Raw genomic sequence first — 57671 nt, 5'->3', positions numbered from 1 at the left:
CTCTTGCCCGCGGTGCTGCCGGCCTATGTGGTGTCGTTGCGTGTCGGCCTCGGGCTTGGCTGGATGTTCGTGGTGGCGGCCGAGTTGATCGGCGCCTCCGAAGGCCTCGGCTATCTCCTGCTCGACGGCCAGCAGCTCGGCAAGCCCGCGCAGATCCTTGCCGCGATCGTGATCTTCGCCATCCTCGGCAAGCTTACCGACTGGCTGATCGAGGTCGGGTCCGCGCCGTTCCTGCGCTGGCAGGACGGCTTCGGGCGCGCCAAGGGAGCTTAAGCCATGCTGGCGCTCGACCGGGTCAGCAAGACCTATCCCAATGGCGTGCAGGCGCTGGCGCGCTTCTCCGCCGAGATCAAACAAGGCGAGATCGTCGCCATCATCGGCGGCTCCGGCTGCGGCAAGTCCACGCTGCTGCGCGCCATCGCCGGCCTCGATCGCGCCAGCTCGGGCACGGTGACGCTCGACAACGAGGCGATCGCTTCACCGCACGCCAAGATCGGCATCATCTTCCAGGAGCCGCGGCTGCTGCCCTGGCTCAGCGTCGCCGACAATATCGGCTTCGGTCTCGCCGATCTGCCGGCGGCGCAGCGGCGCGAAAAGGTCGCGCGTGCGCTCGCCCGCGTCGGGCTTGCCGACAAGGCGGGGGCCTGGCCGCGCGAGCTCTCCGGCGGGCAGGCGCAGCGCGTCGCGATCGCGCGCGCGCTGGTGCCGCAGCCCGAGGTGCTGCTGCTCGACGAGCCCTTCTCCGCGCTCGATGCCTTCACCCGGGCCGACCTCCAGGACCATCTGCTCGACCTCTGGGCCGATACGCGGCCGACGCTCATTCTGGTCACCCATGACGTCGACGAGGCCGTGGTGCTGGCCGATCGCGTGCTGGTGATGCGGCCGCGGCCGGGCCGGCTGTTCGACCAGATCGGGATCAATCTGGCGCGGCCGCGCGACCGCAATTCGCCGCTGTTCGAGACTTTCAAGCGCAGTGTGCTGACGTCACTCGACCGTTCGCTGGACCGCAGCGTGCCCGACCGTGACGCAACCCAGGGTCCCGGTCAGGCCATGTGGTGGTGACAATTTCTCTCCGAGCCGGTACATCGCAAGCCGGTACTTCGTAGAGACGATTTTTCCGGGAGAGAACAAGATGGACGCCGCAGAACTGCGCCAGATGCAGGCCCCGATCAAGGAGCGCTACAAGACCGATCCCAAGACCGCGCTGATCACGTTGAAGGCGAAGGGCTCGACCGATAGCGAAGGCATCGCCTGCAAGGTCGAAACCGGCCGCGCCATCGCCATGGCCGGCCTGCATCCGGCCACCGGCGGCTCCGGCCTCGAGCTCTGCTCCGGCGACATGCTGCTCGAAGCCCTGGTCGCCTGCGCCGGCGTCACGCTGAAGTCGGTCGCGACCGCGATCGAGGTGCCGCTCAAGACCGGCAACGTCTACGCCGAGGGCGATCTCGATTTCCGCGGCACGCTCGGCGTCGACAAGGAGACACCGGTCGGCTTCGCCGAGATCCGCCTCCGCTTCGAGGTCGACACGCCAGCGCCGCAGGACAAGCTCGATCTGCTGCTCAAGCTCACCGAGCGCTATTGCGTGGTCTATCAGACCATCAAGAACGGCCCGAAGGTGTCGGTGTCGATGCAGCGGATGTAGCCGCGGCGTCGTCCTGGCGAAAGCCAGGACCCATTACCCCCAGTTCCGATTGTCTTGCGGTACTGGCAACTACGATCGTCCAACACAGCGAAGCCTGTGGTTATGGGTCCTGGATCGGCGCTCACTTCGTTCGCTTGTCCAGGACGACGAAGAAAAAATGTCCCCCGAGCTCCACTTCCTCGTCTTCCTTGTCCTGCGCATGGCGATCGCGGCGGCGTTCGTGGTGTCGGCGTCCATCATCACCGAGCGCTCGGGCCCGGTGATCGGCGCGCTGATCGCGACCTTGCCGGTCTCGGCCGGCCCGTCCTACGTCTTCCTCGCGCTCGACCATGACGCCGCCTTCATCGCGCAGGGCGCGCTGTCGAGTCTTCCGGTCAACGCGGCGACGATCTTCATGTGCCTCACCTATGTGGTGCTGGCGCAGAGGCACAGTGTCGTGACGAGCTGCGCAAGCGCGTTCGCGGTCTGGATCGCGATTGCCTCGATCATCCGCATGTTTGACTGGACCCTGACGGCCGGACTTGCGGCCAATTTGATCGCGTTCGGCATCTGCATTCCGCTTCTCGCCCAATATCGCCACGTCAAGATGCCGCTGGTGACGCGCCGCTGGTACGACGTGCCGATGCGGGCTGCTCTGGTCGCAACTCTTGTCGCCATCGTGGTCTCGACGTCGGGCTGGGTCGGCCCCCGCATCAGCGGCATCATCGCGCTCTATCCGGTGGTGTTCTCCAGCATGATGGTGATCCTGCATCCACGCATCGGCGGTCCGCCGACCGCCGCCGTGCTGGCCAACTCCGCCTGGGGCCTGCTCGGATTCGGAATGGCTATCGCGGTATTGCACGTCGCGGTCGTCTGGTTCGGCTCCGCCGTCGGTTTGTGTCTCGCGCTTGGAACCTGCGTGGCCTGGAATCTGACGCTGTGGGGGATCGGCCGCCGTGCGCTGCACAGGGCGCGGCAGGCGCCGTAAGACTACGGACACGCGCGACATGGCGTCGCCAAGTACAGCTTGGGGCGCCGGTTCATTCGAATAAGCGTGCGACGTGCGAGGGAAATGTCTCGCTCCTGCCAATTCCTGACATTGCTATTAGAACTTTCTTCGAATTTTCCCTGTACGAAATTTGACGGCGTACCCTTTTTTGCTTTTCGTTGCCGTTAGCTTCGACGGATCTGCAGTCCGATTGCTCGGACCCCGCGGGAATTGTTGATTGGAATACGGCAGGCTTGCCGCGCAGCCATATCCCCGGTCCGACGGGCGCGTCCCATCGGCGTTTATTTGGATGGAGATTCATTGATGTTCGGTCGCAAGTCCCGCGGTGACGCGGACGCCCAACTCACCGCCATCGGCCGCTCTCAAGCCCTGATCGAATTCGCCATGGACGGCACGATCCTGACCGCCAACCAGAATTTCCTGAACGCGCTCGGCTATTCCCTCGACGAGATCAAGGGGAAGAAGCATGCCATGTTCGTGCCGGCCGATCAGCGCGACGGCGCCGAGTACAAGGCGTTCTGGGCGCTGCTGAACCGCGGCGAGTTCCAGGCCGCCGAATTCAAGCGGATCGCAAAAGGCGGCCGCGAGGTCTGGATCAAGGCGTCCTACAATCCGGTGCTGGACGATGCCGGCAAGCCGGTCAAGGTCGTGAAGATCGCGACCGACATCACCGCCAAGAAGATCCAGAGCATGACGGAGGCCTCCAAGGTGTCCGCCATCAGCCGCGCCCAGGCGGTCATCGAGTTCAAGCTCGACGGCACCATCGTCACGGCCAACGAGAATTTCTGCAAGACGCTCGGCTATTCGCTCGCCGAGATCGAGGGCAAGCACCACAGCCTGTTCGTGGCCCAGGCCGAGCGTGACGGCGGCGCCTATCGCGAGTTCTGGGCCAAGCTCAACCGCGGCGAATACCAGGCCGGCGAGTTCAAGCGCATCGGCAAGGGCGGCGGCGAGGTCTGGATTCTCGCCTCCTACAATCCGTTGCTCGACGAGAGCGGCAAGCCGTTCGGCGTCGCCAAGTTCGCGACCGACATCACCGCGGAGAAGCTGAAGAACGCCGATCTCGCCGGCCAGATTGCGGCGATCGACAAGGCGCAGGCGGTGATCGAGTTCAACATGGACGGCACGATCATCACCGCCAATGCCAATTTCCTGGCCACGCTCGGCTATTCGCTGGCCGAGATCAAGGGCCATCATCACAGCATGTTCGTCGAGCCAGCCGAGCGCGACGGCGCGGCCTATCGCGAGTTCTGGGCCGCCCTCAACCGCGGCCAGTACCAGGCGGCAGAATACAAGCGCATCGGTAAGGGCGGCAAGGAGGTCTACATCCAGGCCTCCTACAACCCGATCCTCGATCTCAACGGCAAGCCGTTCAAGGTCGTGAAATATGCCACCGACACCACGCGGCAGGTGCTGGTCCGCATGGGCAACGAGCGCGTCCGCGGCATGATGGAATCGGTCGCGGCGGGCTCGGAAGAGCTCAACGCCTCGGTGCGCGAGATTTCCGAGGCCATGACCAAATCGCGTGAGACCGCGTTGAGCGCGGTGGATCAGGTCGCGGCCGCTGACGCCCAGGCCCAGCGCCTCACCGAGGCCGCGCAGGCGATGAGCGGCATCGTCGAGATGATCAACAGCATCACCGGCCAGATCAATCTGCTGGCGCTGAACGCCACGATCGAATCGGCGCGCGCGGGCGAAGCCGGCCGCGGCTTTGCCGTGGTCGCTTCCGAAGTGAAGAGCCTCGCCAACCAGGCCAAGCAGGCGACCGACAAGATCGGCCAGGAGATCGGCAGCCTCAACGGCATCTCCGGCGACGTCGTCAGCGCGCTCGGCTCCATCAAGCAGGCGATCAACAATGTCAGCGAATACGTGACCTCGACCGCCGCCGCCGTCGAGGAGCAGAGCACGGTGACCAACGAAATGTCGACCAGCATGCAGCGCGCGGCAGCGGAGGCAGCGGCGATTGCGGCAAGGGCGTAGCTCAGAATCGTAGGGTGGGCAAAGGCGCGCACTTTGCGCGCCGTGCCCACCATCTGTCCGCGAATTCGCCGTCGCATGGTGGGCACGCTGCGCTTTGCCCACCCTACCGCAGCGTCATTGCTTCGGCAGCTTGGCCTTCAACGCATAGAGCGCATCGAGCGCCTCGCGTGGCGACATCTCGTCGGGGTGCAGCGCCTTCACCGCGTCCATCAACTGTTCGGCCTCGCTCGGCGGCGCGGCTTCGGCGGCGGCGCGCGAGGGCACGGCGAACAGCGGCAGATCGTCGGCCAGCGCACGTGCGGTCTGGCCGCGGTCCTGCGCCTCTAATTTGGCCAGCACCGATTTGGCGCGCGTGATCACGGCCGGCGGCAGGCCGGCGAGCTTCGCCACCTGGATGCCGTAGGAGCGATCGGCCGAGCCCGGCAGCACTTCGTGCAGGAACACGACGTTGCCTTGCCACTCCTTGACCCGCACGGTGGCGTTGAACATCCGCGGCAGCTTGGCGGAGAGCGCGGTCAGCTCATGATAATGCGTCGCGAACAGCGTGCGGCAGCGGTTGCTCTCGTGCAGATGCTCGATCGCGGCCCAGGCGATCGAGAGGCCGTCAAACGTCGCGGTGCCGCGGCCGATCTCGTCGAGGATCACGAGCGCGCGCTCGCCCGCCTGATTGAGGATCGCCGCGGTCTCGACCATCTCCACCATGAAGGTGGAGCGGCCGCGGGCGAGATCGTCGGCGGCGCCGACGCGTGAGAACAGCCGGTCGACGATGCCGATCCGCGCCCGCGAGGCCGGCACGAAACTGCCGACCTGGGCAAGCAGCGCGATCAGCGCGTTCTGGCGCAGGAAGGTCGATTTACCGGCCATGTTGGGACCGGTCAGCAACCAAAGCTGGCCGGACTTTTGCGCAGGTCCCGGCGACAGATCGCAGGCATTGGCGATGAACGGCTCGCCATTGCCCTTCAAGGCCTGCTCGACCACGGGATGGCGGCCCGCCTCGATCGCAAAGCCGAGCGAGGAATCGACCTCGGGCCGCACATAGTTCTCGTCGACCGCGAGTTTTGCGAGCGACGTCGCGGCATCGAGCAGCGCGAAAGCATGGGCCGCGGCGCGCAGATCGTCGCTGATCGCCAGCGCCTTGGCGGAAAGCCGCTCGAAGATCTCGAGCTCGAGCCCGAGTGCGCGGTCGCCGGCATTGGCGATCTTCGCCTCGATTTCGCCAAGCTCGGAGGTGGTGAAGCGCACCTGGCCCGCCAGCGTCTGGCGATGGATGAAAGTCGCGTTCAGCGGCGGCGACATCAGCTTGTCGCCGTGTTGCGCGGTGACCTCGACGAAATAGCCGAGCACGTTGTTGTGGCGGATCTTGAGGCCCTTCACGGAGGTCGTGTCGGCGTAGCGGGCCTGCATCGAGGCCACCACCAGGCGCGAGGCGTCGCGCAGGTTTCGGGCCTCGTCGAGCGCGGGCTCGTAGCCCTCACGGACGAAGCCGCCGTCGCGCTTGATCAGCGGCAATTGCTCGGCGAGCGCGGTTGTGAACTCTGCCGCAAGCTCGCGTGACGGCCGCTGCAAGGCCGCCATCACCGCCGCGATCTCCTGCGGCGGCTGATCGAGCTCGCCAAGCCGCGCCAGCGCCTGATCGGCGGCCACAATGCCGTCGCGCAGACCGGCGAGGTCGCGCGGCCCGCCGCGTCCGACCGACAGCCGGGCCAGCGCCCGCGACATGTCCGGCGCGCCGCGCAGGATGCTGCGGATGTCTTCGCGCGCGGCCGAATCCGCAACAAAGGCGCCGACGGCATCGAGCCGGCGCGCAATCCCCGGTGCATCGGTCAAGGGGGCAGCCAGCCGCTGCGCCAGCAGGCGCGAGCCGGCCGAGGTCACCGTGCAGTCGATCGCGTCGAGCAGCGAGCCGCGGCGTTCGCCGGCAAGCGTGCGTGTCAATTCGAGATTGGCGCGGGTGGCCGGATCGATCGCCATGGTCGCGCCCGAGGCCTCGCGCGCGGGCGGCGACAGCGGCGGATGCTTGCCGACCTGGGTGCGGTCGACATAGGTGACGGCGGCGGCCGCAGCGGTGGCTTCCAGCCGCGTCAGCTGCGCCAGCCCATCCATGGTCGCGACAGCAAAGTAGTCGCACAGGCGCTTTTCGGCGGTGGCGCCGTCGAAGACATCACGGGTCAGCGGCGTCACGGCCGGCAGCTCGCGCAAGGTCGGCCCGAGCTCGCTGTCGTTGTAGAGCGCGTCGGTGACGATCGCCTCGTTCGGATTGATGCGCGCCAGCGTTGCGGCCAGTTCGCCGCCGCTGCATTCCGTCACCACGAACTCGGCGGTCGAGATGTCGATCCAGGCAAGCCCGAAGCGGTCGCCGCCGGCAGACGAGCGCGCCCGCGCGATCGCCAGCAGATAGTTGTTGGCGCGCGCATCGAGCAGCGTGTCCTCGGTCAGCGTGCCCGGCGTGACCAGCCGCACCACGCCGCGCCGCACCACGCTCTTGTTGCCGCGCGCTTTCGCCGCGGCGGGATCCTCGGTCTGCTCGCACACCGCAACCCGGTGCCCGGCGGTGATCAGGCGGTGCAGGTAATCCTCGGAGCGCTCGACCGGAACGCCGCACATCGGGATATCCGCGCCCTGATGCTTGCCGCGCTTGGTCAGGACGATGCCGAGCGTCCTGGAGGCGATCTCGGCGTCCTCGAAGAACAACTCGTAGAAGTCGCCCATCCGGTAGAACAGCAGCAGGCCCGGATGGGCCGCCTTGATCTCAAGGTACTGTTCCATCATCGGCGTGACGCGCGCGGCAGCTTCCGCCTGCGGCGCGGACGTGGGGTCAGGTTCTGGCGCGGGAATGGGCTGTTGCATCGTCATGGGCGGCGCAACCTACAAAATTTCGGCACCTGCTCCTATCGGTTTGGCCGGGGAGGGGAGGTTTTCCACGTTGTCCGTGTAGCGGAAACGGCTGCCACATTTTCCGTTGTCATTCCGGGATGCGCCGCAAGGCGCAGGCCCGGAATCCATAACCCCGGTTCTTGGTTATGGATTCCGGGCTCGCCCTCCGGGCGCCCCGGAATGACGGCTGGGGGAGGTCACGCGCGGGCCCCTCCAAATCACCCGCGAAACCGTCAATTGACCTGCCGCGGGCGCCCTCCTAAAACTCCGCCGACATTGAAGAATTTGGGCCGAACCGCGGCATTCAGGGAGAACAACGATGCGTGACGTCTTTATCTGCGATGCCGTGCGGACCCCGATCGGCCGCTTCGGCGGTTCTCTCGCCAAGGTGCGCGCCGACGACCTCGCGGCGGCCCCGATCAAGGCGCTGATGGCCAAGCACCCCAATCTCGATTGGGCGCAGGTCGACGAAGTGTTCTTCGGCTGCGCCAACCAGGCCGGCGAGGACAACCGCAACGTCGCACGCATGGCGCTGTTGCTGGCGGGCTTGCCGGATTCGGTTCCCGGCCAGACCCTGAACCGGCTCTGCGCTTCCGGCCTCGACGCGGTCGGTGCGGCGGGCCGCGCCATCCGCTCCGGCGAGATCGAACTTGCGATCGCCGGCGGCGTCGAATCCATGACGCGGGCGCCGTTCGTGATGGGCAAGGCGCAGGAAGCCTTCTCGCGCTCGGCCGAGATCTTTGACACCACCATCGGCTGGCGCTTCATCAATCCGCTGCTGAAGGCGCAGTATGGCGTCGACGCCATGCCGGAGACCGGCGAGAACGTCGCCGAGGAATTCCAGGTCTCGCGTGCCGACCAGGACGCCTTCGCGATCCGCTCGCAGCAGCGCGCCGGTGTCGCGATCGCCGCCGGCTATTTTGCCGAAGAGATCATTCCGATCACCATTCCCGGCGGCAAGGCCGGTCCCATCACGGTCGACAAGGACGAGCATCCGCGCCCCGAGACCACGCTGGAAGGTCTCGCCAAGCTGAAGCCGATCGTGCGCAATCCCGGCACGGTCACCGCCGGCAACGCGTCGGGCGTCAATGACGGCGCCGCCGCGATGATCCTCGCCTCGGAAGCCGCCGTGAAGAAGCATGGCCTGACGCCGCGCGCGCGCATCCTCGGCCTCGCCTCCGCCGGCGTGCCGCCGCGCATCATGGGCATTGGACCGGTGCCTGCGACCCGCAAGCTGATGGAGCGGCTCGGCAAGAAGATCAGCGATTTCGACCTGATCGAGCTCAACGAGGCCTTCGCCTCCCAGGGCATCGCCTGCATGCGCCAGCTCGGCGTTGCTGATGATGCCGATTTCGTCAATCCGCATGGCGGCGCCATCGCGCTCGGCCATCCCCTCGGCATGAGCGGCGCGCGCCTGGCGCTGACGGCGGTGCACGGCATGGAAAAGCGCGGCGGCAAGCTCGCGCTCGCCACCATGTGCGTCGGCGTCGGCCAGGGCGTCGCGGTCGCGATCGAGAAGTTGAATTGACGGTCCACGCAGTGGACCGTCATCCCGGGGCAGCCCGACAGGGCTGAACCCGGGATCTCGAGATTCCGGGTTCAGCCCTGCGGGCTGCCCCGGAATAACAGGGAGAAGGATGGCGCCATGATCATCGCGCGCGAGCAGGACGTCACGGCCGCGGCATTGGCCGTGATGGAGCGGACGTCCGATCCGCGGCTGCGCCAGATCATGGTCTCGCTGGTCAAGCATCTGCACGYCTTCGTCCGCGATGTCAGGCTGACCGAGGCCGAATTCCGCGACGCCACGGCGATCCTGGCTGAGCTCGGCAAGCTTTCGACCGACACGCATAATGAAGTCGTGCTGATGGCGGGCTCGCTCGGCGTCTCGCCGCTGGTGTGCCTGCTCAACAATGGCGATCAGGGCAATACGGAGACGGACCAGTCACTGCTCGGACCGTTCTGGCGGTTGAACTCGCCGCGGGTCGAGAATGGCGGATCGATTGTCCGCTCGCAGACGCCGGGTGCGCCGCTGTTCGTCAGCGGCCGCGTCGTCGACAAGGACGGTCGTCCCGTCGCTGGCGCCGAGGTCGATGTCTGGCACGCCTCGCCGGTTGGGCTCTATGAGAACCAGGACCCCGAGCAGGCCGACATGAACCTGCGCGGCAAGTTCACGACCGACCGGGATGGACGCTTCGCCTTCCGTTCGGTGATGATGATTGGCTATCCCATTCCGACCGACGGCGTGGTCGGCCGCCTCCTGAAGGCGCAGGGCCGGCACCCCTATCGTCCCGCGCATCTGCACGCCCTGATCTTCAAGCCCGGATTCAAGGTGCTGATCTCGCAGGTCTACGACCCCGCCGATCCGCATATCGACAGCGACGTGCAGTTCGGGGTGACGCAGGCGCTGATCGGCAAGTTCCTGCGCCACGATTCGCCGCATCCGACCGAGCACGATGTCGCGACGCCCTGGTACTCGCTCGACCACACCTACCGGCTCGAGGCCGGCGAGGCCGTGCTGCCGCGCCCGCCGATAAAATAGTATGCTCATGCCGGATGCCGGGCGCAGGAGGACCGCCAAACCCCGCTTCCCCCGATTAGTTATATCCTATAATGATTGGCGGAAGCGTTGACCGGCCAGACGACAAGGGCCGGGGAGGAGTTCGCCAATGACATTCATCTATCCCACAGACAGCAACAAGGCGCATCCGCTGCCGCTGTCGCCCGAGTACAAGAGCTCGATCAAGCGCGCGCCGAACAAGCCCTTGATTCCGATGCGCCACACCCTGTCGGAGCTGACCGGCCCGGTCTACGGCCACGAGACCGTGCGGGAAGGCGACAACGATCTCACCACCCAGCACACCGGCGAGCCGATCGGCGAGCGCATCATCGTGCACGGCCATGTCCGCGACGAGGACGGCCGCGGCGTGCCCAATTCGCTGGTCGAGATCTGGCAGGCCAATGCCTGCGGCCGCTATGTCCATGTCCGCGACCAGCATCCGGCGCCGCTCGACCCGAACTTTACGGGCGCCGGCCGCACGCAAAGCGATGCCGCGGGCTACTACCGCTTCGTCACCATCAAGCCGGGCGCTTACCCCTGGGGCAATCACCACAATGCGTGGCGTCCCGCCCACATCCATCTCTCGGTGTTCGGCCATTCCTTCGTCACGCGGCTGGTGACGCAGATGTATTTTCCGGCCGATCCGCTGTTCCCGTTCGACCCGATCTTCAACTCGGTGCCGGACGAGAAGGCGCGGGCGCGGATGGTCTCGTCGTTCGATCTCGAGAACACCCAGCCCGAATGGGCGCTGTGCTACCGCTTTGACATCGTGCTGCGCGGCAAGGACGCCACGCCAATGGAGACGAAGTAACGTGCAGGACAACGGTATCACCCCATCGCAGACCGTCGGTCCGTTCTTCAAATACGGCCTGACGCCAACCGGCGAATACGCCTGGAACGACGCGTTCACGAACTCGACGCTGACACCCGACGTCACCGGTGATCGCGTCCGCATCGAGGGCCGCGTGTTCGACGGCGACGGCGTCGTCGTGCCCGATGTCATGCTGGAGATCTGGCAGGCGGATGCGCAGGGGCGCTTTGCAGATCCCCAGGACAAGCGCGCGCTGTCCAACGCCAGCTTCCGCGGTTTCGCCCGCTGCGGCACCGACAAGGACGGCCATTATTCCTTCGAGACCATCAAGCCCGGCACGGTGCCGGATCCGGACGGCAAGCCGCAGGCGCCGCACATTGTGCTTGCGGTATTTGGCCGCGGCATGCTGCGGCACCTCTACACCCGCATCTATTTCAGCGACGAAGCCGGCAACGCCGCCGATCCCGTGCTGGCGCTGGTGCCGGCCGACCGCCGCGCGACGCTGATCGCTGTGCGCGAGGCCGGCAAGCCGGTGTTTCGCCTCGACTTGCGGCTGCAGGGCGGCGACGAGACGGTGTTCTTCGACGTGTGAGGCAACGCGTGCCGGCGATATCTACAGCCGGCACGCGTTTCTCATCCAGCGCAGCTGCGCCCGCTGCCGATCCTCTTCACGTTTGTGCGTCAGTCTCCCTGACTCAAAACCGATGGTTTGACGTCCCATTCCCGTAGTATTGCGGAGCTCGCGCGATACAATTCTGGCGCGAAGAAAGTCCGTATTTACCGTATTCGTCTAGGGTCGCCGCGGTTTCGACGCATGCCCCCGGATTGCTTTATGAAAATTCGCCTGTCGTTGTCCTCCGCGATCATCGCGTTCGGAATCGTTCTCGCCATCGGCTTCACCGCGGTGGTTTCGACCAGCCTCTACGCCCTGAAAGAACTGAAGGTCGGCGGACCGCTCTATTCCGACATCAAGCTGGGCAACGACCTCATCGCCGACATCCTGCCGCCGCCGGAATACGTCATCGAGGCCTATCTCGAGGCGACGCTGGCGATGCGCGAGCCGGACCAACTGGCGGCCCATGGCGAGCGCCTGGTTCAGCTCCGCAAGGATTACGACGAGCGCAAGGCGTTCTGGGTCGGCTCCAGCCTCTCGGCCGACCTGAAGACGGCGCTGGTGTCAAAATCCGACGCCGAGGTGCAGAAATTCTGGAAACTCCTGTCCGACCAGCTGCTGCCCTCCCTCAAGGCCAAGGACAGCGCCGCTTCCGAGCGCGCCTATGCGCAGCTCAAGGACGCCTACACGGCGCATCGCGCCGTCATCGACAGCATCGTCGAGAACGCCAACAAGCAGAATGCCGACATGGAGAAGCTGGCCGCGGACCGCGACAGCTCGATTCTCTACATCCTCCTCGGCGTGACCGCTGCCGTCCTGGCCTTCATTGCCGCGGGCCTGCTCGGCGTTGCGCTCGGCGTGGTGCGCCCGATCGTGCGCATGACAGATACGATGCAGAAGCTTGCAACCGGCGACATCGCCGCCGACATCCCCTTCGCGCACCGTCAGGACGAGGTCGGCTCGATGGCAGGGGCACTGCTGGTGTTCAAGCAGGCGGCGGTCGACAACGCCCGGCTGCGCGAAGAACAGCTGGAGAAGGAGCAGGAGGCGGCGCTTGCCAAGCGCGGCGCCCTGCACCAGATGGCCGAGACGGTGGAGCGGGAAACCGGCCGCTCGGTCGACACCGCGAGCGCCGCGACCCAAGGCGTCGAACGGGCTGCCTCCAGCCTGTCCGAGATCGCGCGGTCGTTGTCCACGGAGTCGCAGGCGGTGGCTTCGGCATCCACGCAGGCCCTGAGCAGTTCGCAAACCGTTTCCACCGCGGCCGATCAACTGAGCGCCTCGATCCGGGAGATCGCGACCCAGGTCGCACGCACCAGCACCGTCACCAAATCGGCGGTCACCGGCCGCGAGCAGGCGCGTTCCACCATTCAGGCGCTGGCCGGCTCGGTAAAGAAGATCGCCGAGGTTTCCGACCTGATCGGCGGCATCGCTGGCCAGACCAACCTCTTGGCACTCAACGCCACGATCGAGGCGGCGCGCGCCGGCGAAGCCGGCCGCGGCTTCGCGGTGGTCGCGGCCGAAGTGAAATCCCTGTCCGACCAGACCGCCAAATCGACCGAGGAGATCACGCGCCTGATCGCCGAGATCCAGGCCTCGACGCAGGCCGCGGTCGACGCCGTCGAGACCATGGGAGGCCATATCGTCGAGATCGACGGTGTGGCGACATCGGTCGCCGCAGCGATGGAACAGCAGGATGCGGCGACACGGGAGATCGCGCGGTCGATTTCCGAATCGGCCTCCGCCGCAAAGGAAGTCTCGGCCAAGATCGCCAATGTCAGCCGCGACGCCGGTTCGGTGAACGAGCGCGCCGCGGAGGTCAGGCAGGCGATCGCAGGCATGGCGGCCAATCTGGAATCTCTGCGGTCGGTCGTGGTCCGGACCGTGCGCGATTCGACCGCCGCGGCTTAAGCCCGGTATCAGGTCGGCCGCTGGTGCCCGGGGTTGTGATCGTGCAGTATGGCGCGGGACAGGGGCATCGTGGTTCATGGCACTTCCACAATTGCCGGCGGTCGTTGAGCCCGCCCAACTGACGGCCGCACTGCGCAGGGCCGGTGCGCTGGACCGCGGCGCGGTCCGCGAAGTGAAGGTGCTGCACCAGCGCGACACCGTCTTGTCACATATTGTCAGGCTCGGCCTTCGCTATGTCGGGGAATCCGCCGGCGCCCCGCAGTCGTTGATCCTGAAGACAGCGCATTCCGCTTTCGCAAAGACGCTTGCAGACGGCGGCCGGCATGAAGTGGCCTTCTACACGCAGCTCGCGCCGAAATTGGCGCCGGGGCTCGTGCCGCGCTGCTTCGACGGAAGCTTCGAAGAGGAGAGCCAGACCTGGCATCTCCTGCTCGAGGACCTCACCGACAGCCATGAGATCGCAACCCAATGGCCGCTGCCGCCCGCGCGCGAGCAGGCAACGGCGATCGTCACGACGCTGGCGGGCTGGCACGCGGCGTGGTGGGATCACGCCAGTCTCGGCGAGAGCGTCGGCTCCTGGGCGAGCGGCGACGACAGCACGAGACACATGGAGGCTTTCGCCGGGCACTACGACCGTTTTGCTGATCTGCTCGGCGACCGGCTCAGCGAGGAGCGCCGCATCCTCTACCGGCGGCTCATCGATCAGTCAGCTCGGCTATCCCAGCGCTATCATGCGCGGCGTCACGTCAGCATCACCCATGGCGATGCCCACACCTGGAATTTCCTGCTGCCGCGCGCCGGCGTCGCCGACACCGTACGGGTCTTCGATTTCGACCTGTGGAACATCAACGTGCCAACCGGCGACCTCGCCTACATGATGGCGATGCAATGGTATCCGGACCGCCGGCAGGCGCTCGAGCGAGCGCTGCTCAACCGTTACCATGACACGCTGCTGGCGCACGGCGTCAGTGGTTACACCCGCGGCGCGCTCGATCAGGACTATCGCTGGTCGGTGCTCTGGCACATCACCAAGCCGGTCTGGCAGTGGAGCATCAACCTTCCGCCGTTGATCTGGTGGAATAATCTGGAGCGGGTGATGCTCGCGGTCGACGATCTCGGCTGCGAGGAGTTTTTGGGGTAGCTCACCCGACAGATTCAGTGTCGTCCCGGCGAAGGCCGGGACGACGGCGGAGTTTGTGGCAGGACGACAGTGCCTACTCCATCACCGCATGCTCCGGCCCCGCGGCCTGCTTGCGCAGCGTGGCCTTGGTGGAGCCGATCAACAATGCGAGCGGGATGGTGCAGAGGATGAAGACCATCACCAGCATATAGTCGTGCGCGAAGGCGATGATCTGCGCCTGCACGTTGACCATCCTGTCGGCCATGGCGCGGCCCGCGTCGGTGGACAGGTTGATCATGCCGCTGACGCTGGGCATCTGGAGCGCGTGGTTGAACGGATTGATGTGTTCGGACAGGATCGCATAGGTCCGCCGCGTGCCCTGCGTCAGCTGGGCGATGACGACGGAAATGCCGACCGAGCTCGCGACGTTGCGCATCAGGGTCAGCATCGCGGTGCCGTCGGTGCGCAGCTGGTTCGGCAGGGACAGGAACGCCACCGTCGAGAGCGGCACGAAGACGAGGCCGAAGCCAAAACCCTGGATGATGCTGACGGTCACGATCTCCGGCACCTGGGTCAGGTCGGTCCAGCCGGTCATCTGGAACAGCGAGCCTGCGGTCAGCGTCAGGCCCGCGATGATCAGCGTGCGCGCCTCGACATAGCGCATCATGCGGCCGACCAGCATCATGGCGAAGAAGGTGCCGAAGCCGCGGCTCGCCAGCAGCAGGCCGGCGGTGATGATCGGATAGCCGATCACGTTCTGCATGTAGGGCGAGGCCAGCGCCATGGTCGAGAACAGCACGAGCCCCATCACGATCATGAACATGCAGCCGGTGACGAAATTGCGGTCCTTGAACAGCGCGAAGCGGATGAACGGCGTCGAGGTCGTGAAGGAGTGCGCGACGAAGAAATAGAAGGCGACGGCCGAGACGATGAACTCAGCGATGATCTCGTTGGATTCGAGCCAGCCCAACTGCTCGCCGCGGTCGAGCGCGAGCTGGAGCGAGCCGATCGCGACCGCCAGTGCGGCGAAGCCGAACCAGTCGAATTTGAGACTGAGGTCCTTTTTGGTCTCATCCATGAAGACGATCAGCCCGAGCACGGTGATCGCGCCGAACGGCAGGTTGACGAAGAACACCCAGTGCCAGGAATAGGTCTCGGTCAGCCAGGCCCCTAACGAGGGGCCCATGATCGGGCCCATCATCACGCCCATGCCCCAGATCGACATTGCCTTGGCGCGTTCCTGGAGCGTGTAATAGTCGAGCATGACCGACTGCGACAGCGGCACCAGCGCGGCGCCGAACACGCCTTGCAGCAGGCGGAACAGCACCATCTGGTTGATGTCCTGCGCCAGCCCGCACAGCACGGAGGCGAAGGTGAAGCCGGCCGCGCAGATGACGAAGATGCGCTTGCGGCCGAAGCGGTTGGAGATCCAGCCCACCGGCGCGGTCATGATCGCGGCGGCGACGATGTAGGAGGTCAGCACCCAGTTGATCTGGTCCTGCGAGGCCGACAGCGTGCCCTGCATGTAGGGCAGGGCGACGTTGGCGATGGTGGTGTCCAGCGCCTGCATGATGGTCGCGGTCATGGCGCAGATCGTCACCATGTTCCGGCGCAGGCCGGGGACCATCAGGCTGGCATTGGGACCGGACATCGGATCAGTCCTTGTCTCAATCTTTGTCTTGGTTCGCCGCCGCCGACAGCCCGAACAGGCCGGCGAGCGAGCGCTTATGGCCGGTGTCGATGGTGGCATAGACGCTCATGCCGGCCTTCAGCTTCCGCACATATTTGTCGGTCTCGTCGAAATAGATCCGGATCGGCACGCGCTGCACCACCTTGACGAAATTGCCGGTGGCGTTCTGCGGCGGCAGGATCGCGAACTGCGCGCCGGTGCCGGGCGAGAGCGAGCCGATCTTGCCCTTGAAGACATGGTTCGGGAACGCGTCGACCTCGAGCGTGACGGGCTGGCCTTCGGTGACGTAGGTGAGGTCGCTCTCCTTCGGATTGGCATCGACCCAGGGATGGGCGACGTCGATGATGGAGAATACCGGCGTGCCGGCGGTGACGTAGCGGCCGAGCTGAATCTGCTCGACCTGGGTCGCAACGCCGCCCATCGGGGCGCGTACCACGGCATGGTCGAGATTGCGCTCGGCGTTGTCGAGCTTGGACTTGGCCTGGGCGTAAGGCGGGAATTTTTCCAGCGGCAAGTCGGTGTCGCCGAGCAGTTGGGTCTTGGCCGCCGAGATCTGCTGCTTGACGTATTGCGCGATCGAGCCGGACGTCACCAGCGCGTTCGCCGCGTTGTCGAGGTCGAGCTGCGAGCCATAGCTGTTCTTCACCAGCGCCTGCTTGCGCTCGACGTCGCGCTGCTTGAGGTCGACGCCCTGCTGGGCGAGATTGAGCATGTCGCCGTAGATCTTGATGTTGGCGCGGAGGTTGTCATAGGTCGACTGCGCCTGCGCGAGCTGCGCCCTGGCCTCGTCCACCGCGAGGCGGAACGGCACCGGGTCGATCTCGAACAGCTCGTCGCCCTGCTTGACGAGCTGGCCTTCCCTGACGACGACCTTCTCGATCTTGCCGGAGATGTCGGGCGTCACCAGCACCTTCTGCGCGCCGACATAGGCGTCATCGGTGCCGACATAGCGGCCGCCATTGAGATAGAAGGTGAAGCCGGCGACGGCCACCACAACCGGCAGCACGACCATCAGCAGGAAGCGGCGATAGCGGCGCAGGCCGGCGATCAGGCGGCGGCGCGGGTTGGTGCCGGCCTTCTTGGTGGGCTTGCCGCTGTCGTTCTTCTGCTCCGGCTGGAATTTCAGGACCTGATCAGCCATAGCGTTGCTCCTTGCGCGCCTGTTCCGCTCCGCTGGTCTGGATCGCGTTACGCACGTTTTCCTTGATGGATTCGAGTTGGGTGAGGAGACGGTGGGCGTCCGCCGGATTGATGCCGTCGAGGGCGTTGGCGGTGATTTCGGACCGCAGCCCGCTCATCCGGCCGAGCAGCGTCCGGCCGGCCTTCTTCAGGTACAGGCGTTTGACGCGGCGGTCCGAGGCGTCATTGCGGCGCTCCAGCCAGTCATTGTCGCAGAGCTTGTCGATCAGGCGCGTCAGCGTGATCGGCTGCACCTCGAGCAGCTCGGCGAGTTCCGACTGCTTCATGCCTTCGCTGCGCTCGACCTTGGCCAGCACCGCCCATTGCGCGCGGGTGATGCCGAAGCGCGACGCCTCCTTGTCGGCGTAGACGCGCAGCAGGCGATAGAGCTCGGCAAGCGTAAACAGGAAGTTCTGGTCCACGGGCCCCCGGCTCATGAGCTTGGTCTCCAATAAGCTTGGAATACAATAAGCAAGCTTATGATTTTTTCATGGCAGGTTAATGCGACGCTGTCCCGCCGGAAAAGCATGGCTGACAGCCGCGCGTGGCCCGGCCTTTGGGTTCCCCAGCCAAAATGCTAGAACGCAAGGCAATGACCCTCGCAAAACCGGCATTTCCCGCGCCCGACCACGATCACGGCCGCTGCACTGCGGAAGCACTGTCGCATGCCGAAGCGGTCTGCGAGCAACGCGCGCAGAAATTCACGCCGATTCGCCGCCAGGTGCTCGGGGCTCTGCTCTCGAGCCACCGGCCGCTGGGGGCCTACGAGGTGATCGACGAGCTCGCCAAGGCGATGCCCCGGCCGGCGCCGATCACGGTCTACCGTGCTCTCGATTTCTTGATGGCGAACGGCCTGGTGCACCGCATCGAAAGCCGCAACGCCTATCTCGCCTGCGCCGCCCACGACCACGACGCCACCTCCGCGGTGGCGTTCCTGATCTGCGAGCGTTGCGGCCTGGTTGGCGAGATTCCGTCAGCGTCCTTTGCGCAAGACCTCAACGCCGCGGCGCGCGCGTCAGGCTTTGCGCCGAAACTGTCCGTGGTGGAGATCACGGGCATCTGCACCCATTGTCAGAAAACATCTTGAAGCAACAACGGCGCGAAGCCGGTTTTCGGGAAGAAATGTCCACACCTCAAGCAATACAATCGGTCGGGCGTCCTCTCAGCGCCGGCGCCATCGCCCTGATGCTCATGCTGTGCCTGACCTGGGGCTTCAACCAGATCGCGGTGAAGCTGGTGCTGCCGGACATCCCGCCGATGCTGCAGGCGATGATCCGCTCGATGGGCGCGTTGCCGGTACTGTTCATCATCGGCAGCCTGCGCGGGGTCAAATTCTTCGAGCGTGACGGCACCTGGAAGCCGGGCCTCATCGCCGGGCTGATGTTCGGCATCGAGTTCGTGCTGATCTTCCAGGGCCTGCGCCTCACCCCTGCGTCTCGCGCGGTGGTGTTTCTCTACACCGCTCCGTTTTTCGTCGCGCTCGGCTCCTACCAGGTGCTCGGCGAGCGGCTCGGCGGCGCGCAATGGCTGGGGCTCGCCGTCAGCTTTGCCGGCGTCGCGCTCGCGATCGGTGTGCCGCAGCCCAATGTCGATTCACACGTTCTGCTCGGCGATCTCATGATCGTCGGCGGCGCGGCGCTGTGGGCTGCAACCACACTGGTTGCCAAGAGCACCCGGCTGCGCTTCGCCGCGCCCGAGAAGGCGCTGGGCTATCAGGTCGCGACCTCGATCCCGATCCTGGGCTTCGCCGCCTGGCTGTTCGGCGAATCCATCACCCACACGCCGGCACCGCTGTCCCTGGCCTTGATGGCCTTCCAGGCGATCTGGGTGGTAGGAACCACGTTCACGCTTTGGTTCGCGCTGGTGAAGACCTATTCGGCCAGCAAATTGTCCGCTTTTACCTTCATCACCCCTTTGTTTGGCGTGGTGGGTAGCTATTTCATCATGCACGACACCTTGAGCCTGACTTTCGGGGCGGCGGCCGTCCTTGTAATTGCTGGGCTTTTTCTGGTTAACCGTCCGAGCCAAGTGGCTGCGGCGCCGCGCGATGCATTGCTGAACGTCACCAAAACCTGATATTTGGACCCCATGAACAAGCTCGAAAACCCTCTCGATTCCGACATCGCGGGCCCGGCGCCCCGGCACCGCACCACCCAGGTCAAGGTCGGCGACGTTGCCGTCGGCGGCGGTGCGCCGATCGTCGTGCAGTCGATGACCAACACCGACACCGCCGATATCGACGGCACCATCGCTCAGGTCGCAGCGCTCGCGCGCGCCGGCTCCGAAATGGTTCGCATCACCGTGGACCGCGAGGAGGCCGCCGCCGCCGTCCCGCACATCCGCGACGGCCTTGCCAAGCGCGGCATCACAACGCCCTTGATCGGCGACTTCCATTATATCGGCCACAAGCTGCTCGCGGCCTATCCGGCCTGCGCCGAGGCGCTCGCCAAGTACCGCATCAATCCCGGCAATGTCGGCTTCAAGGACAAGCGCGATACCCAGTTCGCCGACATCATCGAGATCGCGAACAAGAACAACAAGCCGGTGCGCATTGGCGCCAATTGGGGTTCGCTCGACCAGGAGCTGCTGACCAAGCTGATGGACGAGAACGCCGCCTCGGCCAATCCGCGCGACGTGCGTGCGGTGACGCGCGAGGCGATGGTGCAGTCGGCGCTGCTCTCGGCCGCGCGCGCCGAAGAGCTCGGCATGCCGAAGGACCGCATCATCCTCTCGGCCAAGGTCTCGGCCGTGCAGGATCTGATCGCGGTCTACCAGGATCTTGCGTCACGTTCCGATTACGCCATCCATCTCGGCCTCACCGAGGCCGGCATGGGCACCAAGGGCATCGTCGCCTCCTCGGCCGCGCTCGGCATTCTGCTGCAGCAGGGCATCGGCGACACCATCCGCATCTCGCTGACGCCGGAGCCCGGCGGCGACCGCACCCGCGAGGTGCAGGTCGGCCAGGAACTCTTGCAGACCATGGGCTTCCGCACCTTCGTGCCGCTGGTCGCGGCCTGCCCCGGCTGCGGCCGCACCACCTCGACCACGTTCCAGGAGCTGGCCCGCTCGATCCAGGATTTCATCCGCGACGAGATGCCGGCCTGGAAGACGAAATATCCGGGCGTGGAAGAGCTCAACGTCGCGGTGATGGGCTGCATCGTCAACGGCCCCGGCGAATCCAAGCATGCCAATATCGGCATCTCCTTGCCCGGCACCGGCGAAGCCCCGGCCGCGCCAGTCTTCGTCGACGGCAAGAAGTTCCGCACGCTGCGTGGCCCGACCATCTCCGCCGACTTCAAGGCGCTGGTGATCGACTACATCGACCAGCGCTACGGCCAGGGCGCCAAGGTGCCGGTGACCGCGGCGGAGTAGTTTTTTTACTCCGCTAGCGCCCCACACTCCGCTGTCGTCCCGGCGAAGGCCGGGACCCATAACCCCAGGCAGGGGTTATGGTGCGAGATGGTGGTTGCGAGTCTTCGTCAAACGCGATCCTGTGGTTATGGGTCCCTGCCTTCGCCGGGACGACACTGTGTTTGCGGTGCAGATTGCACATCCCTCACCGCGCGCTACGATGTCTCCAATCAAGAACGATCGGGAGACAACACCCATGAGCTCACTCGCCGGCAAGCAGGGTCCGCGCTACCGCCACACCGCCGATGACGGCGCGCCCTACGAGACCATCGCGGTCGAAAAGCTCACGCCCATCATCGGCGCGGAGATATCCGGCGTCGACATCGGCAAGCTCGTCTCGGACGATGCGCGCTCCAACCGGCAGATGGACGAGGTCCATCGCGCGCTCGCCGAAAACCTCGTGATCTTCTTCCGCGACCAAGAGATCACGCCACAGCAGCACCTTGCCTTCGGCCGCAAGTTCGGCGAGCTGCATTTTCATCCGGCCGCGCCCCACGAGGACGAAGACCCGGCGCTGATGAAGATCTATGCGGACAAGAATTCGCCGCGCGCCAACGGCGAGGGCTGGCATTCCGACGTGTCCTGCGACCTCGAGCCGCCGATGGGCTCGATCCTCTACATCAAGCAATGCCCGCCGCGCGGCGGCGACACGCTGTTCGCCAACATGTACGCCGCCTATGAGGCGCTGTCGGACCGCATGAAGGCCTATCTCGATGGCCTCACCGCGCTGCATGACGGCGAGCCGATCTATCGCGGGCTCTATGCCAATTACGGCGTCGCCGACCGTCCGTCCTATCCGAACGCCGAGCATCCGGTGCTGCGCACGCACCCGGTCACGGGCAAGAAGGCGCTCTACGTCAACCGCGGCTTCACCCGCCACATCAACGGCATCCCGCGCGACGAGAGCGATGCGATGCTCGCCTATCTCTACCAGCACGCCGAAAACCCGCTGTTCCAGTGCCGCTTCCGCTGGACCGAGAACGCCATCGCGTTCTGGGACAACCGCTGCACCCAGCACCGCGCGATGTGGGACTACTGGCCGCACACCCGGTCGGGCACGCGCGTGACGGTGAAGGGCGAGCGGCCCGTGTAGGCGCCGCTTCTTGCGTTGACGTCCTCCCGCTCCCGCGCCAATCTTCCCAAAAAAACAAATAGGGAGGATCCGCGATGCTCCGCGCCGAGGACAACAAATTCCTGACCGAGGCCGGCCCGGGAACGGGCATGGGCGAGCTGTTGCGCCGCTTCTGGATTCCCGTCCTTCTGTCCGAAGAACTGCCCGAGCCCGACAGCGAGCCCAAAAAGATCACCGTGCTCGGCGAAGAGCTGCTCGCCTTCCGCGACTCCCGCGGCGTGGTCGGAATCATCGATCAATACTGCCCGCATCGCGGCGCCAATCTCTGGCTCGGACGGAACGAGGAATGCGGCATCCGCTGCGTCTATCACGGCTGGAAGTTCGACACCGACGGCCGTTGCGTCGACATGCCGACCTCCTATCCGGATATCAACGCCAAGGACCTGATCCGCATCAAGTCCTATCCGGTGCGCGAATGGGGCGAGATGATCTGGGCCTATATGGGCCCGCTTGATGCCATGCCTGAGTTGCCCGATCTCGAAATGGCGCTGCTGCCGGCCTCGCATCGTTACGTCAGCAAGAAATGGCAGGACTGCAACTGGGTGCAGGCGCTGGAAGGCTCGATCGACACCGCGCATTTTACTTTTGCGCATCTCTCCTTCGACAAGGAGGAGAACGAGAGTCTGGACATCAAGAAGCATTTCGTGAATCCGATCGCGCGGATGTCGAGCGACCACATGCGCTGGATCGCCGAGGACCCGCGTCCAGTTATCAAGATCGCCCCGCACGACGCCGGCCTCACCATCGCCGGCGGCCGGCTCACCGGCAGCGACAACATCTACTGGCGTATCGCGCAGTTCCTGATGCCGTTCCACGCCTACGCGCCGAGCGCGATGCCGGGCGAGAACATCTTTGGCCAGACCTTCGTTCCCGTGACCGATACCAATTGCTGGATCTACACCTATGCCTGGAATCCGGAGCGGCCGCTGACGCAAGCCGAACGCGACGCCTATGACCGCGGCAACGGCGTGATCGCGGAGGTCGACGACAATTACGTGCCGCTGCGCCACAAGGGCAATGATTACCTGATCGACCGCAAGCTCCAGAAGACGAGGAGCTATACCGGCATCAAGGGCGTCTCCGAGCAGGACGCCGCCGTGCAGGACAGCCAGGGCCCGATCGCCGACCGCACCCGCGAGCATCTCGGCCCGACCGATCTCGGCATCATGCATTTCCGCAAAGTCGTGATGGATCTGGCTCGCGCGCTCCAGCGCGGCGAAGCGCCGCCGCAGGCCGCGCATCAGGATCGCTACGCGGTGCGCTCCGGCGCCTGCGTCACCAGCAGGGCCAAGGACCTGCCCGCGGTGATGCTGGAGCGTTTCGGCGACGTCGCAGGCTTTGTCGGCCGTCCCCGGATCGCAGCGGCGGAGTAGGGCTTGGGCCAATCGCGCAGCATCATTGCAGTTCTCGTCGCGTCGACCCTGCTGGCGTCGCTTGCCCCTGTCGGGCGCGGACATGCCGCTGCCGCGCGAACGATGGCGAAGCCCGAGCCCAAGTCCAAGCCCAAGTCCAAGCCGAAGCCGCCGGCGCCATCGGCCAGATGTGAGATGCCGAAATTCCGGATCGTCGTGGATGTCGGGCACACTCCGGACTCCTACGGCGCGCTGAGCGCGCGCAATGATACGGAATTCGGCTTCAACTTCCGGCTCGGAAAGCTGATCACGGCGAAACTCAGGGACCAGGGCTTTGCCGCAACCCGCCTGCTCGTCACGGACGGCAAGGCGCGGCCGAGCCTGTTCAAGCGCGTCAGTGCCGCGAATGACGGCCGGGCCGATCTCCTGCTGTCGATCCATCACGACTCAGTGCCGGACAAGCTGCTCGAGACCTGGGAATTCGACGGCGCGATGAGTTATTTCAGCGATCGGTTTTCAGGCCATTCGCTATTCGTATCCGAACGCAATTCGCACTTCGCCACCAGCCTGTTGCTGGCCCGGATGATCGGCCGGCAGTTGAAAGAGCAGGGCCTGCATTATGCCAGCCAATACACCTTGCCGGTGATGGGACGCTACCGCCGCCAGCTGCTCGACAAGGATGTCGGCGTCTACCGCTATGACGGGCTCGTCGTGCTGTCGCGAACGAACAGCGCCGCGGTGCTGCTCGAAGCCGGTTCCATCATCAACCGCGACGAGGAAATGGCGATGAACTCCCCGGAGCGGCAGGAACTGATTGCGGGAGCCGTCGCGGCGGCGATGGGGGAGTTTTGCGAGAGGCGGTAGTGCTGACATCGGGCGTCGCGATGCTCACCGTCGTCGTCCTGGCGAAAGCCAGGACCCATTACCCCAAGGAGAAGTCGCGGAGCCATGCTGGCAACCGCGAGTCTTCGTCAAACTGCTCCCTGTGGTAATGGGTCCTGGATCTTCGCTCGCTATTGGACAACGCTACGCGTTGCCAAGCGCTCGCTTGTCCAGGACGACGTGGTGAGTGATTATTTTCTCAGCTGTCGTCCCGGCGAAGGCCGGGACCCATAGCCTCAGGGAGCGGTTGTGGCGCGAAGCTGATAACCGCGGGCCTTCGTCAAACTACTCCCTGTGGTTATGGGGCCCGGCCTTCGCCGGGACGACGGGACACCTACAGCGGCACCCCGCGATACTCCCGGTTGGCCAAACTCGCCTCTTCGAGATCGAGGTCGCGCTCGATCCGCCGCCTCGTCTCGTCGGTGATCTGGCCGTCGCGCAAGAGGTCGTGGATGAAGCGGCGCTCGGCGACGATCAGCTCGCGGGTCAGCGCGGTGCCGGCGGCTGAGACGTCGTGGTGGGCGGGATCGAGCGAGTCCGGGAGCTGGTTGGCGCGGATCTCGTGACGCGCGCGCAAGAGCCGCATCACTTCCTCGGAAACCTCTTTCTTCCCCGTCAGCGCGTCGAGCGATTTCAGCGCGGCGTCGAGCGCCTGGCGCCGCGCGGCGATCTCGGCCTCGTGCTCGGCGACATGCTCGCTGCGGCCGGCCTCTGCGACGCCGAGCCAGCGCACCACCGGCGGCAGCGTCAGGCCGACCCCGATCAGCGTGGTGAAGATGACGCCGAAGGCGACGAACAGGATCAGGTCGCGATACGGAAAGGCCTCGCCGCCCGGCAGCGTGAACGGCAGCGCCAGCGCGGCGGCCAGCGACACCGCGCCGCGCACGCCGGTGAAGGCAAGCACGAACGGCCATTGCCATGGCGGCGACGGATCGCGCTGGCGCAGCGATTTGCTGAGGATCCGCGGCAGATAGGTCGCGGGATAGAGCCAGGCGAAGCGCGCGATCACGATGATCACCAGGACGACGGCGGTCGCGATGAGGATATCGTCGAGCGGGAACGCTTTCGATTTCTCGTAGAGCGCGCGCATCTGGAAGCCGGTGAGCAGGAACAGCAAGCCCTCGATCAGATAGATCACGAGGTCCCAGAAGAAGATGCCTTGCAGGCGCGTCGCGGACGAGATCAGGAGCGGGCCGTTCCAGCTGACATAGAGGCCGCAGGCCACCGTCGCGATCACGCCGGAGCCGCCGACATGCTCGGGCAGCCAGTAGGAGACGTAGGGCGTGATCAGCGACAGCGTCAGCTCGACCTGCTGATCTTTCGCCCATCTGCGGAAGCGCAGCGAAAGCCAGCCGACGCCGATGCCGAAGGCGATCTCCCCGGCGACAATCAGGAAGAATTCTCCTGCCGCCAGAGGCACCGAGAAATGCCCGACCGTGATGGCGGCGAGCGCAAAGCGGTAGAGGATCAGCGCGGTGGCGTCGTTGGCGAGCCCTTCGCCTTCGAGAATGACCAGGAGCCGGCGCGGCATGTTCAGCCGCCGCGCGATCGCGAGCGGCGCCACCACGTCGGGCGGCGCGACGATGGCGCCGAGCAGGAAGCCGATGGTCCAGGGCAGGCCGATCATATAATGCGTGGCGGCCGCCACAAGTGCCGCGGTGAAGATGACCGCGCCGACCGCGAGCAGCACGATCGGGCGCAGATTGTTCCTGAACTCGCGCCAGCTCATCGCGACGCTCGCCGAGTAGATCAGCGGCGGCAGCACCATCAGCAGCACCAGTTCCGGCGGCAGCTCCACAGGCGGCATGCCCGGCACGAAGGCGAGGCCGACGCCGGAAAGCATCAGCAAAATGGCAGGCGCGATGTTGAAGCGGCGGGCGACAAGCGCGGTGCCCGCCAGCACCGCGAGCAGGATGAGAAAGGTCTGAAATTTTGCTGCGATCATGGCCTGTCTTGGCCCGGAAGCGGCCAAAAGGTCAATGCGTCGCGGCTCACGCCAGCCGTTCGGCCACCATGCGTCCGACGCTTGCGAATACGGCGTCGATCTGCGCGGCGTTGGGCCTGCCGCCCTGGGTATAGGCCGCGATCAAGATCGGCGCATCGGGCCTGGGCCAGATGACCGCGATATCGCCCGATGCGTCCTTGCCGTTGTTGCCGGTCTTGTCGCCGATCTTCCAGGCCGCGGGCAGGCCGCCGCGCAGCCGGTTCGCACCGGTCTTGCAGCCCACCATCCATTCGGTGAGCTGGGCGCGCGACGCCGGCGACAACGCCTCGCCCGTCACCAGCCGCCGCAGATTGCCGGCCATCGCCGCCGGCGTGGTGGTGTCGTGGGGATCGCCGGGCGGGGAGCGATTGACCTCAGGCTCGTTGTGGTCGATCCGTGAGGTGGTGTCGCCAAGCGATCGCCAGAACGCGGTGAGGGCGGCTGGCCCGCCGATCCGCGCCAGCAGCAAATTGGCGCAGGTGTTGTCGCTGAGCTCGACGATTGCCTTGCACATCTCGGCAACCGACATCTTGCCGGCCGCGAGATTTTGCTTGGCAACGGGCGCATAGCTCAGCAGGTCGGCCTGGCCGTAAGGGATCACGGCCGCGAGCTGCTCCTCGCCGCGATCGACCCGCGCCAGCACGCAGGCCGCGAGCGAGGCCTTGAACGTCGAGCACATGATGAACCGCTCGTCGGCGCGCCAGGCGATCTTCGCGCCGGTCGCGAGGTTCTCGGCATAGACGCCGATCCGTCCGCCGCTTTCGCGCTCGTATGATTCGAGCTCGGGCACAGCGTCCGCGGCGAACGCGGGGCTGGCGGCCATCGAGCAGAGTGATGCGAGTAGGGAGCGACGATCGAGCAGCATGGGGCACTTTCAGGCGGATGAAGGTGGGGCGTCGTCATTGCGAGCGCAGCGAAGCAATCCAGTCTGTCTCCGCGGAGAGATTTCTGGATTGCTTCGCTGCGCTCGCAATGACGGAGAATGCGGGACGAGTGCCGCAGATTTCGGACAGCGGAAGGTCGAGTCCCTCACTCCCTCAGGTCATACCGGTACGATTTCGACACGATCTGCCAGCCGTCCGCGAGCTTCATCGCCACCAGATAGTCGGTGAAGAAACGTGGCGGCAATTGGCACCGCACCTTGATGAAGGCGGTCTTTTCGTCGGACCGGTCGATGGTGACGATGAAATCCTCACGCGGCTTGCCTTCGGCCTTGGCGGAGGCCCGCTTGCGCACGCGGTCGAGCCAATCCGGTACGGTCAGCACCTGCAATTCGCCCTTCTCGACCCAGCGCAGATCGGCCGAGGGATGGAAGATGGTGCCGAGCTTTTCGGCGTCGCCCTCGTAAAGTCCGTCAAAATAGCTTTGCACGACGGCTTCGACGCTCGAACGGTTCTGGCTCACGGGTCATCCCTTTGAATGATGGCTCGGGGGGAATTTAGTCGTAGGTATCAAAATGCGCTATGGGTGTGTCAACCATTTGCGCGCAGGCGTTGCCATGACCGGATCAGAAAACTCGAAGGCTCGTATCCTCACCGGCGAATGCTACTGCCGCGCCGTGCGCTACGAGGTGGCGGACCAATTCTCCTACGCGCTGAACTGTCACTGCTCGAACTGCCGCCGCACCACCGGCTCCGCCTTCAAGCCCTTCGCCGGGATCGAGCAGAGCAAGCTCCGCATCGTCCGGGGCGAGGACCAGCGCACCATTTTCGGCGACGACATCACCCATGACGCCCACTGCGCCCGCTGTGGCTCGCTGCTGTATTCCCGGGTGCGCGAGGGAAAGTGGGTCCATGTCGCCATGGGAACCCTGGTCGATGCCCCCTCGATCCGGCCGAGCGCCCATATTTTCGTAGGTTCGAAGGCGCCTTGGCATGAGATCACGGACAATCTGCCGCAGTATCGGGGGCATATCAGCGGTGCCTAGGGGGAACCCGGTCCATGGGCGCCCTTGCCGGCGAACCGCGGCCGCACTGGCGCGACAAATAAGGGGGACTTCCGGCCTGTCGCCGGCGCCGCCTTCGTGACCTCCATCACAAGCGCGCGCGGCGGATTTTGCTAGAGCGGTCCCAAAGGGCCTCGGACGGCCCAGAGCTTTCGGAAGGCGTGTCATGCGCAACCTGTTCAGACTTTGCCCGCTGCTCCTCGCTGTCGCGCTGCTGTTCGGCGCCGGACCCGCCTTCGCCGGAAAGCGCGTCGCGCTGGTGATTGCCAACTCGGCCTATCAGCACGCGCCCTCGCTTGCGAACCCCGTCAATGACGGCTCGGTGATGGCGAAGACGCTGAAGGATGCCGGCTTCGACGTCGTCGATTCCCGGCACGATCTGTCCGCGCTCGACACGCGGCGCGTGCTGCGCGACTTCGCCGATTCGACGCGCGATGCCGATATCGCCGTGGTCTACTATGCCGGCCACGGCATCGAGGTCGAAGGCTTGAACTATCTGATCCCGGTCGACGCCAAGCTCGAGCGCGACACCGACGTCTATGACGAGGCGCTGTCGCTCGACCGCGTCCTGGTTGCGGTCGAGCCCGCCAAGCAGCTTCGTCTGGTGATCCTCGACGCCTGCCGTGACAATCCGTTCGGCAAGACCATGAAGCGCACGGTCGCCTCGCGCGGCATCGGCCGCGGCCTCGCCCAGGTCGAGCCGACCAGCCCCAACACGCTGATCGCCTATTCGGCCAAGGCCGGCTTCACGGCGCAGGACGGCGACGGCGCCAACAGCCCGTTCACGGTTGCGCTGTCGAAGCATCTGACGACGCCGGGCCTCGACGTCCGCCGCGCTTTCGGTTTCGTGCGCGACGACGTGCTGAAGTCGACCGCGAACAAGCAGGAGCCGTTCGTCTATGGCTCGCTCGGCGGCGAGGACGTGCCGCTGGTGCCGGTCAAGGTGGTAGCCGCCGCTCCCGTGGCGCCTGTCGCGAACCCGCAGGCCGATATCCGTCGCGACTACGAGCTGGCGCTCCAGGTCGGCAACAGGCCGGCCTGGGAGGCCTTCCTGGCCCAGCACCCTGACGGCTTCTATGCGAATCTCGCCAAGCTTCAGGTCGAAAAAATCGGCGCCGAGCAGGCGCACGCGGCGGCGACCGAGAAGGCCAAGCAGGCCGAGGCCGAGCGCGATCGTCTCGCCGCGGTCGGTGCACAGAAGGATGCGCAGGCCAAGGCCGCGGCCGATGCGAAAGCCGCCGAGCAGGTGCAACTCGCCGCGCAGAAGGCCAAGGAGCAGGCACAGCAGCAGGCGGCTGCCGCCGAACAGCAGCGCGTCAACCTCGCCGCCGCCGCGCCGAGCGCCGTGCCGGCCAGCACGGCGAGCCCGACCGGCACCGCCGTGGCCTCGCTGACGCCCGCGACGGCTCCGGCCGACCTCAACCGCTCGGTGCAGACCGAGCTCGGCCGCGTCGGCTGCTTCTCGGGCACCCCCGATGGCAACTGGAGCACGTCGTCGCAGCGCTCGCTGTCGCAGTTCAACCGCTACGCCGGCACCAAGCTCGACGTGAAAATGGCCAGCACCGACGCGCTCGATACCGTCAAGGCCAAGCCGTCGCGCGTCTGCCCGCTGGTCTGCGAGCACGGCTTCAAGGCCGATGGCGACAAGTGCACCAGGATCGTCTGCGGCGACGGCTTTGCGCTGAACGACGACAATGAATGCGAGAAGAAGCGCGCTGCCAAGCCCGCTGCGTCGAAGCCCGCGACCTCGCGGCGCGACGACAGCGAAGACCGGCCGGCGCGGCAGCGTCGGCAGGTCGGCGCCGCCGGCGGTTATGGCGGCATGGGCGGAATCGGCGCCGCGGCTGGTGTTGCGGCTCGCGCCGGCCGTGCCGCGGGCGGCGGGCAGGTCTTCTGCAATAACGGCGGCTGCCGTCCGGTCAGCCGCGGTTGCCATCTCGAATATCGCGGCGGCGGCGGCCCCGGCAACGACGCCAATGCAGAGGTGTGTAATTGAAGGCGAAAAAGCCTCCCCAATGTCGTCCCGGCGAAGGCCGGGACCCATAACCCCAGGGAGCAATTTGGCGAAGACTAGCTGTTATCTATCGTAGCGCGGTACTATCACCGAGCCATCTAGGATAGATCACGCGGTATGGGTCCCGGCCTTCGCCGGGACGACATCTACGTCGCAATCGCACTCGCCGCGATGTTCACCGTCAGCGCCAGCAACGCCGTATTGTAGATGAACGAGATAATGCCGTGCGCGGTCGCGGTGCGGCGGATGGTCTTGTCGGTGATGCCGACGTCGGACACCTGCGCGGTCATGCCGATGACGAAGGAAAAATAGACGAAGTCCCAATAGTCGGCGTGGTCGTCCTTGTCGCCGCTCGGGAACTGCAAGCCGCCCGGCGGATGCCGGTAATAGTCATGGGCGTAATGCAGCGCGAAGGTGGTGTGCACGGCCGCCCAGGACAGCGCGATGGTGGTGATCGCGATCGTCAGCTCCACCGCGCCGCGATGAACGCCGAGCTCGGCGACGATTGCCGCGATGCTTGCAAACGCGCCGATTGCCGTCACCAGCAGGATCACGAAGCGGCCATCGTCCTGCATCGCGGCGCTGCGGCGGATGTGCTGGCGATCGTTGTTCAGCATCATGCTGTAGACCAGCACGAGATAAACCGCGATCAACGCATCCCAGCCGAGCACGAGCCGCGTCGCCAGCCGCAACGAGCTGGGCAGCAGCAGGCAGACCAGGATGCCGAAACCGAGCGAAATGAACGTCCGCGGCCGCGCGTAGAGCACGCGCATCGGCCGCGACATCTGCCGGAAGCGAACGAGGACGGGATCGTCTTTGTCCATGCAGATTGTCCGGTGAAGCCTGAGCGGCATCGTAGGTGCACTCCCTCCCCCGCTTGCGGGGGAGGGTCGGGGAGAGGGTATCTCCACAATCGAGAACCCCCAAGAGGAGAGAGCCCTCACCCGGCGCCATAGCCGATGCGAAGCATCGGCGTTCTTGAAGAACGGCGGCCGGGGGCCACCTATGCCGACCTCTCCCGCAAGCGGGAGAGGTGAAAGAGCCCGGAGTTACTAGTTCTTCCGCTCGGCCACGAAGCGCGCGGCAGCCTGCAGCACGGCGGCGCGATCGCCGAAGATCGAGACGGCGGCGTCCGCCCGCGCCAGCAGGTCGCGCACGCGCTGCTTGGCGCCTTCGATGCCGAGCTGGGTCACGAACGTGGTCTTGCCCATCGCGGCGTCCTGGCCCGAGGGCTTGCCGAGCGCGGCCGCATCGCCCTCGACGTCGAGCAGATCGTCGGCGATCTGGAAGGCTTCGCCGAGCGCGCGGCCGTAATCGTCGAGCGCTTGATACTCTTTCTGCGAAGCTTGGCCGAGGATCGCGCCGGCGATGCAGCCATAGCGCAGCAGCGCGCCGGTCTTCATTTGCTGGATACGGGCGACGTCGATCGGCTCGTTGCCGCCAAAGCGGCCTTCGCCGGCGAGATCGAGGATCTGGCCGCCGACCATGCCGCCGATGCCGGCGCAGCGCGCCAGCGCGCGCGTCAGCAGCAGCCGCACATTGGCGTCGCGATGGATCTCGTCGCGGGTGATGATGTCGAAGGCGAGCGTCAACAGGCCGTCGCCGGCGAGGATCGCGGTGGCGTCGTCGGTCTTCTTGTGCAGGGTGGGACGGCCGCGGCGCAGGTCCGAATTGTCCATCGCCGGCAGATCGTCATGGATCAGGGAATAGCAATGGATGCATTCGAGCGCGGCGCCGGCGAGCAGCGCCGCCTCCCGCGGCACGCCGAACACGGCCGCGCTCTCGACCACCAGGAACGGCCGCAGGCGCTTGCCGCCGTTGAGGCTGGAATAGCGCATTGCGTCCATCAGTCGCTTGGGCCGTGCGATCTCATCGGGCAGGATGTCGTCCGTCAAGAGACGGCTGAGCAGGGCTTCGGTATCATCAGCGGTCTTGTCCAGACGTTTGGCGAAATCGGACGGGGACGTGCTGGTCATCAAGAAAGGCTCCAGAACTAAAATTCGGCGGGACAATCCTTTAAGAGCCCGCCTCAGTCAATCGTTTGGCAGGCCTAAAAAGTGCTGGAAAAGGCCAGAATTATCACAGACTTAATGGACGGGCCCAGAGCCGCGTTTCATTTTGCGCCGGAAAGGTCGATTTGCGCATCGTCAAAATCCTGCTGCTGATGCTCGCGGTCGCAGCTCTCGCGCCCTATGTGATCGCGCCGTTCTACCGCACCGGCCACCCCGTTTCGACGCTGATGGCCTGGCGCAGCTTGCGGGGCGCGCCGATGCAGCGGGAATGGATCGATCTGGCGGCGATGTCGCCCTCACTGCCGCGCGCCGTGGTCGCGGCTGAGGACGCCCATTTCTGCAAGCATCGCGGCATCGACTGGGGCGCGCTGCGCGAGGCCATCGACGACGCGAAGGAGGACGGCACGCCGTTCCGGGGCGCCTCCACCATCACCCAGCAGGTGGCCAAGAACCTGTTCCTCTGGCAGGGACGGGACTTCGTCCGCAAGGCGCTGGAATTCCCCCTGGCGCTGTGGATCGACCTGGTCCTGCCCAAGCCGCGGATTTTGGAGATCTACCTCAACATCGCCGAGCTCGGCCCCCAGGGCCAGTTCGGGGTGGAAGCGGGCAGTGCCTATGCCTTCGGCAAATCGGCCGCCAGCCTTTCCCCCCGGGAGGCGGCGCTTTTGGCCTCGATCCTGCCGAATCCGGTCAAGCGCAGCGCCAGAACCCCCGGCCCGGGCGTCCGGCGGCTGGCCGGGACCTACGTGGCGAGGGCGCAGGCGAGCTCGCTTGCGACCTGTTGGCGGGAAAATCGCTGATTCTGAGCCCTTTTCGGCCGTATTTTCCGGTCCAAAACCCTAGCATTACGGCCAGCCTTCCTCTATAAGCCCGGCCTTGATCGGCATTTCGCTCGCCCCGTTTCGGGTGCTGAGCCGTCCCGCGGACGATGCCCGGACAACACCAATCCCTAGAGGATATTGAAATGGCCGTTCCGAGAAGAAAAACCTCGCCGTCGCGCCGTGGCATGCGCCGCTCGGCAGACGCCATCAAGAAGCCGACCTATGTCGAGGACAAGGACTCGGGCGAACTCCGCCGTCCGCACCATCTCGACCTCAAGACCGGCATGTACAAGGGCCGTCAGGTCCTGAAGAAGAAAGAGTCCTGAGACAGGATTCTTTCTCGGGCAGGAGCATTTCGCCTGCCTGATTTCGGCCAACCCATGAGATATGACGGTGACGGCGGCGGAGCGAATGCTTCGCCGTCGCGTTGTCTTGCCCGGACATCTTGATCGAGAAGGCATTTCGCCGATGGTCGGTTTCCCGCTGCTTCTGATTCCGCTTGCGGTCTACAACATCATCGCCTTCCTGATGCCCAGCGTCTCCTTCACGGATGTGCTGTTCAAGGTGCCGATGATCACCGGCGAGACCTGGCCGGTGACGCTCGCCGACGTGATGCTCGCGCTCGGCATCGTGCTGCTGCTGCTCGAGGTGGTCAAGGGCGCGCGGCCCGGCTCGAAATTCCTGATGGATCATTTGCTGTCGCTGATCGTGTTCGGCGCGGCGGCGGCCGAATTCGTGATGTGGCCCAAATTCGGCAACTCCACCTATTTCCTGCTGGTGCTGCTCGCGATGGCCGATTTCCTCGGCGGCATCGCCCAGCGGACGCGCCGTCGCGTCGCCTATGTCGCCGAGACGGCGCCGCGCAAGGCCAAGCGACAGGCCGAGGCGCCGGCCGACGAAGTCGTCTCCGGGCACAAGTTCGAGCCGGTGTCTGCGCCGCAGCCGGCACCGGTGCCGCCCGCAGCCTCGGCGCAATCGGTCGCCGAATCCGTGCTGATGGATCACCCCGCGCCGAAGCCTGTGCAGAGCATTCCGCCTTCGCCGGAAATCCCCTCGCCGCATTTGCAGCCGGGCAACGGCAACGGCACGCCGTCCTCGCCTGACGCGCCGCGCTGATCGACCTCAAGCCACCTGTCGGGTGCGCGCGCTGACGCTTCCCAGCGGATGCTTGTCGCCATAGGCAAGCCGCGCGGCGGCGGACGAAGCCGGGCGCAGCCGGCCGGCCTGAGACACGCGCTCGGCATTGTCGATGAGCTGGGTGACGAAGCTCGGATCGGGGCGCGGCAGCGGGACCATCCTGTGCACCCATTCCAGCGTCGGGGTCAGCACCACCACTGCGGTGCTCGTCTCCCGCTCCGCCTCTTCCGATCGATCGGTCCTACCCATCGCAACACCGTCAGCCCGGCCAACTGTCGCGTTTCGGGACGAAACGCCTGGGCCTGGTGATGGTCTCGCAAGGCTTATGCCGGGCGGGCCGAATTGGTTCCGGGTTGCTTCGGCACATGGTTTCCAAATTGTTTATGAACTTTGCCTAGGGTCGGAGCCGAATCTGGCTCTATCTTGTGCCGGCTCAGGACTTCCTGCTGTCCCGAATCGAGGCGATTTTGACCCCCGCATTGCCGCAAGCCTCCGACATTCTGGCCGCCCTCGGACAGGCCGTGTTCGCCTGGGATATCGCCAACGACGCCATCGTCTGGGGTGAGCAGGTCGCAAGTGTCTTCCCCGGCATCCCCGCCGAGCGGCTTGCGACCGGCGCCGAATTCGCCAAGCTGATCGAGCCCGTGCAATCGCTGCGGTCGGCCGCGCTGGCCCAGACCTCCGCCGTGCACGGCGCCGACGGCACGCCCTATCGGGTCGAGTACGGCGTGCGCATGAGCGCCTCCGATCCCATGATCTGGATCGAGGAGACCGGCCGCTGGTTCGCCGGTCCCGACGGCCGCCCGGTGCGGGCGATCGGCTCCGTCCGCATCAACAACGAGCGCCACGCCCGCGACGAGGAGCTGACAAGGCTCGCCCGGCTCGATCCCCTGACCGGCGAGCTCAACCGCTCCCATTTGATCGCGGCGCTGGCCGAGGCGATCGAGGAGACGGCCCGCTTCCGCTCGACCGCAGCCTTCATGCTGGTCGGCATCGACCATCTCGCGCGCGTCAACGACGCCTTCGGTTTCGATGTCGCCGACGCCGTGATCCTCGACGTGGCAAAACGCATCCGCGCGCGGCTGCGCGGCGGCGACGTGCTGGGCCGCTTCTCCGGCAACAAGTTCGGCCTGATCCTGAAGAACTGCACCGTCGACGACATGAACGTCGCCGCCGAGCGCTTTCTCGCCGGCATTCGCGACGAGGTGGTGCCGACCCGATCCGGCCCGGTGTCGGTCACCGCCTCGATCGGCGCGGTCAGCCTGCCGCGCTATGCCCGCAACACGGACGAGGCGGTCAACCGCGCCCATGAAACGCTGGACGCCGCCAAGCGCCGCCGCTCTGGCTCGTTTGCGGCCTGGCGTCCGGATGCCACGCGCGATGCGCAGCGCCGCGTCAACATCCGCGTCACCGACGAGATCGTCACCGCGCTGAACGAGCGCCGCATCAAGCTCGCCTATGAGCCGGTGGTGTCGGCGGCCTCGCGCGAGGGCGCGTTCCATGAATGCCTGGTGCGGATGGATCAGGGCGACGGCCAGGTGCTGCTTGCGCCCGACATCGTGCCGGTCGCCGAGCGGCTCGGCCTCATTCGCCTGGTCGATCATCGCGTGCTCGAGCTCGTGGTCGCCGAGCTCGCGGCTGCGCCGGAGATCCGGCTCAGCCTCAACATCTCGCCCGACACCACCATGGATCCGGACTGGTGGGCGGGAATCGAATCGCTCATGCGCGCCCATCCCGGCGTTGCCGAGCGGCTGATCGTGGAGATCACCGAGACGGTCGCGATCCAGGACATCGACGACGTCCGCGGCTTCGTCACGCGGCTGAAGAATTTCGGCAGCCGCATCGCCATCGACGATTTCGGCGCCGGCTACACCTCGTTCCGCAATTTGCGCAAGCTCGGCGTCGACATCGTCAAGATCGACGGCGCCTTCGTGCAGAACATCACCCGCTCCGCCGACGACCGCGCCTTCGTGCACACCCTGATCGACCTCGCCCGCCGCCTCGACATCGAGACGGTCGCCGAATGGGTGCAGGACGAAGAGGCGGCTCACATGCTGCGCGACTGGGGCTGCGACTACATCCAGGGCCGCCTGATCGGGCTGGCCTCGGCCGAGCGCCCATGGTGCGCACCGCCGGACAGCGCGCTGCCCGCGGCGGGCTGACAAATTGTAGGGTGGGTTAGCCGAAGGCGTAACCCACCACTGTTCATATCCGCGGAGGCAGAAGTGGTGGGTTACGCTTCGCTAACCCACCCTACGAAGCCTTCACGCCCCCTCATCCAGCGCCACCAGCTCGCGCTTCTTGCGCAGTGCGGGCAACAACGGCGCGATCAGGAGCACGATTGCGAGCGCAAGGCAGGCCGCCGAGATCGGCCGTTGCACGAAGGTCCAGAGATCGCCCTGCGACAGGATCAGCGACTTGCGCAGATTGTTCTCCATCATTGGCCCCAGCACGAAGGCCAGCACCAGCGGCGCCGGCTCGAAGCCGAGCTTGCGCATGAAATAGCCGATGATCCCGAACGCGATCATCACATAGACGTCGAACACGTTGTTGCTCGAACAATAAACGCCCAGGATCGTGAACAGGATGATCAGGGGGAACAGGATGTTGTAGGGCAGCTTCAGCAGCTGCACCCACATGCCGATCATCGGCAAATTGAGGATCAGCAGCATGACGTTGCCGATATACATGCTGGCGACGATGCCCCAGAACAGGCCGGGGTTTTGCGTGATCAGAAGCGGCCCCGGTTGCAGGCCGTGGATGACGAAGGCGCCGAGCAGCAGCGCCATCACCACGTTCGGCGGGATGCCGAGCGTCATCAGCGGAATGAATGCGCCGCCCGCCGCCGCATTGTTGGCGGATTCCGGTCCCGCGACGCCCTCGATCGCGCCGTGACCAAAACGCTCCGGTGTCTTCGACAGCCGCTTCTCCAGTGCATAGGACGCAAACGAGGCCACCACCGCGCCGCCGCCCGGCAGGATGCCAAGCAGGAAGCCGAGCAGCGTGCCGCGCGCGACCGGACCGGCGCTCGCCTGCCAGTCCGCCTTGTTGGGCAAGAGCTGCGTGATCTTCGCGTTGATGATGTCGCGCTTGATGGCCTGCTCGGTGTTGAGCAGCACCTCGGCGACGCCGAACAGGCCCATCACCACGGGCACGAGCCCGATGCCGTCGATCAGCTCCATGCGGCCGAATGTCAGCCGCGGCTGCGCCGTGATGCTGTCGAGCCCGATCAGGCCGAGCACCACGCCGATGCACGCCATCAGCAGCGCCTTTGGCATCGAGCCTTGCGTCAGGAAGGTGAGCACGACCAGCCCGAGCACCATCAGGCTGAAATATTCGGCCGGGCCGAACGCGATCGCGATGCTGGCGAGCTTTGGCGCCACCAGCATCAAGGCGACCAGCGCAAACGTGCCGGCGATGAAGGAGCCGAACGCGGAGATGCCGAGCGCGGGGCCGGCGCGGCCCTGTTTCGCCATCTGGTGACCGTCGATGCAGGTCACGACGGAGGCCGCTTCGCCGGGAATGTTGACCAGGATCGAGGTGGTCGAGCCGCCATACATCGAGCCGTAATAGATGCCGGCCATCATGATGATGCCGGATTCCGGTGTGCCCGACAGCGTCACCGGAAGCAGCAGCGACATCGCCGAGATCGGCCCGATGCCGGGCAGCACGCCCACCAGCGTACCGATGAAAACGCCGATGAAGCAGTAGAGCAGGTTGATCGGCAGCAGCGCGACGCCAAACCCATGCGCGACGTTGACGAGCGTATCCATGCGGTCAGCCGATCTCGAACAGGCCCGAAGGCAGTTGGATCAGCAGGAGGCGCTTGAGCACCCACCACATGCCTGATGGCACCAGCACGGCAATCGGGATCGCCAGCGTCCAGCGCACGGGGTCGATCACGCGCAAGAGCACAAGCATCAGCGGGATCGCCGACAGCAGGAAACCGAGCGGCTCCAGCGCGAAGGAGAATGCCGTGAGACAGGCGATCAGCAGGAGTGGCTTGGTCCAGCGCGTATTCTCCCAGCGCGAGGCCAGCGTCGGCCCGCCCTCGGTGATCGCCGAGACGATGATGGCGGCCGCGAACACGCACATCAGGATGCCGGTGTAGAACAGCACGTAGCCGGAGCCGGGATCGTTGATGGTGCCGAGCTTGAGCTTCAGCCCCTGCCAGGTCACGAAGCCGCCGAGCGCAAGGCCGATCAATCCGCCCCAGAGTTCGGAGTTGGAGAGGCCGAGCTTGACGTTGCTGTCGTTGTTCATATGAGGCGCCTTTTAGATCACCGTCACCCTGAGGTGGCCRCTTCTTCAGCGGCCCTCGAAGGGCGGCGGTGCCCCGATCCATCCTTCGAGGCGAGCCGCAAGCGCGGCTCGCACCTCAGGATGACGCGTTCACTTGTGGGGTCCACAGTCCTTACTTCTTCGCCAGCCCGAGCGTGTCGATCACCTTGCGTTCGGACTCCGTGACCTCGACCGCGAACTTCTTGTAGTCCTCGGTGTTCTTGTAGTTCGGCACCATGTCGTACTTGGCGAGCGTCGCGATCACCGCGGGGTCCTCGACCGCCTTCTTGAAGGCGTCGTGCAGCTTGGCGACGATCTTGGGATCCATGCCCTTGGGACCTGCGATACCGAACGGGGAGTCGTAGACCATGGGATAGCCGAGCTCCTTCAGCGTCGGCACGTCAGGATAGTTCGGCGAGCGCGCCCCGGTCCAGACCATCAGCAGCCGCAGCTTGCCGGCATCGACCAGCGGCCGCCATCCCGTGGAATCTGCCTGGAGCATGGTGTGCTGTCCCAGCACCGCGGCGTTGGTTTCCGCGCCGCCCTTGAACGGCACCTGCGTGAGCTTGATGCCGGACAGCGCGGCGATCTGCTCCATGCCGATGTGCAGCGAGGTGCCGGTGCCCGGCGTCGCGTAGGTCACCTTGCCCGGATTCGCCTTCGCGAACTCGACGACGTCCTTCCAGGACTTGAATTGCGACTCCGCGCTGGTGGTCACGCCGAACGTATAGCCGGTGAGGTGCACGATATAGGTGAAGTCCTTCGCCGGATCCCACGACACCTCCTGCATCAGGGGCAGGCGGAACACGGTGATCGGGATCTGCGAGATGGTGTAGCCGTCCGGCTTCGCCGCCGCTGCCATGGTCGCCGGCCCCACCGTGCCGCCGCCGCCGGCCTTGTTGTCGATCACGATCGGCTGGCCCAGCACCTTCGAGGCGCTGTCGGCGATCGCGCGCATCGAGATGTCGGTCGAACCGCCGGCCGGCCATGGCACGATCAGCGTGACCGGCTTGCTGGGATAGTCCTGCGCGCCGGCCGTGGTCGAGAACGACACGCCCAGGGCAGCATGCATGGCGGCAAACGCGATCGTCGTCAGCCCGCATCGCGACATCGAACACTCCTCCCTCGCAGCGGCCTCATGCGGGCCGCCGTTTCTCATTGTTATGACGGGATTGTCCCCGAAATCGCGAGAGAAGAAAAGCGCGTTGCGCGTACCGCGTGTGGCGGCAGCGGCGGCAATTCCGCCGGATGCGGCCTATGCGACAATTGGTCGTGTGGAGGCGTGCCGAGACGCGGAATTTGGCGGTGCGGGGGGTGAGGCTGTTACGCCACCCGCCGGACCGCGCTGAGCCGCTCGATCGCGTGGCCGACCTCGGCCGCCGGACACGGCCTGCCGAAATAATAGCCCTGCACCGCGGTGCAGCCGCATTCGCGGACGAAGTCGAGCTGCTCCACCGTCTCGACGCCTTCCGCCGTGGTCTCGACGCCCAGCACCGAGCCGAGGCTCGCGATGGTGCGGACGATGGCGATGCTCTCAGGGCTTTCGCCGAGCGTACCGACGAAGGAACGGTCGATCTTGATGCGGTCGAACGGAAACTTGCGCAAATAGCTGAGCGAGGAATAGCCGACGCCGAAATCGTCGAGGCTGACGCGCACCCCGAGCGAACGGAGCTGATGCAGGATCCCGATCGTCGCCTCGCTGTCGTCGAGCAGCGCCGTCTCGGTAACCTCGAGCTCGAGCCGCTGCGGCGGCAGGCGGGCCTCGGCGAGCGCGCTGGTGACCATCGCGACCAGCCCGCGCGAGCGAAACTGCACAGGTGACAGATTGACGGCGACGGTGAGGTCAGGCCAGGACGCAGCACTCGCGCAGGCCGTACGCAGCACCCATTCGCCGAGCGGAACGATCAGGCCCGTCTCCTCCGCGATCGGAATGAACTCGGCCGGCGAGACCATGCCGCGCGACGGGTGCTTCCAGCGCAACAGCGCCTCGAAGCCGGTGAGCTCGGAGGTGTCGAGCCGCATCTGCGGCTGGAACGCCAGATGGAATTCGTTGGCCTCCAGCGCGCCGCGTAGATCGTGCTCCAGCGCGTGCCGGCTGCGTGCCTCTTCTTCCATCTCGGGTTCGAACAGCTGATAGGCGCCGCGGCCCTTGGCCTTGGCCTGGTACAGCGCGAGGTCGGCGCATTTCATCAGCTCGTCGGCATCGAGCCCGTGGTCGGGCGCGATCGCGATGCCGACGGAGACGCCGATATGGATCGACTGGCTTTCCAGCGGCGGCGGACGGCCGATGATCTCGACCAGGCGGCGCGCCAGCCGCTCGGCCGATTGCGGCTGCGGGCCGCGCTGGAGAACGGCGAACTCGTCGCCGCCGAGGCGTGCGACCGTGTCGTGCTCGCCGACATTCTCCTTCAGCCGCGCCGCGACCCAGCGCAGCAGCCGGTCGCCGGCGGCGTGTCCGAGCCTGTCGTTGACGGTCTTGAAATTGTCGAGGTCGAAGCACAGCACGGCCATCGCGCCGCCGGCGATCGCGACCTGGTTGAGCCCCTCGCTCATCTTCTCGCGGAACAGGGTACGGTTGGGCAGCTCGGTGAGCGAATCGTGCCGCGCCATGTGCGCGACGCGGGCCTGGGCCTTGTGGCGCTCGGTGACGTCCTCATAGGTGACGACCCAGCCGCCGTGCGCCATCCGCTTGTGATTGAGCTTGATGATGCGGCCGTCGCCCAGATGGCGGTGCAGGGTGTGCTCGCCCTCGCGCAGCCGCTCGACATAGTCGGCATAGAGCTTGGCCGCCGTGGTGTTCGGGTGAATGCCGAGGGAGCAGCTATGCTCCATGATCTCCCGCATCGAGATGCCGGGCTTCACGATGTCGGGCGACAGGCCGTACATCTCGATGTAGCGGCGGTTGCAGACGATCACGCGCAGGCTCGAATCGAGCATGCACAGGCCCTGGCTCATGTTGTTCAGCGCCGCGTCGAAGCGGCGATATTGCTCGCTCAGCTCCTCGACCGCGCGCTCGCGCTCGCTGATGTCCTCGTAGGTGGCGACGAAACCGCCTTCGGGCAGCGCGCAGTAGCGTACCGAGATCACGGTGCCGTTCGACATGCTCCGGCGTATCGGTGACGAATCGCGGTTCGCGATCCTTGCACTTGCGGCGTCCAGGAGTTGTTGCGGACTGTATTCCGAAACGAACGCGCCGTTCGCCATCGACCGCTCGATCAGCTCGCCGAGATGCGTGCCGGGCCTGGTCTCCTCCGGCGACAGCAGGTAGATCTTCCGGTAGGTGGTGTTGCAGACGCGAAGGCGCATGTCGCTGTCGTAGAACGCGAGCCCGTGCGCCATGTTCTCCAGCGCCGCATCGAGAATGAAGTTCTGCTGCCTCAGGGTCTCCTCGTATTGCAGCCGCTCGGTGACGTCCTCGTGCACCGTCACCCAGCCGCCGTCGGGCAGGAAGCGGGACACGGCCTGCACCATCCGCCCGTCGTAGCGCATCACCAGCAGCGTTTTCGCCTTCCTGCCGCGCACGTCCTCCAGCCTGGTGTCGTGGAACTCGTCACCCGACATGCCCGGCAGGTTGCCGCGCGACATCCAGTGGTCGATTACCGTACAGTGCGTGACGCCCGGCTTCACGATCTCGGCGTCGAGATCGTAGAGGCGCAGGAACCGCTCGTTGCAGACGACGACGCGGCTGTCGGCGTCGTACATGATGAGGCCGTGCGACATGTTGGAGAGCGCATGCTGGCTGCGCTCGGTCTGGAGGCGCAATTCCGCCTCGAGTCGCGCCAGGCGGCTGACGTCGTCGCAGATCGTCATCCAGCCGCCGCCGGGGAGCGGCTTCAGCTCTAGCGCCATGACGAGACCGGTTGCAAGCCGTTGTTCGGTACGGAACGGCACGCCGGCCGCGATCTGCTTCACCCGCGTGGTGTAGAGCGCGTCGAGCTCGCTCACCGGGAAGTTGCCGAGCGATGCGCTGTGGGTGAGCACGTCGCGATAGCTGGTGCCGACCCGCACGATCTCGGCCGACATGTTGAACAGCGCGAGATAGCGCTGATTGACCAGCAAGATCCGGTTGTCGGCATCGTAGACGCAGACGCCCTGCTCCATATGGTCGAGCGCAAGCTGGCTCAGCGCGACCAGGGCCTCCGGGCCCTGCTCGCGGCGTGCACCAAGCTCGTGGTCGGAGGACGGCGTCATCGGATCGGCGGGGTCTCGCGGGCAATAGACTTAATGCAACGTCATGCAGTCGCCGAGGGTAGCGAACAGGCGGGAAAAATCCCTTAAGCGCCGTAGTTTACGGAGGATGACCGGCGGTGCAGAAGGATGCATTCCGGGCGCGCGAATGTGCGGGTCGCTGCAAGCGAGAGTTGGTGACGAGCGTGCAACAAATCCCGCTGTCGTCCCGGCCTCCGCCGGGACGACAGCGAGTTTGCGGCGCGCGCGTCCCGCCTCCTACGGCCCGTACAGCACGAGCTCGGTATCCGTGAGATCAGCCAGTCGCGGGCGGTGCGGGCCCTTGAAATATTTGCGGCCGCGGCGCTCGGTGTAGACGCCGACGAGGCCCGGGATCGGGCCGTTGGAATCGACGATCACTGCGACCTTGCCGAGCCGCAGCAGCAGCCGGCCGATGCGGCCGGCGCAGGCGGTGTATTCGGCGGCGCTGCGGCAGTAGATCAGTTTCATCGCGGGCGGCGCGATGAAACCGCGGCGGATGCGCACCGGTTGCAGGATGAAGGGGAAGGCGCCCTGCGGGGTGCGGCACACCAGACTCAAACAATTGTAGCGCGCGTGCCGCGTCAACAGTTCGGTCTCGGCTTCGGAGAGGCCCTCGATCTGCTTGGTATGCTGCGAGATGACCTCGATCTTGCTCCAGCGCGGCGCGCGCGACAGGGCCGGCACCGAGAAGAACATGCCGCGGCAATAGGCACGAAAACCCTGCGTCTCGATGATCGGCCAGGTCCAAGGCGCCGGGCTGATGTTGAGATAGGTCACGTCCTTGTGCCGTTGCGCGATCTTGGTCAGCAGCGGCGCGTAGTTGCGGTAGGCCGGATCGACATACCAGCTCGACAAATTGCACTGGATCGCGGTCTCCTCGCCATCCTTCCGCGTCGTGTAGATCAGCAGCAGCACGCCGACCGGGGCGCCGTCATTGTCGAGCATGTAGCCGAAGCGCGGATAGCCCTCCGGCACCGGCCGGAAGGCCTGCCGGCGCAGGCCCTGGATCCAGTAGTTGCGCGAGCGGCCGACGAAGCCACGCGTCAGCAGGTCCGCGATGGCTTCGACATCGGACTCGGTAATCTCGCGGCATCGGACCTTGGTGTGGATCACGCTCGTCTTACCCGTGGAAATGATCGGCCTCGTGGAGTTTATCTTTTGAGCATGATCTTGGCGGAAACCCGCTTCACACTTTTCCGGATCACGCTCTAGCGCCAGCCTTCGCCATGGGCATCGGCCGCGAGCTGCGGCTGCATGCCCAGAATGTCCCGCACCTTGGCGGGCCAGGCGGAGAGATCGGTGCCGTGGGTGTGGAACATGGCCACCGCGAGCCGGTCCATGCCGAAGGCGACGCAGCCGGTGTGGGCCGGCTCGCCATCGGCGTCCTGGATGCCCCAGGTCGTGCCGAAATGTTCGCGGTGATAGTTGAAGCTCATGCAGGCGGTCGGCTGTTCTTCCGAGCGCAGCGGGATCAGCAGCTCGAACTTGAGCTGCTGCTGCTTCTGGCTCACGGCCTTCATCTGGCCGACGCGGCCGAAGAAGGGGTCGCTGGCATAGTCGACGCGGAAGGTCAGGCCGAGATCGGTCGCGATGGCCTGCGCGCGCACCATCCAGCGCTCGCGGAAATCGGCGACGTCGTCGGGATTGCCGATGCAGACATATTCACGCATCCGGAACGATTGCAGCCGGTCGAGGTGCTTCGACGGCTCGCGGCGGAAGCAGTCGGCGGCGACGTCGAAGCGCAGGCCGCCCTTCGGCAAAGGTCCGCGGCTCGCCGCGATCGGATAGACGGGATAGCAGGCCGCCGGCGACAGCACGAGATCGGCCGGTGACAGCGAGGTGGTCCAGTCGCCGCCGGCATCGAAGCGGCTCACCGCGGCGTTGATCTCGCGCTCGGTGCCGTGCAGGCCGCAGACGCAACCGAGCAGGTTCGGAAAGCTCTTCAGGTAGCCGGATTTCTCGAGCTGGGTGCGGCTCATCACCGGCGGAAAGCGCATCACTTCGGTGCCGGCCTCGCGATGCCGGGTGATCAGCGCGGCCAGCCGCTCGACGATGCCTTCATAGAGCGCGGTGCGGGCGTAGACGCCATCCGCACCCATGCGGTGGAACAGCGAGTCGGCGAGATGATCGAGCGGATCGATGGCTTGCGGCGCGGTCTCGGGCGAATCGGGGAGAACAGCAATGTTCATGTTCGAGGTCCTGCTATCTGAAATTATTCTTGTTGGTCGAGAAGGCTCGTCAGTCGCTGAGGCACGTCAGTAGCGAAGGCTCTTCAGTCGCGAAGGCTTTTAGTCCCGAAGGCTTGCCGGCACGCCGCTCATCAGCGTCGAGGTCGCGGCATTGGCCAGAATGCGGTCGTTGTTGATCATGATCGGCGACGACAGCACGTCGCGCAGGTGGCGGCCCATGGTGAACTCGCCGTCATTGCGGTAGCCGGAGAGGCCGTTCGTGCGCATCGCATGCATCACGGTCTCGACCGCGAGCTCGGAGGCCTGCACCTTCAGCAGCGTGATCGATGACTGGAAGTCGAGCGAGCCGAGTGCGCGCTCGTCATGCTCGGCGCGGGCGAAAGCGTCGATATTGGCTGATATCAGCGCGCGCAGTTTCGCCAATGACATCTTCGCGGCGGTGAAATGCGCGGCCGCCGGCGGCATCTGGCCGCCCGAGGAGCGGGCCGCCTTGCGGATGAAGGCTTGCGCCCGGGTCACGGCCGCGGCCGCGATGCCGGCCCAGACGGATGACCAGCACAGATGCGCGAACGGCGTCATGGTCTGGGCATGGATCTTGTCGTAGGATTCCGGGAAGACGCGGTCGGCGGGGCAGTCGACCTTGAGCTCGAATCCGGTCGAGCAGGTGCCGCGCATGCCGAGCGTTTCCCAGCCCAGCGTCCGCTTCAGCGAATAGTCGTCCTTGGCGAGCGCCAGCAGCACCTGGTCGGAGGCGGCGGCCTCGTTGGCGCGGCGCGCGATGGTGACGAGGCCGTCGGCCTCGGCGCCGTAGGAGATCACGGTGGCGTCACGCAGCAGCGAGACGGTATCGCCGGCGTGGTCGACGGCGGCGGCGCTGGCGCGGATGTTGCCGCCATTCTGGCCTTCGGTGGTGGAGGAGGCGAGCAGCCACTGGTCGCGGGCGACCCGGCGCATCATGGTTTCCATCCAGGGAATGCCGTGACCGTGCCTGACGACGCAGGCGACCTTAGTCTGGTGCATCGCGTAGATCATCGCCGTGGAGGCGCAGGCGCGTCCGAGCGTGTAGCAGATGTCGGTGACGTCATGGATCGAGGCACCGAAGCCGCCGAACTCGACCGGGATCATGACGCCGAGCAGCTTCTGCTCGCGCGCGACCTCGTAAGCCTTGTGCGGGAAGCGGGCGTCGCGATCGACCACGTCTGCGTCGGCCGCCGCAGCAGAGGCGGTGCGGGCTGCGCGCTCGATCAAAGAGGGGCCCTCGAGAAAGCTCGTTTGCGTTTCGTCGACAGTCAGGACTGCTTCACGCACGTTCATGCTCGTCCGCCTCCAGTTTGCCGTTCAGGATCGCCGGCACCATTCGCGATGCCGCTTATGCGATCCTCCGACCATCTTTGGTTGTAAGATGAGGCTACGGATTTAATTCAAATTCGTCGATGAAATAGAGGGTAAACGAATCGCAATTCCGAACGGACAGTTAAAGTCGGGTTGTTGGCATCGCCGAAACGTCCGGTATCGCATTAGCGATTTGGTAGATGCATGAATTCTAGACAATCTGAGTCATCGTTTACTAAGAAACGCGAAGTAATGGTGCCGCCCATTGCGGGATCGGCCGTCCCTGCCCATCGTAGCGGGCAATCCGGTCCGACCTTGATAGACAGATGGGAATTTGCCGATGCAGGCCTTCGATACCGATTTGCGCAATCGCATCATCAAGCTGGTGAAGGGCATCCTCGAACAGAACTCGCTGTCGGCTGATGTCACGCCACAGGCGAAGCTCGTCGACGTCGGCCTGACCTCGATGGACATGGTCAATCTGATGCTGGGCGTGGAGGCCGAGTTCGATTTCACCATCCCGCAGTCCGAGATCACGCCGGAGAACTTCCAGTCGGTCGAGACGCTGGAGCGGATGGTGACGACGCAATTGCAGCCGGCGACCGCGGCTTAGCTAAGCGCCCCGGCGTCGTCCCGGCGAAGGCCGGGACCCATAACCCCAGGGAGCAGTTTGGCGAAGACCGGTCGTTCGGGACTACGACCATCCACCATCGATAGATCGCGCGKTATGGGTCCCGGCCTTCGCCGGGACGACACTGAGTGTGTGGTGACGCTCTGCGCTCCTCACAGCACCGCTATCCACCCCACCACCCCCGTTTCAAAACCGCCGCAAAACTGGCATAGCTTAACCATGTCGCATAGCGCGAACGGGTGGAGCAGGCATGACGCAGGCGGTATTGGGCATCATCGGCGGCTCCGGCATCTACGATTTGCCGGGCCTCGAGGGTGCGCACGAAGAGGTGATCAAGAGTCCCTGGGGCGAGCCGTCGGCGCCGCTGCGGCTTGGCACCATCGCGGGGTTGCCGATCGTGTTCCTGCCGCGGCATGACAAGGGCCACCGGCTGTCGCCCTCCGATATCAACTACCGCGCCAATATCGACGTCTTGAAGCGCGCCGGCGTCACCGACCTGATCTCGCTCTCGGCCTGCGGTTCCTTCAAGGAGGAGATGCCGCCCGGCACCTTCGTCCTGGTCGACCAGTTCGTCGACCGCACCTACAAGCGCGAGAGCTCGTTCTTCGGCAGGGGCTGCGTCGCGCATGTCTCGATGGCGCATCCGGTCTCGCCGCGGCTGCGCATCCATCTCGCGGCCGCGGCCGAAGCCGAGGGTATCGCGATCGCGCGCGGCGGCACCTATGTCTGCATGGAGGGGCCTCAATTCTCGACCCTCGCAGAGAGCATGACCTACAAGACTCTTGGCTATTCCGTGATCGGCATGACCAACATGCCCGAGGCAAAGCTCGCCCGCGAGGCGGAGATCTGCTACGCCACGGTCGCGATGGTGACGGATTTCGACTGCTGGCATCCCGATCACGACGCCGTCACCGTGCAGGACATCATCCGCGTGCTGACCTCGAACGCCGACAAGGCCAAGGCATTGGTTGCGCGGCTGGCAAAGGATTTCCCGCGCGAGCACGAGCCGTGCCCGATCGGCTCGGACCGCGCGCTCGACACCGCGCTGATCACCGCGCCCGAGGCGCGCGATCCGGAGCTGCTGAAGAAGCTCGACGCTGTGGCGGGGCGTATCCTGCGGGCGTGATACGAAAGGCAGAACGCCATGAAAGTCGACGGCAAGCATTTTCGCAGCATCTGGCGCGAGCGCGATGGCTGGTCGGTCGGCGCCATCGACCAGCGCAGGCTGCCGCATGAGTTCGTCGTCGCACGCCTGACCACGTGCGAGGACGCTGCCATCGCGATCCGCGACATGCTGGTGCGCGGCGCGCCGCTGATCGGCGCCACCGCGGCCTACGGCATGGCGCTCGCGATGCGCGAGGACGCTTCCGATGCCGGCCTGAAGCGCGCCTACGAGACGCTGGTCGTGGCGCGGCCGACCGCGATCAATCTGAAATGGGCGCTGGACGAGATGCGCGCGACGCTGGCGCCGATCGATCCGCTGGAACGGGCGGAGGCGGCCTACGCGCGCGCCGACGAGATCGTCGAGCAGGACGTCGAGATCAATCGCGGCATCGCCGGCAACGGCCTGGTGCTGATCGAGGCCATCGCCGCGAAGAAGAAGCCGGGCGAGGCGGTCAACGTGCTGACCCATTGCAACGCCGGCTGGCTCGCCACCGTCGACTGGGGCACGGCGACGGCGCCGATCTATCTGGCGCATGAGCGCGGCATCAAGATCCATGTCTGGGTCGACGAGACCCGGCCGCGCAACCAGGGTGCCTCGCTCACCGCGTGGGAGCTTGGCCATCACGGCGTGCCGCACACCGTGATCCCCGACAACACCGGCGGGCATCTGATGCAGCATGGCATGGTCGATCTCGCCATCGTCGGCACCGACCGCGTCGCCGCCAATGGCGACGTCTGCAACAAGATCGGCACGTACCTCAAGGCGCTCGCCGCGCACGACAATAACGTGCCGTTCTATGTCGCGCTGCCGTCGCCGACGATCGATTTCGCTGTCAATGACGGTATCCGCGACATTCCGATCGAGCAGCGCAGTGGCACGGAGGTCACCGACATGACCGGCCGCACCGCGGACGGCAGGCTGGAGACGGTGCGCATCGTGCCGGAGGGCTCGCCGGTCGCGAACTACGCCTTCGACGTCACGCCGGCCCGTCTCGTCACCGGCCTCATCACCGAGCGCGGCGTGCTGAAGCCCGATCGCACCTCACTGGCGGCTGCGTTTCCGGAGCGTATTGCCGCCGCGGCGGAGTAGCCAGTTCGCCAGGCGATGTCTCGCCACACCGTCATTGCGAGCGCAGCGAAGCAATCCAGAGTCCCACCGCGGAGAGATTCTGGATTGCTTCGTCGCTGCGCTCCTCGCAATGACGGAGAATGACGCTCTAGCGGAGCTTCAGCCCCGTCGCTGCCTCGAGCTCGGCGATCGCCTGCGCGCCGCTTGTCACCTTGATCGTGGTCATACCCATCTCGCGCGCCGGCTTCAGGTTGACGCCGAGGTCGTCGAGATAGACGCATTGCTTCGGATCGACCTTCAGCGTCTCGACCATCATCCGGTAAATGCGCGGGTCGGGCTTGCGCAGGCCGATCTTGGCGGATTCGATGACGTGGTCGAACAGCGCCATCACCTCGGCGACATAGAGCGTGCGGCCGGTCAGGCTGCCGATCGCGTTGGCCGGCAGATTGTTGGTGATGCAGCCGGTCTTGAATTGCGCCTTGATCCGCTTCAAGGCTTCGACCATCTCGGGACGCAGGTCGCCCTGAAGCAGCGGCAGCACGTCGCGCCCGCGCACTTCCGCGCCGAGTGCGAGCGATTCGGTCGCGAACAGCTTGTCGAACGTGTCGACGTCGACCTCGGCGCGCTCGAACTTGGCCCAGGCATTTTCGAGGTGATTGGCGGCGTTGGTGCGCCGGATGATGTCGACAGGCAGACCGCGCTCGGTCTCGAATCGCGCGAATGCCTCGAACGGCGAGCTGGTCAGCACGCCGCCAAAATCAAAGATCACTGCTTCGATCGTCAATTTCCCACCCTCGTCAATTCTATGTAAAGACGGCTAGCATGGGGTCCCGGCAAGGGCCAGTCCGAAGCCTTGCCGGGCCACCACCGATTTGACCGCGAAGATGTGTTCCAATGAAAAAGACCGCAAAGTTCGTCGCAGCCGCGCTGCTGCTCACTGCGCCAGCCCACGCCATCGTCGGCGGCGGCACGCCGCAGGCCGATGGTGTCGCGCGCGCCGTCGTCACCATCGTCGGCTCGCGTGGCAATTTCTGCACCGGCAGCCTGATCGCGCCAAAGCTGGTGCTCACCGTCGCCCACTGCGTCCAGCCCGGTGCGGACTACAAGATCGTCGATCGCGGCACGGACGGTCAGCCGCAACTGCTGAATGTGCGCACCGTTGCGATCCATCCGAACTTCAACATGCAGGCGATGCAGGCGCATCGCGCCACCGCCGACGTGGCATTGCTGCAACTCGAAATTCCACTGAAGGGAAAATCAACGGTCGCAGTTGGCGCACCGAATATTCCAATCCAGGTCGGCAGCCGTTTCGTCATCGCCGGTATCGGCGTCACCGTGCGCGGTGATGGCAAGAGCGGGGGCACGACGCGCGTCGCCGCGCTGGTCACCACGGGTCAGCCCGGCACGCTTCAGATTCGTCTGGTCGATCCCGTAACCAACGGAGTTCGCGACGGAATCGGCGCCTGCACCGGCGATTCCGGTGGCCCGGTGTTCGAGGACAGGCCGAATGGTCCGGTGCTGGTCGGCGTCATCAGCTGGTCGACCGGGCCGAACGGCGCCGCCGGCTGCGGCGGATTGACGGGGGTCACGCCGCTCACGCTCTACCGCGACTGGATTTTGCAGACGGCGCGGAGCTGGGGTGCGGCACTGTGATTTGATCGCGGCTCGATCTGTGTCATTTTGCAGTGGAAGTGCGATGGGCAACCATGCCCGTCGCGGAGGAAACGCGTCGTCCGGTCAAGGGCGGCCACAAAAACAAGCAAGGCATAGAAGCAACAATGAATGTCGCTGTTCGCAGTCACGCCACGACCAACCAGGCTTCAGAGCATTTCGACGTGCTGATCGTCGGCGCCGGCATCTCCGGCATCGGCAGCGCCTATCACGTCACCAAGCAGCTGCCGGGCACGAGCTACGTGATCCTGGAAACGCAGGAGACGTTCGGCGGCACCTGGACGACGCATCGCTATCCCGGAATTCGCTCGGACAGCGACCTCCACACTTTCGGCTACAGCTTCAAGCCGTGGGTCGGGCCGCCGATCGCAACCGCCGAGGAAATCCTCGCCTACATGAACGAGGTGATCGACGAGAACGATATCGCCCGGCATATCCGCTACAAGCACAAGATCAATTCGGCGAGCTGGTCGAGCGAGCGAAATCTCTGGACCATCGAGGCGGTCACCACCGACACCGCTGAGCCAAAAACCTTCACCGCCAATTTCCTCTGGATGTGCCAGGGCTATTATCGCCATTCGGAAGGCTACACGCCGGATTGGAAGGGCATGGACCGCTTCAAGGGCCGCATCGTCCATCCGCAGACCTGGCCGGACGATATCGATCTCGCGGGCAAGAAAGTGGTGGTGATCGGCTCGGGTGCGACCGCGGCGACGCTGGTGCCGAACATCGCCGACACATGCGCGCATGTCACCATGCTCCAGCGTTCGCCGACCTACTTCCGGCTCGGCCGCAACGCCATCGAGATCGCCGAGGAGTTGCGCAGGCTCCAGGTTGACGAGGAATGGATCCACGAGATCGTCCGCCGCAAGATCCTGTTCGAGCAGGATGCCTTTACGAAGCTCTGCATCTCCAAGCCCGAGCAGGTGAAGAAGGAGCTGATCGGCCAGATCAGCGCGGTCCTCGGTCCTGACTACGACGTCGAGACGCATTTCACGCCGACCTACCGGCCGTGGCGGCAGCGCATCGCCTTCGTGCCCGATGCCGATCTGTTCAAGGGCATCGCCAGCGGCAAGGCCTCCGTCGTCACCGACGAGATCGAATGCTTCGTCGAGAGCGGCATCCGGCTCAAATCCGGCAAGCTGCTCGAGGCCGACATCATCGTCACCGCGACCGGCTTCAATCTCGCAGCACTCGGCGACATCGCCTTCGAGATCGACGGCAAGCCGCTCGCCTTCGGCGACACCGTCACCTATCGCGGCATGATGTTCACGGGCGTGCCGAACATGGTCTGGGTGTTCGGCTATTTCCGCGCCAGCTGGACGCTGCGCGTCGACCTCGTCGCCGATTTCGTCTGCCGCCTGCTCGGCCACATGAAGGCGAAGGGCAAAAAGAAGGTCGAGGTCAGCTTGCGTCCCGAGGACCACAACATGCCGATCCTGCCCTGGATCGATCCGGAAAACTTCAACCCCGGCTACATGATGCGCAACATGAACCTGCTGCCCAGGCGCGGCGACAAGCCGGAATGGCAGCACAGCCAGGACTACTGGACCGAAAAGGACGAGATCCCAAAGACGGATCTGGACGATCGGGCGTTTATTTATGGGTGAGGCGCGTTCGCGCCGACCACACACTCCGCTGTCGTCCCGGCCTGCGCCGGGGCGACACTGGTTGTTGGGCGGGTAGCGTCTCAACTCATTCGCAGCACGACTACGAATTCCGCCTTGTCGCATTCGCGGCGATCGCGGCGGCTGCGGTCCGGTTCTCCACGCCGAGCTTGGCGTAGATCTGCTCCAGGTGCTTGTCGACCGTGCGCGGGCTCAATCCCAGAATCTGGGCGATGTCGCGGTTGGTCTTGCCCTTTGACAGCCAGGCCAGCACCTCGCCTTCGCGGGTGGTGAGGCCGAGCTCGCTGGTGAATTCGGGCGGCAGCGCCGTGCCGGCCTCCTTGGAGAGCCGCAGCAGGAACTCGTTCGGCGCGGTTTCGCCGACGTAATAGAGCCGGAGGTGCGCATTGTCGGGCAGCGAGGCCGCCTGCGACTTCGAGCTGCCCTTGCCTTTCGCCTGCTCCAGCCATTGCAGCAGGGAGGGCGGCAGGACGAAGTCGTCGTCGGCCTGCGCGCCCTGATGGTCGGCAAGCAGCTTCTGCGCCTGCGGCGTCGCCCAGAGCAGGTTGCCCTGGCGATTGACCGCGAACAGGAAGCGCCCGGAGACATCGAGCGCGGCGCGCGCGCTCTGGGTCAGCCGCGCATTGCCGAGATGGACGCGAATGCGCGCCAGCATCTCCTCGATCACGATCGGCTTCGTGACATAGTCGACACCGCCGGCCTCCAGGCCGCGTACGATATGCTCGGTCTCGGCGAGACCGGTCATGAAGATCACGGGGACATTGGCGAGGCCGGCGTCGCGCTTCAGGCGGCGGCAGGTCTCGAACCCGTCGATGCCGGGCATCACGGCGTCGAGCAGCACGATGTCGGGCGTGATCTGGTCGACGATGCGCATCGCGCTCGCGCCGTCGAGCGCCACCATCACCGTCATGCCGGCACCGTCGAGCGCGTCCGTGAGCAGCCGCAGCGTCTCCGGGGAGTCGTCGACGACCAGCGCAACGTCGCGCTTTTTCGGCTCAGTGCTCATACGCATGCAATGTCTTCAATGTGGCCATGTACTGGTCGAGGTCGAAGCGGTCGACCAGCGATCGCATCTGCGCGACGAAGTCGGCGTGCTCCGGATGCTCGCTGCCGATTTCGTCCAGTTTCAATTGGATGCCCTTGACGTAGCCGATCCGGCCGAGCCCGATCAGCGCCTCGATGTGCCGCACCGGCGGCCGCGAGCCGGTTTCCGGCTGCCACAGCGGCACGGCGATCTCGTCGGAGCCGTATTGCCATTCGATCTTGAGAAGCTGCCGGATCGCTTCCAGCAGCCGCGGGATGTCGATCGGCTTCATCAGATAGCCGTCGTGGAAGGGCTGCGCCAGCGGCGTGCCGTGGGCCTCCAGCGCGCTCGCCGACACCATCAGGATGCGGGCCTGATGATGACCGCTGGCGCGCAACTGTTCCGCCACGGTCCAGCCGTCCATGCCCGCCATCGAGATATCGAGCAGGAACAGATCGGGCCGGCAATGCTGCGCCAGCGCCAGGCAGCCCGGCCCGTCGGCGGCGCTGAGCAGGATGAAGCCGAGCGGCGTCAGCACCTCGCGCAAGAGATCGCGATGCACGGGGTCGTCGTCGGTGATGAGGATGGTCTTGCGCGCGCCGTGATAGCCGGAAATCGGCGCCTCCACCGGCGCAGTGCGCCTGGGATTGGTGACCTCCGACAGCAGCATCTTCACCTTGAACGTGCTGCCGCGGCCGACGGTGCTGGTGACCTTGATGTCGCCGCCCATCACGCCGGCGAGCAACCGGCTGATGGTGAGACCCAGTCCCGTGCCGGTCTGCGGCTGCGAGACCCCGAGCGCGCCGCGCTCGAAGGGCGCAAAGATGCGTTCGAGATCGTCGCCCTGGATGCCGGGGCCGGTGTCGGTCACTTCGAACTCGGCGACCGGGCTGCGGTAATGCACCACGAACTGCACGCTGCCGCTCTGGGTGAACTTGATCGCATTGGAGAGCAGGTTGATCAGCACCTGGCGCAGCCGCTTCTCGTCGGCATAGACCACGGTCGGTAACGTTGCCGGCCGCCTGAACACGAAGTCGATGCCCTTGGCGGCCGCCTGGAGGCGGAACATGCCGACCAGCTGGTCGAGGAATTCGCTCACGCGAACCTCATCGCGCGACAGATACAGCCGTCCCGCCTCGATCTTGGAAATATCCAGGATGCCGTCGATCAGGCCGGAGAGATGGTCGGCGCTGCGGCGGACGACGCGGACCTGGTCGCGCGGCTTGGTGTTCAGCGTCGAGTCCTGCTCCAGCAGCTGCGCATAGCCGCTGATCGCGTTCAGCGGCGAGCGCAGTTCGTGGCTCAGGCCCACGACGTAGCGGCTCTTGGCGAGGTTGGCGGATTCGGCGACCTCCTTGGCGCGCTGGAGCTCGGCGTCGGTGCGCTTGTGGGCGTCGATCTCCTGGATCAGGAGCGTGGTCTGCCGCCGGGTTTCGGCTTCCGCGGCACGGCGGCTCTGCTGCGCCAGCACGAACAGCCAGGCCACCACGCCGATGATGATGCTGAGCGAGAAGAACACCTTCCAGAGCACGTTGGAGACCAGCATGTTCTCGCCGTGCACGCTCGCCGAGGTCTGCAGATAGATCAGCCCGAGCACCAGCGCGACGAGCCCGGCCGAGACCACGAACACGCCGATGTAATGCCCGAGCTGCGAGTTGATCCGCTGATAGATCGGCTGCGGCAAAATCCTGCTGAGCGCGTCGGAAAATTGCACCTGCGCGCGCGCATGCGGCTTGCAGAGGTCGTGGCAGCGCGCATCGAGCGAGCAGCACAGCGAGCAGATCGGCCCGGCATAGGCCGGGCAGGACGTCATGTCCTCGGGTTCAAAACTGTGCTCGCAGATGCAGCACTGGATCGCCTCGATATTGGCCCAGCTCCGCTTCGGCTTGCGCGCGATGTAGTATTTTCCGCCGGTGAGCCATGCGATAACGGGTGCGGTGACGAAGGCGACCGTCAGCGCGACGAAGGCGGCGAGCGCCTTCATGGTCGGGCCGAACAGGCCGTAGAACGCTGCGATCGAGACGATGATCGCGAGCGTCATCGCGCCGACGCCGACCGGGTTGATGTCGTAGAGATGGGCGCGCTTGAACTCCATATGCGGCGGACGCAGGCCGAGCGGCTTGTTGACGACGAGGTCGGATACGAGCGCACCGACCCAGGCGATCGCGACGTTGGAGTAGAGCGCGAGCGTCTGCTCCAGCGCCTTGTAGACGCCGATCTCCATCAGCAGCAGCGCCACCATCACGTTGAAAACCAGCCAGACGACGCGTCCGGGATGGCTATGGGTGAGGCGTGAGAAAAAGTTCGACCAGGCGATCGAACCGGCATAGGCGTTGGTGACGTTGATCTTGATCTGCGACAGCACCACGAAGAAGCCGGTTAACGCCAGCGCGAGATCCGGCTCCGACAGCACGTATCGAAATGCCACGAGATACATATGCGCGGGCTCGGCCGCCTCTTCCGGCGGCACGCCGTGGCTCAGCGCAAAGAAGGCGAGGAACGAGCCGGCGAGAAGTTTCAGCGCGCCGAGCACGATCCAGCCTGGCCCTGCGCTCATCAGCGCAATCCACCACGACGTTCTGGAGGTACGGCGGTCGCGCGGCAAAAAGCGCAGGAAGTCGACCTGCTCGCCGATCTGCGCCACCAGCGAGAACACGACGGAGGATGCGACGCCGAACAGCAGCAGATCGAAATGGCCGCCGAGGTCGCCGTGCTCGCCGGCGAATTTGTGCCATTCCGTGAAGGAGTGAGGATTGGCCCACGCGATCGCGGCGAAGGGCAGGATGTGCAGAACCACCCACAGCGGCTGCGTCCAGAGCTGAAAGCGGCTGATCAGCGTGATGCCGTAGGTGACGAGCGGGATGATTGCGACCGCGCTGATGAGGTAGCCGATCGGGCGCGGAATCCCCAGGCACATCTCCAGCGCGGTCGCCAGGATCACCGCCTCGACCGCGAAGAAGATGAAGGTGAAGGAGGCGTAGATCAGCGAGGTGACGGTCGAGCCGATATAGCCGAAGCCGGCACCGCGGGTGAGCAGGTCAATGTCGATGCCGCATTTGGCGGCATAATAGGCAATCGGGACACCGCAGCAGAAGATGATGGTGGAGACGACGAGAATCGCGGCGGCGGCGTTGGTGACGCCGTAATTGAGGGTGATGGTGCCGCCGATTGCTTCGAGAACCAGGAACGAGATCGCGCCGATCGCGGTGTTGGCGACGCGGGCGGCGGACCAGCGGCGCGCGCTCTTGGCGGTGAAGCGCAGCGCGTAGTCTTCCAGCGTCTGGTTGGCGACCCATTGATTATATTGGCGCCTGACGCGGTCTATTCGCTGCCGCCCTGCCACTTAACCCCACTCCCGAAGACGTCCGAAACCTCTCGTGAACTCGCAAATCCCGTACCAAAAGCCTACGTCGGTATTTTGCGGTGCAGTATACGCGATCTTGCGTATGCTTGCGCTGCACAAATTCGAGCCATCCTCACGGACCAATCGCGTGTCCTCGAACAAAAGTGGGGTGCTCATGTCAGACGAAGCAAACAAGGGCCTATTGTCGCCGCTCCGGCGCAAACTATTGATGGGAATGGCGGCTGTGCCGGCCATCACGATGCTGCCGCGGGCGTCTTTTGCGCAGGCCCCGGCGACCTCGGCGGTCAATACGACGGGTCTCGCGGTCACCGACACCGAGGTGACGGTCGGCATCCTGCATTCGGCAACCGGCACCATGGCGATCTCCGAGACCGGCTCGATCGAAGCCGAAAAGCTCGCCATCGAGCAGATCAACGCCATGGGCGGCGTGCTCGGGCGCAAGATCAAGTTCATCCAGGAAGACGGCGCCAGCGACTGGCCGACCTTCGCGGAAAAGGCCAAGAAGCTGCTGGTCAACGACAAGGTCGCGGCGATCATGGGCTGCTGGACCTCGGCCTCGCGCAAGGCGGTGCTGCCGGTCATGGAGCAGTATAACGGCATGCTCTATTACCCGACCTTCTACGAAGGCCTCGAGCAGTCCAAGAACGTGATCTACACCGGCCAGGAGGCGACCCAGCAGATTCTCGCCGGCCTGAACTGGATCGCCAAGGAAAAGGGCGCGAAGTCGTTCTTCTTCATCGGGTCCGACTACATCTGGCCGCGCACCTCGAACAAGATCGCGCGCAAGCACGTCGAGAACGTGCTGAAGGGCAAGGTCGTCGGCGAGGAATATTATCCGCTCGGCAACACCCAGTTCAACTCGGTCATCAACAAGATCAAGCTGACCAAGCCCGACGTGATCTTCACCGACGTCGTCGGCGGCTCCAACGTCGCATTCTACAAGCAGCTCAAGGCCGCCGGCATCGACCTCTCCAAGCAGCCGCTGCTGACGATCTCGGTGACCGAAGACGAAATCGACGGCATCGGCGGCGAGAACATCGCGGGCGCCTATGCC

Annotated in this window: 49 protein-coding genes (1 of these 49 running past the window's edge); 29 read left to right on the top strand and 20 right to left on the bottom strand. The window is 65.4% G+C overall.

What is annotated here, in order from left to right; all coding sequences use genetic code 11:
* The 5 genes from ACXJMY_RS06045 to ACXJMY_RS06025 form a co-directional block, all read left to right on the top strand.
* Positions 1 to 273, top strand: the 3' end of a protein-coding gene (locus tag ACXJMY_RS06045) for an ABC transporter permease (RefSeq protein WP_456618577.1). 573 nt of this gene lie to the left of the window's left edge; 273 of the gene's 846 nt are visible here — the last part of the coding sequence; its start codon lies off the left edge, out of view; it ends in the stop codon at positions 271 to 273.
* A 3-nt stretch (positions 274 to 276) separates the two neighbouring features.
* Positions 277 to 1062: an ABC transporter ATP-binding protein gene (locus ACXJMY_RS06040; RefSeq protein WP_456618396.1), complete on the top strand. Its 786-nt coding sequence runs from the start codon at positions 277 to 279 to the stop codon at positions 1060 to 1062.
* Positions 1063 to 1132: 70 nt separating this feature from the next.
* Positions 1133 to 1642 carry an OsmC family protein gene (locus ACXJMY_RS06035; RefSeq protein WP_008145226.1) on the top strand — a complete coding sequence of 170 codons (510 nt, stop codon included), beginning with the start codon at positions 1133 to 1135 and terminating at the stop codon, positions 1640 to 1642.
* A 157-nt stretch (positions 1643 to 1799) separates the two neighbouring features.
* On the top strand, positions 1800 to 2609 hold the full coding sequence (locus tag ACXJMY_RS06030) for a hypothetical protein (RefSeq protein ID WP_456618395.1): 810 nt from the start codon (positions 1800 to 1802) through the stop codon (positions 2607 to 2609).
* Positions 2610 to 2933: 324 nt separating this feature from the next.
* Positions 2934 to 4610, top strand: coding sequence for a methyl-accepting chemotaxis protein (locus ACXJMY_RS06025; RefSeq protein WP_456618394.1), 1677 nt, complete (start codon positions 2934 to 2936; stop codon positions 4608 to 4610).
* Positions 4611 to 4724: 114 nt separating this feature from the next.
* On the opposite strand, the gene mutS is transcribed toward ACXJMY_RS06025, so the two are convergent.
* Positions 4725 to 7463 carry a DNA mismatch repair protein MutS gene (gene mutS, locus ACXJMY_RS06020; RefSeq protein ID WP_456618393.1) on the bottom strand — a complete coding sequence of 913 codons (2739 nt, stop codon included), beginning with the start codon at positions 7461 to 7463 and terminating at the stop codon, positions 4725 to 4727.
* 340 nt (positions 7464 to 7803) lie between these two features.
* Here mutS and pcaF point away from each other — a divergent pair, with 340 nt between their 5' ends.
* From pcaF to ACXJMY_RS05990, 6 genes are all read left to right on the top strand, one after another.
* Positions 7804 to 9012, top strand: coding sequence for a 3-oxoadipyl-CoA thiolase (gene pcaF, locus ACXJMY_RS06015; RefSeq protein ID WP_456618392.1), 1209 nt, complete (start codon positions 7804 to 7806; stop codon positions 9010 to 9012).
* A gap of 117 nt (positions 9013 to 9129) precedes the next feature.
* Positions 9130 to 10023 (top strand): dioxygenase family protein, encoded by an 894-nt coding sequence (locus ACXJMY_RS06010; protein WP_456618391.1) that lies wholly within the window; start codon positions 9130 to 9132, stop codon positions 10021 to 10023.
* 127 nt (positions 10024 to 10150) lie between these two features.
* Positions 10151 to 10852: a protocatechuate 3,4-dioxygenase subunit beta gene (gene pcaH / locus ACXJMY_RS06005; RefSeq protein WP_456618390.1), complete on the top strand. Its 702-nt coding sequence runs from the start codon at positions 10151 to 10153 to the stop codon at positions 10850 to 10852.
* A gap of 1 nt (position 10853) precedes the next feature.
* A complete protein-coding gene (pcaG, locus tag ACXJMY_RS06000) occupies positions 10854 to 11444 on the top strand; it encodes a protocatechuate 3,4-dioxygenase subunit alpha (RefSeq protein WP_456618389.1) in 591 nt (196 codons plus the stop codon).
* A gap of 240 nt (positions 11445 to 11684) precedes the next feature.
* Entirely contained in the window at positions 11685 to 13376 is a 1692-nt protein-coding gene (locus tag ACXJMY_RS05995; RefSeq protein ID WP_456618388.1) for a methyl-accepting chemotaxis protein, read from the top strand.
* Positions 13377 to 13452: 76 nt separating this feature from the next.
* Positions 13453 to 14517: a phosphotransferase gene (locus tag ACXJMY_RS05990; protein ID WP_456618387.1), complete on the top strand. Its 1065-nt coding sequence runs from the start codon at positions 13453 to 13455 to the stop codon at positions 14515 to 14517.
* A gap of 73 nt (positions 14518 to 14590) precedes the next feature.
* Here ACXJMY_RS05990 and ACXJMY_RS05985 read toward each other — a convergent pair whose 3' ends face one another.
* Genes ACXJMY_RS05985 through ACXJMY_RS05975 form a run of 3 tightly spaced genes read right to left on the bottom strand, consistent with a single transcriptional unit; the run spans position 14591 to position 17802 of the window.
* Positions 14591 to 16147 (bottom strand): MDR family MFS transporter, encoded by a 1557-nt coding sequence (locus tag ACXJMY_RS05985; protein WP_456618386.1) that lies wholly within the window; start codon positions 16145 to 16147, stop codon positions 14591 to 14593.
* A gap of 16 nt (positions 16148 to 16163) precedes the next feature.
* The gene (locus ACXJMY_RS05980; RefSeq protein ID WP_456618385.1) at positions 16164 to 17327 is read right to left on the bottom strand and encodes an HlyD family secretion protein; all 1164 of its coding nucleotides are present in this window, start codon (positions 17325 to 17327) and stop codon (positions 16164 to 16166) included.
* Entirely contained in the window at positions 17320 to 17802 is a 483-nt protein-coding gene (locus ACXJMY_RS05975) for a MarR family winged helix-turn-helix transcriptional regulator (RefSeq protein WP_092187000.1), read from the bottom strand. Before ACXJMY_RS05975 ends, ACXJMY_RS05980 begins: the two co-directional genes overlap by 8 nt.
* Before the next feature lie 155 nt (positions 17803 to 17957).
* Between ACXJMY_RS05975 and ACXJMY_RS05970 the strand changes: the two genes are divergently transcribed.
* The 6 genes from ACXJMY_RS05970 to ACXJMY_RS05945 all read left to right on the top strand — a co-directional run bounded on the left by ACXJMY_RS05970 (position 17958) and on the right by ACXJMY_RS05945 (position 24124).
* Positions 17958 to 18452 carry a Fur family transcriptional regulator gene (locus ACXJMY_RS05970; RefSeq protein WP_456618384.1) on the top strand — a complete coding sequence of 165 codons (495 nt, stop codon included), beginning with the start codon at positions 17958 to 17960 and terminating at the stop codon, positions 18450 to 18452.
* A gap of 35 nt (positions 18453 to 18487) precedes the next feature.
* Positions 18488 to 19441 (top strand): DMT family transporter, encoded by a 954-nt coding sequence (locus ACXJMY_RS05965; RefSeq protein WP_456618576.1) that lies wholly within the window; start codon positions 18488 to 18490, stop codon positions 19439 to 19441.
* 12 nt (positions 19442 to 19453) lie between these two features.
* The gene (ispG, locus tag ACXJMY_RS05960; protein WP_456618383.1) at positions 19454 to 20737 is read left to right on the top strand and encodes a flavodoxin-dependent (E)-4-hydroxy-3-methylbut-2-enyl-diphosphate synthase; all 1284 of its coding nucleotides are present in this window, start codon (positions 19454 to 19456) and stop codon (positions 20735 to 20737) included.
* Positions 20738 to 20972: 235 nt separating this feature from the next.
* Positions 20973 to 21869, top strand: coding sequence for a TauD/TfdA dioxygenase family protein (locus ACXJMY_RS05955; protein ID WP_456618382.1), 897 nt, complete (start codon positions 20973 to 20975; stop codon positions 21867 to 21869).
* A 74-nt stretch (positions 21870 to 21943) separates the two neighbouring features.
* Positions 21944 to 23281, top strand: a complete 1338-nt coding sequence (locus ACXJMY_RS05950) for a Rieske 2Fe-2S domain-containing protein (RefSeq protein ID WP_456618381.1) — start codon at positions 21944 to 21946, stop codon at positions 23279 to 23281.
* A gap of 3 nt (positions 23282 to 23284) precedes the next feature.
* Positions 23285 to 24124: an N-acetylmuramoyl-L-alanine amidase gene (locus ACXJMY_RS05945; RefSeq protein WP_456618380.1), complete on the top strand. Its 840-nt coding sequence runs from the start codon at positions 23285 to 23287 to the stop codon at positions 24122 to 24124.
* Between the two features lie 352 nt (positions 24125 to 24476).
* Here ACXJMY_RS05945 and ACXJMY_RS05940 read toward each other — a convergent pair whose 3' ends face one another.
* The 3 genes from ACXJMY_RS05940 to ACXJMY_RS05930 form a co-directional block, all read right to left on the bottom strand.
* Positions 24477 to 26087: a Na+/H+ antiporter gene (locus tag ACXJMY_RS05940; protein WP_456618379.1), complete on the bottom strand. Its 1611-nt coding sequence runs from the start codon at positions 26085 to 26087 to the stop codon at positions 24477 to 24479.
* 46 nt (positions 26088 to 26133) lie between these two features.
* Entirely contained in the window at positions 26134 to 26991 is an 858-nt protein-coding gene (gene bla / locus ACXJMY_RS05935; protein ID WP_456618378.1) for a class A beta-lactamase, read from the bottom strand.
* A gap of 164 nt (positions 26992 to 27155) precedes the next feature.
* A complete protein-coding gene (locus tag ACXJMY_RS05930; protein ID WP_166467747.1) occupies positions 27156 to 27530 on the bottom strand; it encodes a nuclear transport factor 2 family protein in 375 nt (124 codons plus the stop codon).
* A 94-nt stretch (positions 27531 to 27624) separates the two neighbouring features.
* Here ACXJMY_RS05930 and ACXJMY_RS05925 point away from each other — a divergent pair, with 94 nt between their 5' ends.
* Together ACXJMY_RS05925 and ACXJMY_RS05920 are read left to right on the top strand one after the other, a co-directional pair.
* On the top strand, positions 27625 to 28053 hold the full coding sequence (locus tag ACXJMY_RS05925) for a GFA family protein (protein ID WP_456618377.1): 429 nt from the start codon (positions 27625 to 27627) through the stop codon (positions 28051 to 28053).
* Positions 28054 to 28237: 184 nt separating this feature from the next.
* Positions 28238 to 30067: a caspase family protein gene (locus tag ACXJMY_RS05920; protein ID WP_456618376.1), complete on the top strand. Its 1830-nt coding sequence runs from the start codon at positions 28238 to 28240 to the stop codon at positions 30065 to 30067.
* A 164-nt stretch (positions 30068 to 30231) separates the two neighbouring features.
* Here ACXJMY_RS05920 and ACXJMY_RS05915 read toward each other — a convergent pair whose 3' ends face one another.
* Together ACXJMY_RS05915 and ACXJMY_RS05910 are read right to left on the bottom strand one after the other, a co-directional pair.
* Positions 30232 to 30909 carry a DUF1345 domain-containing protein gene (locus tag ACXJMY_RS05915; RefSeq protein ID WP_456618375.1) on the bottom strand — a complete coding sequence of 226 codons (678 nt, stop codon included), beginning with the start codon at positions 30907 to 30909 and terminating at the stop codon, positions 30232 to 30234.
* 228 nt (positions 30910 to 31137) lie between these two features.
* Positions 31138 to 32061 (bottom strand): polyprenyl synthetase family protein, encoded by a 924-nt coding sequence (locus ACXJMY_RS05910; protein ID WP_456618374.1) that lies wholly within the window; start codon positions 32059 to 32061, stop codon positions 31138 to 31140.
* Between the two features lie 161 nt (positions 32062 to 32222).
* On the opposite strand from ACXJMY_RS05910, the gene mtgA reads away from it, so the two are divergent.
* The 3 genes from mtgA to ACXJMY_RS05895 all read left to right on the top strand — a co-directional run bounded on the left by mtgA (position 32223) and on the right by ACXJMY_RS05895 (position 34034).
* Positions 32223 to 32897, top strand: coding sequence for a monofunctional biosynthetic peptidoglycan transglycosylase (gene mtgA, locus ACXJMY_RS05905; protein ID WP_456618373.1), 675 nt, complete (start codon positions 32223 to 32225; stop codon positions 32895 to 32897).
* Between the two features lie 164 nt (positions 32898 to 33061).
* Entirely contained in the window at positions 33062 to 33244 is a 183-nt protein-coding gene (gene rpmF, locus ACXJMY_RS05900) for a 50S ribosomal protein L32 (RefSeq protein ID WP_007598106.1), read from the top strand.
* 142 nt (positions 33245 to 33386) lie between these two features.
* Complete coding sequence (locus tag ACXJMY_RS05895) at positions 33387 to 34034, top strand: hypothetical protein (RefSeq protein ID WP_456618372.1); 648 nt, start codon at positions 33387 to 33389, stop codon at positions 34032 to 34034.
* Between the two features lie 6 nt (positions 34035 to 34040).
* Here ACXJMY_RS05895 and ACXJMY_RS05890 read toward each other — a convergent pair whose 3' ends face one another.
* Positions 34041 to 34304 carry a hypothetical protein gene (locus ACXJMY_RS05890; RefSeq protein WP_456618371.1) on the bottom strand — a complete coding sequence of 88 codons (264 nt, stop codon included), beginning with the start codon at positions 34302 to 34304 and terminating at the stop codon, positions 34041 to 34043.
* A gap of 218 nt (positions 34305 to 34522) precedes the next feature.
* Between ACXJMY_RS05890 and ACXJMY_RS05885 the strand changes: the two genes are divergently transcribed.
* Positions 34523 to 36217, top strand: coding sequence for an EAL domain-containing protein (locus tag ACXJMY_RS05885; protein WP_456618370.1), 1695 nt, complete (start codon positions 34523 to 34525; stop codon positions 36215 to 36217).
* A gap of 102 nt (positions 36218 to 36319) precedes the next feature.
* Here ACXJMY_RS05885 and ACXJMY_RS05880 read toward each other — a convergent pair whose 3' ends face one another.
* The 7 genes from ACXJMY_RS05880 to ACXJMY_RS05850 all read right to left on the bottom strand — a co-directional run bounded on the left by ACXJMY_RS05880 (position 36320) and on the right by ACXJMY_RS05850 (position 46048).
* Entirely contained in the window at positions 36320 to 37828 is a 1509-nt protein-coding gene (locus tag ACXJMY_RS05880) for a tripartite tricarboxylate transporter permease (RefSeq protein WP_456618369.1), read from the bottom strand.
* Between the two features lie 4 nt (positions 37829 to 37832).
* Positions 37833 to 38318 carry a tripartite tricarboxylate transporter TctB family protein gene (locus ACXJMY_RS05875; protein WP_456618368.1) on the bottom strand — a complete coding sequence of 162 codons (486 nt, stop codon included), beginning with the start codon at positions 38316 to 38318 and terminating at the stop codon, positions 37833 to 37835.
* 151 nt (positions 38319 to 38469) lie between these two features.
* The gene (locus ACXJMY_RS05870; RefSeq protein WP_456618367.1) at positions 38470 to 39447 is read right to left on the bottom strand and encodes a tripartite tricarboxylate transporter substrate binding protein; all 978 of its coding nucleotides are present in this window, start codon (positions 39445 to 39447) and stop codon (positions 38470 to 38472) included.
* A gap of 212 nt (positions 39448 to 39659) precedes the next feature.
* A complete protein-coding gene (locus ACXJMY_RS05865; RefSeq protein ID WP_456618366.1) occupies positions 39660 to 42527 on the bottom strand; it encodes a PAS-domain containing protein in 2868 nt (955 codons plus the stop codon).
* Positions 42528 to 42782: 255 nt separating this feature from the next.
* Complete coding sequence (locus ACXJMY_RS05860) at positions 42783 to 43658, bottom strand: acyl-CoA acyltransferase (RefSeq protein WP_456618365.1); 876 nt, start codon at positions 43656 to 43658, stop codon at positions 42783 to 42785.
* 95 nt (positions 43659 to 43753) lie between these two features.
* Positions 43754 to 44734, bottom strand: a complete 981-nt coding sequence (locus tag ACXJMY_RS05855; RefSeq protein WP_456618364.1) for an amino acid--[acyl-carrier-protein] ligase — start codon at positions 44732 to 44734, stop codon at positions 43754 to 43756.
* Positions 44735 to 44833: 99 nt separating this feature from the next.
* Entirely contained in the window at positions 44834 to 46048 is a 1215-nt protein-coding gene (locus ACXJMY_RS05850) for an acyl-CoA dehydrogenase family protein (RefSeq protein ID WP_456618363.1), read from the bottom strand.
* Positions 46049 to 46406: 358 nt separating this feature from the next.
* On the opposite strand from ACXJMY_RS05850, the gene ACXJMY_RS05845 reads away from it, so the two are divergent.
* The 3 genes from ACXJMY_RS05845 (at position 46407) to mtnA (ending at position 48951) form a co-directional block, all read left to right on the top strand.
* Positions 46407 to 46679, top strand: coding sequence for a phosphopantetheine-binding protein (locus tag ACXJMY_RS05845; RefSeq protein ID WP_456618362.1), 273 nt, complete (start codon positions 46407 to 46409; stop codon positions 46677 to 46679).
* Between the two features lie 268 nt (positions 46680 to 46947).
* A complete protein-coding gene (locus ACXJMY_RS05840; RefSeq protein ID WP_456618361.1) occupies positions 46948 to 47823 on the top strand; it encodes an S-methyl-5'-thioadenosine phosphorylase in 876 nt (291 codons plus the stop codon).
* A gap of 18 nt (positions 47824 to 47841) precedes the next feature.
* Positions 47842 to 48951, top strand: a complete 1110-nt coding sequence (mtnA, locus tag ACXJMY_RS05835) for an S-methyl-5-thioribose-1-phosphate isomerase (protein ID WP_456618360.1) — start codon at positions 47842 to 47844, stop codon at positions 48949 to 48951.
* A gap of 127 nt (positions 48952 to 49078) precedes the next feature.
* On the opposite strand, the gene ACXJMY_RS05830 is transcribed toward mtnA, so the two are convergent.
* Positions 49079 to 49714: an HAD-IA family hydrolase gene (locus tag ACXJMY_RS05830; protein ID WP_456618359.1), complete on the bottom strand. Its 636-nt coding sequence runs from the start codon at positions 49712 to 49714 to the stop codon at positions 49079 to 49081.
* Between the two features lie 110 nt (positions 49715 to 49824).
* Here ACXJMY_RS05830 and ACXJMY_RS05825 point away from each other — a divergent pair, with 110 nt between their 5' ends.
* Positions 49825 to 50583, top strand: a complete 759-nt coding sequence (locus ACXJMY_RS05825) for a S1 family peptidase (RefSeq protein ID WP_456618358.1) — start codon at positions 49825 to 49827, stop codon at positions 50581 to 50583.
* Positions 50584 to 50708: 125 nt separating this feature from the next.
* The gene (locus ACXJMY_RS05820) at positions 50709 to 52211 is read left to right on the top strand and encodes a flavin-containing monooxygenase (protein WP_456618357.1); all 1503 of its coding nucleotides are present in this window, start codon (positions 50709 to 50711) and stop codon (positions 52209 to 52211) included.
* A gap of 100 nt (positions 52212 to 52311) precedes the next feature.
* Here ACXJMY_RS05820 and ACXJMY_RS05815 read toward each other — a convergent pair whose 3' ends face one another.
* Both ACXJMY_RS05815 and ACXJMY_RS05810 read right to left on the bottom strand, forming a co-directional pair.
* Positions 52312 to 53241 carry a response regulator gene (locus ACXJMY_RS05815; protein ID WP_456618356.1) on the bottom strand — a complete coding sequence of 310 codons (930 nt, stop codon included), beginning with the start codon at positions 53239 to 53241 and terminating at the stop codon, positions 52312 to 52314.
* Positions 53225 to 56596 (bottom strand): hybrid sensor histidine kinase/response regulator, encoded by a 3372-nt coding sequence (locus tag ACXJMY_RS05810; RefSeq protein WP_456618355.1) that lies wholly within the window; start codon positions 56594 to 56596, stop codon positions 53225 to 53227. Before ACXJMY_RS05810 ends, ACXJMY_RS05815 begins: the two co-directional genes overlap by 17 nt.
* A gap of 175 nt (positions 56597 to 56771) precedes the next feature.
* Here ACXJMY_RS05810 and ACXJMY_RS05805 point away from each other — a divergent pair.
* The coding region (locus tag ACXJMY_RS05805; protein WP_456618354.1) for a transporter substrate-binding protein at positions 56772 to 57671 on the top strand (900 nt) is incomplete at its 3' end.

The sequence above is a fragment of the Bradyrhizobium sp. P5_C12 genome, from assembly GCF_054049735.1.
Note: the sequence above shows the minus strand (reverse complement) of the source record. Positions and strands in the feature narration are given on the sequence as shown.

Excerpts from the sequence above, each read along its gene's own strand:
- ACXJMY_RS06040 (WP_456618396.1), top strand. The coding sequence starts at position 277 with ATGCTGGCGCTCGACCGGGTCAGCAAGACCTATCCCAATGGCGTGCAG.
- ACXJMY_RS06035 (WP_008145226.1), top strand. The coding sequence starts at position 1,133 with ATGGACGCCGCAGAACTGCGCCAGATGCAGGCCCCGATCAAGGAGCGC.
- ACXJMY_RS06030 (WP_456618395.1), top strand. The coding sequence starts at position 1,800 with ATGTCCCCCGAGCTCCACTTCCTCGTCTTCCTTGTCCTGCGCATGGCG.
- ACXJMY_RS06025 (WP_456618394.1), top strand. The coding sequence starts at position 2,934 with ATGTTCGGTCGCAAGTCCCGCGGTGACGCGGACGCCCAACTCACCGCC.
- mutS (WP_456618393.1), bottom strand. The coding sequence starts at position 7,463 with ATGACGATGCAACAGCCCATTCCCGCGCCAGAACCTGACCCCACGTCC.
- pcaF (WP_456618392.1), top strand. The coding sequence starts at position 7,804 with ATGCGTGACGTCTTTATCTGCGATGCCGTGCGGACCCCGATCGGCCGC.
- pcaH (WP_456618390.1), top strand. The coding sequence starts at position 10,151 with ATGACATTCATCTATCCCACAGACAGCAACAAGGCGCATCCGCTGCCG.
- ACXJMY_RS05995 (WP_456618388.1), top strand. The coding sequence starts at position 11,685 with ATGAAAATTCGCCTGTCGTTGTCCTCCGCGATCATCGCGTTCGGAATC.
- ACXJMY_RS05990 (WP_456618387.1), top strand. The coding sequence starts at position 13,453 with ATGGCACTTCCACAATTGCCGGCGGTCGTTGAGCCCGCCCAACTGACG.
- ACXJMY_RS05985 (WP_456618386.1), bottom strand. The coding sequence starts at position 16,147 with ATGTCCGGTCCCAATGCCAGCCTGATGGTCCCCGGCCTGCGCCGGAAC.
- ACXJMY_RS05980 (WP_456618385.1), bottom strand. The coding sequence starts at position 17,327 with ATGGCTGATCAGGTCCTGAAATTCCAGCCGGAGCAGAAGAACGACAGC.
- ACXJMY_RS05975 (WP_092187000.1), bottom strand. The coding sequence starts at position 17,802 with ATGAGCCGGGGGCCCGTGGACCAGAACTTCCTGTTTACGCTTGCCGAG.
- ACXJMY_RS05970 (WP_456618384.1), top strand. The coding sequence starts at position 17,958 with ATGACCCTCGCAAAACCGGCATTTCCCGCGCCCGACCACGATCACGGC.
- ACXJMY_RS05965 (WP_456618576.1), top strand. The coding sequence starts at position 18,488 with ATGTCCACACCTCAAGCAATACAATCGGTCGGGCGTCCTCTCAGCGCC.
- ispG (WP_456618383.1), top strand. The coding sequence starts at position 19,454 with ATGAACAAGCTCGAAAACCCTCTCGATTCCGACATCGCGGGCCCGGCG.
- ACXJMY_RS05955 (WP_456618382.1), top strand. The coding sequence starts at position 20,973 with ATGAGCTCACTCGCCGGCAAGCAGGGTCCGCGCTACCGCCACACCGCC.
- ACXJMY_RS05950 (WP_456618381.1), top strand. The coding sequence starts at position 21,944 with ATGCTCCGCGCCGAGGACAACAAATTCCTGACCGAGGCCGGCCCGGGA.
- ACXJMY_RS05940 (WP_456618379.1), bottom strand. The coding sequence starts at position 26,087 with ATGATCGCAGCAAAATTTCAGACCTTTCTCATCCTGCTCGCGGTGCTG.
- bla (WP_456618378.1), bottom strand. The coding sequence starts at position 26,991 with ATGCTGCTCGATCGTCGCTCCCTACTCGCATCACTCTGCTCGATGGCC.
- ACXJMY_RS05925 (WP_456618377.1), top strand. The coding sequence starts at position 27,625 with ATGACCGGATCAGAAAACTCGAAGGCTCGTATCCTCACCGGCGAATGC.
- ACXJMY_RS05920 (WP_456618376.1), top strand. The coding sequence starts at position 28,238 with ATGCGCAACCTGTTCAGACTTTGCCCGCTGCTCCTCGCTGTCGCGCTG.
- ACXJMY_RS05915 (WP_456618375.1), bottom strand. The coding sequence starts at position 30,909 with ATGGACAAAGACGATCCCGTCCTCGTTCGCTTCCGGCAGATGTCGCGG.
- ACXJMY_RS05910 (WP_456618374.1), bottom strand. The coding sequence starts at position 32,061 with ATGACCAGCACGTCCCCGTCCGATTTCGCCAAACGTCTGGACAAGACC.
- rpmF (WP_007598106.1), top strand. The coding sequence starts at position 33,062 with ATGGCCGTTCCGAGAAGAAAAACCTCGCCGTCGCGCCGTGGCATGCGC.
- ACXJMY_RS05895 (WP_456618372.1), top strand. The coding sequence starts at position 33,387 with ATGGTCGGTTTCCCGCTGCTTCTGATTCCGCTTGCGGTCTACAACATC.
- ACXJMY_RS05890 (WP_456618371.1), bottom strand. The coding sequence starts at position 34,304 with ATGGGTAGGACCGATCGATCGGAAGAGGCGGAGCGGGAGACGAGCACC.
- ACXJMY_RS05880 (WP_456618369.1), bottom strand. The coding sequence starts at position 37,828 with ATGGATACGCTCGTCAACGTCGCGCATGGGTTTGGCGTCGCGCTGCTG.
- ACXJMY_RS05875 (WP_456618368.1), bottom strand. The coding sequence starts at position 38,318 with ATGAACAACGACAGCAACGTCAAGCTCGGCCTCTCCAACTCCGAACTC.
- ACXJMY_RS05870 (WP_456618367.1), bottom strand. The coding sequence starts at position 39,447 with ATGTCGCGATGCGGGCTGACGACGATCGCGTTTGCCGCCATGCATGCT.
- ACXJMY_RS05865 (WP_456618366.1), bottom strand. The coding sequence starts at position 42,527 with ATGACGCCGTCCTCCGACCACGAGCTTGGTGCACGCCGCGAGCAGGGC.
- ACXJMY_RS05855 (WP_456618364.1), bottom strand. The coding sequence starts at position 44,734 with ATGAACATTGCTGTTCTCCCCGATTCGCCCGAGACCGCGCCGCAAGCC.
- ACXJMY_RS05850 (WP_456618363.1), bottom strand. The coding sequence starts at position 46,048 with ATGAACGTGCGTGAAGCAGTCCTGACTGTCGACGAAACGCAAACGAGC.
- ACXJMY_RS05845 (WP_456618362.1), top strand. The coding sequence starts at position 46,407 with ATGCAGGCCTTCGATACCGATTTGCGCAATCGCATCATCAAGCTGGTG.
- ACXJMY_RS05840 (WP_456618361.1), top strand. The coding sequence starts at position 46,948 with ATGACGCAGGCGGTATTGGGCATCATCGGCGGCTCCGGCATCTACGAT.
- mtnA (WP_456618360.1), top strand. The coding sequence starts at position 47,842 with ATGAAAGTCGACGGCAAGCATTTTCGCAGCATCTGGCGCGAGCGCGAT.
- ACXJMY_RS05825 (WP_456618358.1), top strand. The coding sequence starts at position 49,825 with ATGAAAAAGACCGCAAAGTTCGTCGCAGCCGCGCTGCTGCTCACTGCG.
- ACXJMY_RS05820 (WP_456618357.1), top strand. The coding sequence starts at position 50,709 with ATGAATGTCGCTGTTCGCAGTCACGCCACGACCAACCAGGCTTCAGAG.
- ACXJMY_RS05815 (WP_456618356.1), bottom strand. The coding sequence starts at position 53,241 with ATGCGTATGAGCACTGAGCCGAAAAAGCGCGACGTTGCGCTGGTCGTC.